Consider the following 56,429-nt stretch of genomic DNA (forward strand, 5'->3'; position numbering starts at 1 on the left):
TACTTTTACAAACCTAATTTCTGTAATATAAACGACATGCGTCAATTCTTTAAATACGTGCTGGCCACCCTCGTGGGCTTGGTGGCGTTCTGCTTCCTGGGCTTTGTGCTGCTGGCCGCCATCATTGGGGCCGCCAGCACGGCCGACCGCAAGGTAATCGCCGCCAATTCGGTGCTGGAGTTGAAGCTCAACGAGCCGCTCTCGGAGCGGGGGCGCGACAGCAAGTTTAATTTCTTTGGGGGCAACAACTCCTCCACGGGGCTGGTGAGCCTGAAGCAGGCCATACGCCGGGCCAAAACCGACGGCGACATCAAGGGTATTCTCCTGAACCTCGACATTGTGCAGGGCGGCATGGCTTCGATGGAAGAGGTGCGCAACGAGCTGCTCAACTTCAAGAAGTCGGGCAAGTTCATCGTGGCCTACCATGAAGTGTGCTCGGAGAAGGCCTTCTACCTCTCGTCGGTGGCCAATGAAATCTACCTGCACCCGCAAGGGACGCTGGAGTTCAACGGCTTGAGCACGGAGGTGCTGTTCTACAAGCGGCTGTTCGACAAGGCCGGCATTGAGCCGTACATCTTCCGCGTGGGTTCTTTCAAAAGCGCGGTTGAGCCGTTTTTCCGCGAGAACTTCTCCGATTCGGCCCGCTACCAAACCGTGTCGTTCCTGAACGCCATCAACAACCACATGATTGGGCAGGTAGCCGCCACCCGCGGCATTGCCCCGGCGCGCCTCAAGGTTATCAGCGACTCGATGCTGGTGCACAACGCCTCCGATGCCCTGCGCCTGAAGATGGTAACCAAGCTCGGCTACTTCGATGAAGTGCAGGACTACATGCGCGGCAAACTGGGTTTGAGCAGCAAGAAAAAGCCCAACCTGGTGAGCCTGCACGACTACTTCGACGAAGACCAGGCCGATGAAAACGAAGGCAAAACCAGCGGCAACCGCATTGCCGTGATTTATGCCGAAGGCGACATCGTGACCGGCAAAGGCAGCGACGACAACATCGGCAGCGACAAGTTTGCCGAAGCCATCCGCAAGGCCCGGCTCGACGATAAGGTGAAGGCTGTGGTGCTGCGCATCAACTCGCCCGGCGGCTCGGCCTTGGCCTCCGACATTATCTACCGCGAGGTGCTGCTCACCAAGAAGGTGAAGCCGATTATTGCGTCGATGTCGGACGTGGCGGCGTCGGGCGGCTACTACATTGCCATGGCCTGCGACACCATTGTGGCCCACCCCAACAGCATCACGGGTTCCATTGGTGTGTTTGGCGTGCTGCCCAACATCCAGCCCATGCTGGCCAACAAGCTCGGCATCACCGTGGACCGCGTCACCACCGGCAAGTTCTCGGACCTGCCCACCATCACGCGCCCGCTCTCGGACTTTGAGAAGCGCACGCTGCAGCACGAAGTCGACCACATCTACGCCGATTTCACCACCAAGGCGGCCCTGGGCCGGCACATGCCCGTGGCGCGCCTGCGCCGCCTGGCGTCGGGCCGCGTCTGGAGCGGGGTCGAAGCCAAGAACAACGGCCTCGTGGACGTGCTGGGCGACTACACCGACGCCGTGAAAATAGCCGCCGCCCGCGCCCACATCAAGGCCGACGACTTCCGGGTGCAGCGCTTGCCCCGCCGCAAAACCGAGTTGGAACGCCTGCTCAACATGGTTGGGGCCGGCGATGACGAAGAAGCCCAAACCAAGGCCCTGCAAACCCAGTTGGGCCCGCTCTACCCGGCTTATGCGCAGTACCAGCAGCTCATGCACATGCGCGGCGTGCAGGCCCGGCTGCCCTATGAATTCGATTTGCAATAAACTCTTTCAACTGCCCGACTCCCAGCCCTAAATGCTCCATATGCAGCAACTGCGCGAGGCTACCGTTTACATCGAAGCCTACGCGCCCAATTTTCGCCCCGATATCGGCATCATCCTCGGTACGGGGCTCGGCGCGCTGGCCCGGGAAGTAGAAGTGCAGCACAGCATCAGCTACGCCAACATCCCGCACTTCCCGCTTTCGACCGTAGAAAGCCACGCCGGCCGGCTGCTGCTGGGCCGTCTGGGCGGCAAAAACGTGGCCGTGCTGCAAGGCCGCTTTCACTACTACGAGCGCTACACCATGGAGCAGGTGGTGCTGCCGGTGCGGGTGCTGAAGATGCTGGGCATCAAGCAGCTGGTAGTAAGTAATGCCGCGGGCGGACTCAACCCCGACTTCAATATTGCCGACCTGATGCTGATAGACGACCATATCAATCTGCAGCCCACCAACCCGCTCATCGGCCCGAACCACGACGAGCTGGGCCCGCGCTTCCCGGACATGTTTGCCGCCTACGACCACGGCCTGCTGGCCCACGCCGAAGCCGCCGCCCAGGAGTTGGGCCAGGCTGCTACCACCCGGCGCGGCGTGTACGTGAGCGTGCCCGGCCCCATGCTCGAAACTCCGGCCGAGTACCGCTACCTGCGCATCATCGGGGCCGATGCGGTGGGCATGAGCACCGTGCCCGAGGTAATTGCGGCCCGCCACCTGGGCTTGCCCGTGCTGGCCGTGTCGGTCATCACCGATTTGTGCTCGCCGGGGCACCTCAAGCCGGTGGTGCTGGCCGATATTTTTGCCGCTGCCGCCAAGGCCGAGCCGCGCCTTACGGCGTTGGTAAAGGCCGTAATCGAAAAGATGTAGCCGTTGAGCTAATTATTGACCTGAGTTCAATTCAAGGTTAGCTCAATTTGGTGTCAGGAGAAAAAAAAGGCCATTGCAGATAGCAATGGCCTTTTTGTTGAGCAGAAAACAGGAGCTTACGGCTGGGCCGAAAACACCAGTTCTTCGGTTTGGCTGGATTTGTTGGTAAAGCTGTAACGCAACTCGGTTGCCTTCAGACTTGTCAGGGTGTAGTCGGTGCTGGCGCCCTTTTGGTCGGTGAAATGCAACACGGTATTGTTGTTATTGAGCGCCCAGGTTCCGTTGTAGGTGGTGTTGTCAGCCAGGAGCTTTTGCGTGTAGGTGCCATCGGCTCGGAACGTGAGCGAATACCGGTCTTTTATACCAGTACCGCTGCTCGCTACCTGGCCATTTTGGCGAATTTCATCGAGGCGCCAGCTGCCCGTAGTTATTTGCTGCGAGGAGGATGTTTGGGTCTGAGCAGTGGGGGCGTCTTTTTTGGAGCAGCTACTCAGGCTGAGGCCAGCCAGCCCAAAGAGGAGTAGAAAAAGCGGAGCGCGGAAAGTGGAAATCATGTAGAGCACAGAAAGTGAAAAGATGCTGTGATGACCCACTTTTTGGGCTTCACGTTGCAAGCAACGCAATTAAAAAATCACTTATTTAATTATTTTAGTAATATGGGTGCCGCTCAGCACCGAGAAGATGCCAACGCCGCCCTGCACGTTGCTGTAGATGGCTGAGGGCTGGGCAAACGGGTTGCCGTTGGCCCCGCGGGCATCGCGAATCGACTGGCGGAAACGGAAGAAGGCCGCATCGGTGTGGTAGAGGGTGGCCGTGACGGTATCGCCGCTGAGAAAGCGATAGGTGGTGCCCACCACAAACGGCTTGCCGTTGAGTAGCCGGTCCTCGATGGAGTTATCTACTTCGGGCCGCTTTAGCAGGGCGCCTTTGGCCGGGTTGCCTTTGTGCAGCTGCAGGCGGTAGCAGTCATCGTCCGTGGGCGGGTCGTGGAAGCTAGTGAGGAAATAAGCCTTGCGCTCGGCCCCGGTTTTGTCGTTGAACTTGTATTCCACCGAATCGATGGGCACGGGCGGGAGCATGGTGGTGGTGCTCGTGACGTGGCGGCCCTGAGTGTCGCGCACGTCAAGCTTAAACACGTCGCCGGGGCGGGCCACCAACGGGTCGCGCCCAATGTGGGAGTGGAATTTCTGGCCCGAGCTGGTGTCTACCAGGGCGGCGTAATTGGGCTTGAAGGGCAGCGGCACCACGGTGCCGTTGGGCATGGTGAGGCTCACGGTAACGTCGGTGGGCACCTGCGGCAATGCCGCGCTCAGGTACGGCACCGAGGTGGTGACGGCCAGGCTCGGCACCTGGCCCGGCTCCAGGTAGCACTCCACCACCAGTTCGGCCGAGTAGCTAGGCAGCGCCACGTCGATGTTGTTCTGCAGCTTGCCACACCCAGCCAATGCCAGGAAGGCGAGGATGTAAACAGCAGATTTATTTATGGTTATCATAATGGGGATGTTCAGCAGTTTTTATAGGCTGAGCTGCTATGATGCTAAGTAGCGTCGTTGCCTGTCATGCAGAGCGCAGCGAAGCATCTTATCCCCGTTGCACGATTCGTTCTAACCTGATAAGATGCTTCCTGCGTCAGCATGGCAGGCGGTGTGGGAGAATGACAGTTAACTGTGCTCTGCATTACCATTAAAACCTGAAATTGTAAGTCAGCGAAGGAATGACCGGGAACAGCGATACCTGCTTGGCCTGGAAGCCGGTGGTGCGGTCGGTGGCTTTGTCCTTCACGGTTTCGAAAAACACGAAGTAGGCATTGCGCCGATTGTAGGCGTTGTAAATGCTCAGGGTGAGGTCCTGGTTGCGCCGGGTGCCGATTTTGTACACCACGCCGAGGTCGAGGCGGTGGTAGGGAATGAGCTGGTAGGAATTGCGGTTGGGGTAAATGGGCACCGGCCGCGGGTCAATGCCCGTGCTCGAGCCCGGAATGTCCTGCACGCCAAACCGGCCCAACGGCAGCGTGGTGAGCGAGCCCGAGGTATAGATGAAGCTGGCGGTGAGATTGATGCGCGCGTTGAGCTGATGCAGCAGCACCACGGTCAGGTTGTGGCGGCGGTCGTAGTTGGGGTGGAAGTCCTGGCCGTTGTTTACGCCGGTGGTGCCGCGCTGGGGCTGGAAATTGCGCCAGCTCCAGGCCAGCGTGTAGCCTATCCAGCCGGTGGTTTTGCCGGTTTTCTTTTCCAGGTACAGCTCGTCGCCGTAGCTCCAGCTTTTGCCGAAAATGAATTCCGCATCCAGTTCGGGGTTTACAAAAAGCTGGGCGCCGTCCTTAAAATCAACTTGGTTGCGGCCCCACTTGTAGTACACTTCGTTGGTGAGCAAGTACTTGCCCTGGCCCAATAGAAAGCTCACGCCACTGCTCAGCTGCTGCGAGCGCTGCGGCTGCACCGAGAGCCGCGAAGGGTACCAGATATCCGTGGGCAGCGAGGCACCCGAGTTCGTGACCAGGTGCACGTACTGGTACATCAGGGCGTAGCTGGCCTTGAGCGAGGTACGGTCGTTCAGGGAGTAGCGGGCCGATGCGCGGGGCTCGAGGCCGCCGTATTGGTTGCTGCCGCTGCGGAAGCCGGTCAGGCGCAGGCCGCCTTCGAGCTGCAGCTTGTCGGTGGCTTTGAAGTTGTCGGAGGCGTATAGGGCGCCGTCCAGGCCGTAGTAGCTCACATCGGACCCGAAGTTCACGCGGCCGTCGCCGGAATTGGCGTCCAGCCGGCCCACGCCGAACTTGTGCTGAGTGAGCTGCGCGCCGGCTTTGAGCACGTGCCGGTCGTTGGGGGTGTACTCAAAATCGGTGCGGCCGCTGTAGTCGGTGATGCTCGAGCCCAGCTTGAAGCTGAACTGGTCGAGCTTGTTGGTCAGGTCGTATTTGTAATCCGAAACCGATACCGAGGTGTTGACGAAGAGCTTGGGCGAAAAAACGTGGTTCCAGCGCAGCGTGCCGATGGTGTTGCCCCAGTTGAATTTAAAATCGAACCCGCCCGAGCTGTTGAACCCAAACGTGTCGCGGCCCAGGTAGCCGCTCAGAAACAGCTGGTCTTTGTCGCCGAGCGTGTAGTTGGCCTTGGCGTTGAGGTCGTAGAAGTAGTAATCGGGAATGGGGCTGTAGTCTTCTTTTCCTTCGTTGGCCTTGTTGAGGGCGCGCGTGAAAATGTCGAAATACGTGCGGCGGCCCGACACGATGAACGAGCCTTTGCCCTTGTTAATAGGCCCCTCGTAGGTGAGGCGCGAAGAAATGAGGCCAACACCACCGGTGGCCACGTAGTGCTGGCGGTCACCCTCGCGCAACTTCACATCCACTACCGACGACAGCCGCCCGCCAAATTGAGCTGGAAAGCCCGATTTGTACAGGTCCACGCTTTGCACGGCATCGGAGTTGAACACCGAAAACAGCCCAAACAAGTGGTTGGGGTTGTACACCAGGGCATTGTCGAGGAGTACCAAGTTTTGGTCGGCCGAGCCGCCGCGCACAAACAGGCCGCTGGTGCCCTCGCCGCCGCTCTGAATGCCCGGCTTGAGCTGCAGCGTTTTCAGAATATCAACTTCGCCAAACAACGCCGGCAGCAGCTTGGCCTCCCGGATGCTGAGGTGCTCGACGCCCATTTGCGTGGTTTTGAGCTTCTCTTCCAGCGTGGCGGCGCCTTCTACCACCACTTCGCCGAGCTGGTTGCCACTTTCCTCCAGGGCCACGTTGAGGCGCTGGTTTTTGGTCAGGTTCAGCTCGCGGGTGATTTGCTGATACCCCACGAAGGCCACCACCACTTGGTGCCGCCCGGCCGGCAGGGGCAGGGAGAAATGGCCCAGGGAATCGGCTGCGGTGCCGGTATTGAGCGCTGGCACAGCCACGCTGGCTCCCGGTAGCGCTTCGCCGCGCGCGCCGCGCACCGTGCCGCTGAGCAGAAAGCGGGCTGCTTCCTGCGACCAGCCCACCCGTGGCCAGCCCAAGCCTAACAATAACACTAATAATAAGTAACGCTTAGCAGAACCCACAGGCATACGGTAGCAATCGAGGAAAACACAAAGGTAGCGTGCTCTCCAACGCCCAGTCCGGCTGGATAGTTTGCCGCCCGCTCGCAGCCCCAGCAGCCGGAAACCGAGGAGCTAGCTTTTGCCCACAAACGGCTGCAGCGCCTGGCTGATTTGCGCGGCAGGCACCACGCCCGCCTGCCGCCACACCGGCTGCCCCTGATGGAAGAGAATGAGCGTGGGGATGCTCTGCACGCGGTATTGCTGGGCCACCGCCGAGTTGCGGTCCACGTCAATCTTGATGACGCGCAGCTTGCCCCCGTGTTGGGCCGCTACCTGCTCCAGAATGGGCGCCATGGTTTTGCAGGGGCCGCACCAGGTGGCATAAAAATCGACCAGCACGGGCATGCCCGGGCTGTTGATGAGTTCGGGAAAGGATTTGCGTGGCACGATGATGACGAAAGAAAGTGAACGAATGAATGACCCTGGTGCGGCATTCCTGGCTGGCCAGGGCCCACTTTCTAAACGAAAAAACCCGGCACATGGCCAGGCTTTCGTTGGTTTCGCTGCTTAAAAAGCTGCCCGTATGCTAAGTATCTACTTGGTAACCACGCTCACGTCGTTGCCGACTTCGGGAAATACAAACCGGCCGCCCACGGCTTTCACGCCTTTTACCCGGCATTCCCAGGTGTAGCGGCCGGGAGCGGCGGCAGCCGCTTCCCCAGATTCGGTTTTGAAATACTGCGGGTCCGAAGGGTCGGTGGGGAACAGCACGTCGACGCCCGTTTGGCCCGTGGCCAACTCTTTCACCAGGAAGTAGTCTTTGCCGGTACGCTCGCTGTGCACCACAAACGTGGCCGTGTAGGGTCCCAGCTGGCCGTATTTATCGAGAATACCCATTTTGATTTGGGCGTTGGTGCTCACCATCCAGGTTTGGGCGTGCACCGAAGGCGCGGCCCCCAGCAGCAACAGGGCCGTGAGCACGCCGGCTACCCGGCCGGCCAGCGACGGCTGCTTGGTTGAGGTAACGAAGGGTACAGTTGTTATCATGTTTGAAAATAGTAAAAGTTATATGAAACAAAGAGTAAATTAAGCTATGCGAGTAAGCTCAACACAGGCCAAGGTAGCGCATAGTAAGCATATCAGCAACTTGTGAAAGTTGAACGGTGTTAGCTCAATAAATCACCCTCATTCTAACCCGCCCCTTTTGCAGCTTATGGCAAGGCAGCGCCCACGGCCCTCGGCATGGCCGGATCTCGATTCACCGGCCGCTGTTGGCCCCCAATGCGGCCTGTGCGAGCGGGAGGTACAAGCCACTTCCCGCCACCACTTGGTACCGCGCGAAGAAGGGGGTAAATACGGCCCCACGGTTGAGCTGTGCCAGCCTTGCCACAGCAGTGTGCACCGCTTCCTAAGCAATCGAGACCTGGCCCGGCGCTACTCTTCGGTTGAGCTGTTGCGCGCCGCCGAGGAGCTGCAAACCTATCTGCGCTGGATTCGAAAGCAGCGCGTAGAGCGCATCGCCAACCGCCGCGGCCGGCGCTGAGAATCTATGCAGTTGCCCAAAAAGACGCAAAAAGAACTGTCATGCTGAGCGCAGCCGAAGCATCTCTACCTCGTGACTAATCATTTTAAGCGCCTGTCATGCAGAGCGCAGCGAAGCATCTTATCAGGTTAGCTCAAGTCGTTCCGCGGTGATAAGATGCTTCGCTGCGCTCTGCATGACAGACGTAAGGGTTTAAGTATCTATAAACGAAGCCCTACAGCCCAATTACCCGAATTGAGCTGATGCCGCCTGCACCCTTGCGCACGTTGATTTGGGTGCTCACCCGTTCCTTCAGGGCCTCGACGTGGGAGATGATGCCGATTGTTTTGCCCGTGCCTTGCAGCATCTCCAATGCCGTGAGGGCTACGTCGAGCGCATCGGGGTCCAGAGTGCCGAAGCCTTCATCAATGAACAGCGTGTCAATCTGAGTCTTGCGGCCGGCCAACTCACTTAGGCCAAGGGCCAGGGCCAGGCTCACCAGGAAGCTTTCGCCTCCCGAAAGAGAGTTCATGGAACGGGTGCTGCCGGCCTGGTACTCGTCCAGAATCAGCAGGTCGAGGTGCTCCTCAGGGTTGCGCAGGATGTGGTAGCGGTCAGTGAGGCGGGTGAGGTGGCGGTTGGCCAGGTCCACCAGGCGGGCCAGGGTGAGGCCCTGGGCAAACTCGCTGAATTTCTTGCCGTCGGCCGAGCCGATGACCTCGGCCAGGCCGCGCCAGCGCCGGGCTTCCTGCTGCTGCTTTTCGAGCTCCGCGGCCAGTGCGGCGTGGCGTTCCAGGCCGGTGCGGTGGCTACTGAGGCGCTCCTGCCGCTGCCCCAGCTGCTGATGGATGGCGGCCAGCTGCTCGCGGTTGGCCTGCAGCAGGCCGGCTATGGTTTCGGCCGGGTCGGGGGTAAGGGCGCGGGCTTGCTCACTGTGAAGCTGGCCGGCCAGGTCGGTCAGGGTTTGCTGGGTGATGGCCAGGTCCTGCTCGTGCTGCTGGAGCTGGCCGGCTAGGCGGCGCACCTCGGCATCGGGCAGGAGCAGGGCGGCCAGGGCCGAGGGGTCGGGCACCAGGCCGGCAGTTTCGAGGCTAGCCACCAAGGCCGCGTGCTGGGTGGCGCGCTCCAGTTGCTGCCGGGCGGCGTCCTGCTCGCGCTGGCGCAGCTGGTTTTCGGCGGTAGTCAGGTCGGTTTCGTGCTTCTGGAGCTGCTGGTCGGCTTCGGTTAGCTGTTTGTCAGCTCGTTGAGCTGCGGCTTCCAGCTGCTCGCGGGCCGCTGCTACATCGGGGCCAGCAAAGAGCTGCTGACGCTGCTCCTTTTGGGTCTTAATGGCTTCGTGTTCGGCCAGCAGCTCGGCCTTGCGGGTGCGCAACCAGGCGTCCACCTCGGCTTTGTCCTGCTCGTCCTTCGCCAAACCTACTTCGGCCGCCGCCAGCTCTTTTTCGGCCTCGGTCTGGGCCTTCTGCTTGTTCTGGAATTCTGTGCCCAGCCCTTTGAGCCGGTCAATCAGCTCAGGCCCGTTTTCGCCGGAGAAGGTCAGGCCAAAGCTGCTGCTCAGGCTCGCCAGCTGCTCCCGCACCAGGGGCTCGCGCTCCCGGGCATCGGCCAGGTCGGCGCTTACCTGCGTCATTTCGGTGGTCAGTTCCAGGTGCTGGTCAGTGGCTTGCTGAACGCGGCTTTCGGCCTTGGAAAGCACAAGCTCCAGGGCCTGCCGATGCTGTTCCAGCTCCCGCAGCAGCGGTCCCAGCGCCCGCACCTGCGCAAAAGCATCGGCTTCCTCGGCCTCGGCGAGCGGGGCCGGTGTGCCGGGGCCAGGCTGCGCCAGACCACCGTTGTTTTCGAGCATGCCGGTCAGGGCCTGCACGCGGTTGAGCCGGGCGTTGAGGGCACGGACGCGCTTGCCCAATTCTTCCTCACGCTCCCGGTCGGCGCGTACCGATTCGGCATTCACGCCCAATTCACCGGCAGCGTACGGGTGCTCGGTAGCCCCGCACAATGGGCAGGGCTCACCCGCCGTGAGATGCTCGCGGGCTTCTTCGTGCGTTAGAATCAGGTGGTGAGCCTGAATAAGGCGCCGTAGGTCGTTCTGGGCCCATTCCTGGTCGGCGTGCTGCTGGCGGAGGGTTGTTTCGTGGTGCTGCAGGCGCGTGAGCCACTGGTCGCGTTGGGCGGTGGCGGTTTGCTGCTGCTCGCGCACGGCGCTCAGTTGCTCGGTGGCGGTGGCAGCTTCAGCGCGGCCCTGGGTGCCGGCTGCAATGGCAGCAGTGAGGCGCAGCTGCAGCGTGCGTTCGGCTTGCAGCAGCCGGCCCAGTTCCGCCCGCAGGTGGTCCCAGTCCTGAAGGCTGCCCGTGAGGGCGGGGAGGGCTTCGCCGAGCTCGGTGAGATGCAGGTTCTTAGTAAGCCATTCCTGCACGGAGTGGAGCTGCTGCCGCAGCTCGCGCAGCCGGGCGCTAGCTGCCTCGGTAGCCGCTTTGAGCTGTTTGCACCGCTCGTTTTTAAGCTCATATTCCTGGCGATGCTCCCGTAGGCGCTTATCAGCTTCCTGAACCTGCAAATCCAGCTTTTCGGCTTCGCGGAGACGGGGTTCCTGGTCGCGGCGGGTCGCGGCGGCGGTTTCTCGCGCTTCGGCGGCGGTAGCGCGGGCCTGGCGGGCGGCGGTCACCTGAGCCTGCAGTTGGGGCAGCTGCTGGCGCAGCTGCTCGGCCTCGCGGGTGAGGTGCCGCAGCTGCTCGTCGGTTTTTTGCAGCAGGGCCCACGGCGTTTGGAAGGGGAGGGCCTGCTCGTGCCGGGCCACGCGCTGGCGCACCGGCGTGAGGGTTTCGGCCTGGGCCGTGAGCTGGTGCAGGCGCGACTGGCTGCGCTGCTGCTGCCCGGCCAGCTCTTCGAGGCGGCGGCGCCAGGTTTGGGCTTCGGTCAGGCGCTGCTGCTCGGCGGTGGCGCGCTGCACGTGCTGGGTTAGCTCCTGTACGTCGGCTTCCAGCTCTGCTACTTCTTCGGGGCTTAGCAGGGCTACGCCGGCCAGGCCGGCGCGCAGGGTTTCTACCCGTTGGGTTTCCTGCTTGGCGCGCTCGTAGGCTGCCCGGGAAATGTCGGAGTATTTACGCGTGTCCGTCAGCTTTTCCAGCAGCTGGGCCCGCTCGCCGGCGGTCGATTTCAGGAACTTGGTAAACTCGCCCTGAGCCAGGAGCACCGAGCGCAGAAACTGCCGGTATTCCAGCCCACTAAGCTCGGCCACCTTGGCTGGCACCCGCGACTTGTAGGTTTCCAGAAAGGGCCAGGTTTCCTCGCCGTCCACTATTTTCTGCTCGCTCAGCTCCATTTTAGAGTCCTGCAGCGGGCCGTCGGCCCGGCGGCGGGCGCGGTGCTGGCCCCACTTGGCCCGGTACACCCCGCCACTGGCCTGGAACTCAACTTCGGCCCAACTCTCGCCCGTACCGTGGCTCATCACGTGTTCGGGGCCGCTGCCGTCGTGGCGCGGCACCTGCCCGTAGAGGGCCAGCGTGATGGCGTCGAGAATGGTGGTTTTGCCCGCCCCCGTGGGCCCGGTAATGGCAAACAGCCCCGCATCGGACAAGGGGCTATTGCCGAAGTCTACCTCGTGCTCACCGCGCAGGGAGTTCAGGTTAAAGAAACGGACGCGGAGAATCTTCATGCGTGGGGCATCCCTTCCAATAGTTCATCAAATGCGGCCAGCAACTCGGCCCGGCCGGCTTCCGGCTCGCTTTCCAAGCGCTGCGCAAATACCTGGCGCTCGGTAAAATCGTGTAGGCTGGGCGTGAGCGGGGCCTCGTCGCCGACAGCTTCGCCCAGGGGCCGCAGCTTCACCAGGCGCAGGTGGCGGCGGGCCAGCACTTCCACCTGCTTGCGGTCTAGGTCCTGAATCACTTTAAGCAGCGCTTCGGCTACTTCCAGCTGCGTGAGCTCGGAGCGTACTTCCACGTCGACCCAGGCGGGCAGCAGGTAGCCGGTGTTGTCGTAGGCCACGAGCAGGCCCAGCACCTCGTCCAGTTCCCCATGAAAACGCAGCAGCCGGCGCGTGCCCGGCACGGGCAGGGCCGTGAGCGTAGCCAGCTTGCCGCCGGCAAAATCCAGCAGCAGCACTTCTTTGCCGTGGTCTATTTCTGAAAACGACAGCGCAATCGGCGACCCCGAGTAGCGAATGTGCTCGCGCCCGCCCACGCGCTGGGGCCGGTGCAAGTGCCCCAGGGCCACGTAATCGAATATTTCCGGGAAATGCTCGGCCGTGACCTGGCCCAGGTTGCCCACGTGAATGGTGCGCTCGGAGTCTGATGGCGCCGCGCCGGCGGCGTAGAGGTGGCCAGTGGCCAGCACGGGCAGGCCATCGGCTTTCAGCTGCCACACGTGCTCCACTTCGGCGACGCGGGCGTAGTGGTCGGCAATACCTTGCTTGAGGCGGGCTTCGCGCTCCTCGGCCGTTTCGCCGGGCACCGACAGGCGCACGTCGCGGTCGCGCAGGAAGGGCACGGCGCACACCACCAGCCCGGGCTGCCCGGCAGCATTATTCAAAATCAATACTTGGTCCTCGAAGCAATCGGGCACGCAGCCCACCACGTGCACCCGCAGGTGGCGCAGCAGCCGGGCCGGGGCATTGAGGGTAGCCGGCGAGTCGTGGTTGCCGCCCACCACCACAATATCGCGGCACTCGGTGGACTGCATTTGCAGCAGGAAGTCGTAGTACAGCTCCAGCGCCTGGTTGGAGGGCGAGCCGCTATCGAAAACGTCGCCGGCAATCACCAGGATTTCCACGGCGTGCTCGCGCACCGTGGCCACCAGCCAGTGCAGGAAGTGGCGGTGCTCGTCGGTGCGCTCGTGGCCGCTAATGAAACGCTGGCCGAGGTGCCAGTCGGCGGTGTGGAGGACGCGCATAGGGTAGAGATAATCTCAAAGATACCCATGCGGCAAGAAATGCAAAAAGCCCCGGCGGGGGATGCCGAGGCCTATTGCGGTTTAGCATAATACCAGTCAAGCAGTAAGGTATTCGGCAATTGTCAGAATCCGGGTTTTGTTCTGCCTACCCAGTATTAGGAGGTCCTTATCGCCGGTCAGGAGGTGAGTTGCTTTGCTATCAATGGCAAGGGAAAATAGAAAGTTGGCTTTTGAATCCCTTGAATTTCGGCCGCTGGGCCATAGCTAAAATCTGTCAAGCAGTTTTATCCTTTGGAAGCCATTGCTTCCCCATAGGAGTCATAATATTCTCTGTGCTCATATAATTTCCCATCTCTGAAATAAAATACCATGGCCCAGTCTCCCGAATAAGGGTTCCCTGTTTTCTTCGATTTTGCATCCCAGTGCCCAAGGGCAACTACCTTATTGCCCTCTCCGATAAGTTCTTTAACCTCGAATTTGGGGAAATCCTTGTTTGCATAAATCAGCCTGAAAAATTCTTCTACCCCTTTTTTGCCGTTGTAGACTTGTGCATAAGGCAGTATCTCGGTGGGCCCGGGACAGGTCCATTTAATATCATCGGTAACTAGGTCGAGAATAGCGGGAACATTACCCTGGCCGAAATAGTCAAAGACTGCCTGAGCCATCTCTTTGTTTGTCTTTACAGTCGTATCCGTTTCCATTTTTATAATTTTAATTGTTAAAATTAAATTTATAAAAATTTTGCCCGTCACACAACATCTTTATTGCCGCTGTTACTAGCGGGGAATTAGTGGCAAGGATTTCAAACCGAACCACTTGCTACTACTGAGTTTGCGCCACGAGAGGCTAATGCACCGCCTGCTTCTGAAACTCCGTGATAGCATCGCCTAGGTCCAGCACTTCCACGCCGTGCAACGCCTGCTGCAGGATGCTGGCACCCGCTGCGGAGCGGTAACCGCCGGCGCAATGCACCAGCACGGGCTTGTCGGTGGGCACTTCGAGGGCCCGCTCGCGCAGCTCGGGCAGCGGGATGTGCAGGGCATTCTCAAACACCGGCACCTTGGCCTCAGCCGCGTTGCGGATGTCGACGATGGTGAAGGCTTCGGGGTGCTCGCGCACTTGGGCTACATCGACTTCGGGCGAGGTGGCCGGTAGCGAGAGCGGGGCCAGGAGGGCACCCTTGATGCTGGCTTCGTAGCCAATCTTCGCAGATTTCCGGACTACGGTATCCAGCGCAATCTGTGAGTCGGCGAGCAGGTAGAAGGGCTCTTTGGGCCCCACGATGGAGCCCAGCCAGGTTTCGAATTTGCCGCCATCCTGCAGGTTGATGGCACCCGGCAGGTGCCCCGCCCGGAACTTAGCCGCCGGCCGGGTATCAATTAGGAGGATGTCCGGCTCCAGGACGGCGGCGCTGCTAAGGGTGGGCACTGCCCGGATGCTGTCTTCGAAGCTGGGGGCGCCTTGCTTGTTGAGCTTCACATCGTGCCCGAAGTACTTGGGCACAAAGGGCTGGTCTTCGAGCAGCACTTTGATAAACTCGTCCTGCGACATGGGCTGCAGGGCGTAGTTGGTCTTAAGCTCTTTGGCAATGGTGCTGTCGAGGTCGGGGCTGGTGGTTTTGCCGCAGAGTGAGCCGGGGCCGTGCGCGGGGTACACGCGGGTGGAGCCGGGCAGGGTCATGAGCTTGTTGCGGGTGCTGCGATAGAGCTGGGCCGCAAGCTCCTCGCGCTTGTGGCCGCCAAAGGCTTCCTCCTCGCGCAAATCGGGCCGGCCCACGTCGCCCACAAAGAGGGTATCGCCGGTAAAGACGGCGCGGCTTTGGGCCAACTCGTCCAGGAGCAGAATGCTGATGCTGTCGGGCGAGTGGCCGGGGGTATTGATGGCGTGCAGCTCCACATTGCCCAGCTTAATCCGGTCGCCATCGTCGAAGGCTTTATGGGGGTACTTGGCGCCCAGCAATTTGCTGCAGTAGATGGTGGCCTCGGTTTCTTCCGCAATTTCCAGGTGCGACGACACAAAATCGGCGTGCGGGTGCGTCTCAATTACGGCGATGATGTTGGCCTCGTGCTCGTCGGCAAAATCGTAGTAGGGTTGAGGGTCGCGGCCCGGGTCGATGACGGCAACCTGACGGCCGCACCGCACGGCGTAGCTGGCGTGGGCCAGGCCCTTGTCGTAAAACTGCTGAATTTGCACGGCCGAGGCCGTGCTACTGGGGAGGGGAGGCATGGGGAAATTTCGTGTGGTTCAAACCAGGTGGTTAGTCCAAATATACTAGTCTGGCGGTGGTAACCAAATCGGGAATGCTGTTTCGGAAGTTCATAGAAGAGCCTTTAGGCCTGGATTTGAGTGCTGATAATTAATTGATTATAAGATATGTTGATTAATTATTTAGAATGATGCTTGTACATGCAATAATTAGTTCTTTACCTTTGCATCATCATTTCAACCCCGCTGATTGTGGCCACTCCCAAGCCCGAATCGCCTTACAAAGGCTGCCTGTTTTTCTCAGCCAATGCCCTGGCCCGGTTGCTGACTGGCCTGGCTGAGGAGGCCTTCCGGCCCATTGGGCTGGGGCCAAGCCACGCCTTTTTACTGCTCACCGTGAACCGCCAGCCCGGCATTCAGCCCAAAGACATTGCCGCCATCATGGAGCTCACGGCCAGCACCGTGACCCGCCTGGTAGAGAAAATGGAGCAGCAGGGATACCTGCGCCGCGAAGCCACTGGCCGCACCACCCAAGTACAGCCCACCGATAAAAGCCTGGCCCTGCAGCCGCAGCTACAAGCCGCCTGGACGACCATGTTCGGCAAATACAGCCAGCTAATCGGGGTGGAAGAGGCCCGCCGCCTCACGCAGGACTCATACCGCGCTGCCCGCGCCCTCATGGAGTGATTTTTTTTGTCTAAAAAACAATGCTTGTACAAGCAACTATTGATTTCTAAAACCCAATTTCCAACTCAAAAACCTGATTTAATGAATATTGGCATTCTCGGTACCGGTGGCGTTGCGCAAACGCTGGGTACCAAACTCGTTTCGCTGGGCCACGCCGTGAAGCTGGGCTCGCGCACCACCGGCAATGAAAAGGCCACCGCCTGGGCCGCCCAAGCCGGCCCCACAGCTAGCCATGGCACCTTTGCCGAAGCCGCCGATTTTGGGGAACTACTGATTCTGGCCACGCTGGGCACCGGCACGCTTGATGCCATCGCGCTGACCGGCCCTGACCGCTTAGCCGGCAAAACGGTTATCGACCTCACCAACCCGCTCGACGTGAGCCAGGGCATGCCGCCGAAGCTGTTCGTCGGCCACACCGATTCGCTGGCTGAAATGGTGCAGCGTGCCGCTCCCCAAGCCCACGTGGTGAAGGCCCTCAACATCGTGAGCGCCGCCCAAATGGTGGACCCGACTTCGACGGGCAGCGACCTGGATATGTTCATCGCCGGCAACGACGCCGCGGCCAGACAGCAAGTGACTGACCTGCTGAAATCCTTTGGCTGGAAGAATATTACTGATTTCGGGGGCATTGAATCGGCGCGCTTCCTGGAACCACTGGTGCTGCTGTGGGTACACTATGGCATGAAAACCGGCGGCTGGGCCCACGCGCTGAAGTTTGTGAAGCAGTAATCTGGACGCAACCGGGAAGGCTGCAAGCACTTGGTTTACCTTGGTCAAACAATAATCCCCCGTCTAAACGCAAAAGGCCCCGACCAGAATTGGTCGGGGCCTTTTGCGTTTAGACGGGCAAGTGAATTAGGCTTTGGCCTTCATTTTCATTTTGCCGCCACCCTGCATCTTGCCGTGGCCGTGATGCTCGGCTTTCAACTTATCCATTTTGGCATATTGCGCAGGCGTGAGGATGGTTTTGAGCTGAGCCTCGTAGCGGTCGTGGGCGGCTTTCATTTCAGTGCGGCCGGCTTTGCGGTCGGTGCCGTACTTCGCTTTGAGGGCGGTGGTTTCTTGCTGGCGAGCCAGCAGCAGTTGCTCTACCTTGGCTTCCTGGTCGGCAGTGAGGCCAAGCTCCTTAGCCATTTTGCCGGCTTTGTGGTCGGCCATCTTGGCGGGGTCTTTGGGGGCATGCTTGCGGGCATGCATGGTGCCGGTGGCGGGAGCAGTTTGGGCAATGCTGGTGCCGGCGGTGGTCAGGGCCAGGGCGGCCAGCAGAATCAGGGTCTTTTTCATGATTTAAATTGAAGATTAAGAAGGGCTTATTGCGGTAGGAGAGGCTGCTATGCTTGATTTTATACATGTGCCTTGCCAGAGTATTTGCAAGGGGTATGCCAGGAATAGTTGAGCCAGGATGAGCGTCTGAAGCAATCGATAAGCAGGTGCTTTTTCCGGACAGAACCGATAAAATAATCCTTTGAAGCAGTAGGAGGGGTGCTGGTCAGCGGCTCTCATCTGGTAGCTCAACCTCCAGCTTACTGCTTTGGCTGGTGCCAGTTTCGGCTGGTTTCTGAGCTAAACTTGATACAGGAGCAATGCCTATGCCGGCGAAAGCGCGGGCACTGCTTCAACATAGGGAAGGCAAACGAGCTATTGATACACGGGCTTTGATAGCCCAATCCGTGTCGGGTTTAAGCGGCTCATTTTGAGCAAAAGCTTCCGGTTCGCCATCGCCTCAAAAGGGCGAAAACCGGGACGGAGCGAATTTGCTGCCTATATTTCGGGCCTGTCAGTGTCGCTTTCCAATATTTTCATTGCGAATGGGCTCGACGGTTCCGTTTAAAAGGCTTTTTATTTCACACTTCTTCCTTCTTCATACTTAAAACATGGCAAGTATTTTCGCCAAAAAACCCCTGGCCGTGCTTCTGGGCGAGGCCAATTCCACCGGGCACGGCACCCTGAAGCGGACGCTGGGCGCGGGCAACCTCGTGGCGCTGGGCGTGGGCGCCATCATCGGGGCAGGCCTGTTTGTGCGCACGGCTGCCGCCGCAGCTCAGGCTTCGGGCCCGGGCGTTACGCTGGCATTCATCGTGGCCGCCATTGGCTGCGTGTTTGCGGGCCTGTGCTATGCCGAGTTTGCGGCCATGATTCCCATTGCCGGCTCGGCCTATACCTACGCCTACACCACCATGGGCGAGTTTGTGGCCTGGGTAATTGGCTGGGCCCTCATCATGGAATACGCGCTGGGTGCGGCTACCGTGAGCATTGCCTGGAGCGAATACCTGAACAAGCTCTTGCAGGTGTTTGGGATGAGTATACCGTACAACCTGAGCCACTCGCCCTTCGAAAGCGCCGTGGTGAACGGCGTAACCGAGCACGGCCTCATCAACCTGCCGGCCCTGCTGGTGATTGTGGCGCTGAGCCTGCTGCTGGTAAAAGGCACGCAGGAGTCGGCCATGTTCAACGCCGTAGTGGTGGTGCTGAAAGTGGTTATCGTACTGGTGTTTATCGCCGTGGGCTGGCAGTTTATTAACCCCGCCAACCACACGCCTTACCTGATTCCTGAGAACGCCGAGCCGGTGAAAAACGCCGCTGGCGACGTGGTACGCAGCTACACCGAGTGGAACAAGCACGGTTTCGGAGGCATCCTGGGTGGTGCTGCCATCGTGTTCTTCGCCTTCATCGGTTTTGATGCTGTGAGCACCGCCGCACAGGAAGCCAAAAACCCCAAGCGCGACATGCCCATCGGCATTCTGGGCTCGCTGGCCATTTGCACCGTTCTCTACATCCTGTTCGGCCACGTGCTGACCGGCGTTGCCAACTGGCGCGAATTTGCTGACCCGGCTCTGGGCGGCGAAGCCTCGGTGACCTACGCCATCAAAGCGCACATGCCCGGCTACGGCTGGCTGGCTACGGCCGTCACGGTAGCCATTCTGCTCGGCTTCTCGTCGGTAATGCTCGTGATGCTCATGGGCCAGAGCCGAGTGTTCTTCTCCATGGCCAAGGACGGTCTCATGCCCAAAGCCTTCTCGGAACTGCACCCCCGCTTCAACACGCCCTATAAATCCAACCTCATGCTGATGGTGTTTGTGGGCCTGTTCGCAGCCTTCGTACCCGGCTCGTTGGCCGGCGACCTCACCTCGTTCGGTACCCTGCTGGCCTTCGTGCTGGTGAGCCTGGGCGTGTGGATTATGCGCCGCTCCGACCCGGACCAGCCCCGGCCGTTCCGCTCGCCGCTCTCGTCGCCCAGCTTCCCGCTGGTGCCCATCTTGGGCGCGCTCATCTGCCTGCTGCTGATTGTGGCCCTCGATGCCTTCACCCTGAAAGTGGCGTTGGGCTGGATGCTGCTCGGCTTTATCGTGTACTTCATCTACGGTCGTAAAAACTCGCTGCTCCAAAAAGGCATCGTGGTAGTGCCTACGGAGATGGAAGAGGCGGCCTTTATTGAGCCCAGCGACAAAAACCTGTAAGCTGCCTCAGGTAGCTAATTCATTAAAAAGCCCCATCGGTTTATACCGATGGGGCTTTTTGCTTTGTGAGTGGTTCCTAGATGAACGCAAAACTGAGACTCTTTACTACGAGAGTAATCCAAGCGTCTGTCATGCAGAGCGCAGCGAAGCATCTTATCAGGCCGGCACGACTCGTTCCGCGGGGATAAGATGCTTCCTTCGTCAGCATGACAAGAGGCGCAGGCGAGATGCTTCAGCATTGCTCACCATTATCACCATTATAGGCTACATGACCGACAATCGATATCGATGTAAAGCAGCTCAACTGGCTGCCTTCACCTCACTTTTGAGCTTGAGCACTCGGTCGCCGTTTTCCTGCACGATGACCAGGGCCGGGTCGGCAGGGGAGCCGTTGCGGTGTATTTCGGCGCCTTTGATGGTGCGCGAAATGGGCTCTTTGTGCACCGATTCAATTTTGCCAGTCGCGGTGCCGGTGCCGTATTTCCAGGTGACTTTGGTGCCTTTGCGCATAGGAATCGGATGGGGAAGGGTGAAAAAATTAGTGGCTTTTATTAATTATTACTAGCAATTGAGCTGGACCGTTGCCGGGCAGTGGGTGGTGGCGCTACATTTGACGATAAAGCGAAAAACAACAACGCTGTTTCGGGCAAATTACTCGGGTTTAGCACCATACTCTTTGAATGAAAATTTTTAATCAGGATTTGCCGCTCATGGCACTGCTCGCGCTGGCGGGCTCGGCGGCCGTGGCGCAGCCCGGCACGTTTCCGCGCAACGGCGTGTACGACCAGCGGCCCGGAGTATTTGCGTTTACCCACGCCACGCTGTTCACCGATTACCAAACCAGAGTCAGTGACGGCACGCTGCTGATTCGGGACGGGAAAGTGGTGGCGGCGGGCCCGGCGGCATCTGTGAAAATCCCGGCCGGTGCAGTGGTGCAGGATGTGCGCGGCAAGTTCATCTACCCCGGTTTCGTGGACGTGTACACCAGCTACGGCGTTCCCGAAACGAAACCGTCTGAACGCCAGGGCCGCCGGGCTGCCCCGCAGTTCGACAGCCAAAAAACCGGTGCCTACAACTGGAACCAAGCCGTGCACCCCGAAGTGAACGCAGCCGAGCAGTTCAAAATCAACGAAGAGCAGGCCGCGGCCTACCGGGCCTTGGGCTTCGGCGCCGTGCTGACGCAGCAGGCCGATGGCATCATGCGCGGCACGGCGGCCTTGGTCAGCCTCAACACCAACCACCGCGAGCACGAGGTGATGCTGCTGGAAAAAGCCGCCTCGGGCCTGTCGTTCGACAAAGGCAGCAGCACCCAGGACTACCCCGGCTCGCTGATGGGCAGCATAGCCCTGCTCCGTCAAACCTACCTCGACGCGCAGTGGAACCAGCGCAACCCCCGCAGCGAGCAGAACCTGTCGCTGCAGGCCCTGAGTAAGCAAAAGGCACTGCCGGCCATATTTCAGGTCTCAGACAAGCTCTCGGCGCTGCGGGCCGACCGTGTGGGCGACGAGGCCGGCCAGCAATACATTATCAAGGGGAATGGCGACGAATACCAACGGCTTAACGACCTGAAAGCCACCGGGGCCGCCTTCGTGCTGCCCCTCAACTACCCCGAGGCTTACAACGTGGACGACGTGTATGATGCCTTGCGCATCCCGCTCGAAGACCTGAAGCACTGGGAGCTGGCACCCGCCAACGCGGCCCGCCTCAGCCAGGCCGGCGTGCCGTTTGCCCTCACCGCGGCCGACCTCAAGGACAAAAAGAAATTCCTGCCCAACCTGCGCAAAGCCGCCAAATACGGCTTGAGTGAAACCGCCGCCTTGCGCGCCCTCACCGAAACGCCCGCCCGCCTGCTGCACGCCCAGGACCGCATCGGCGCCCTGAAGCCCGGCATGGAAGCCAACTTCATCGTGTGCTCGGCCCGCTTCCTGGCCGACGATAACGTTCTGCTCGACAACTGGGTACAGGGCGAACGGTACCAAGTAAGCACCGTGCCGGCCGACTTCCGCGGCGTGTATACTTTCAAGGTTGGAGAGCAACCCGAGGCCCGCCTGCTTATTCAGGGCAAACCCGATGCCCCGGAGCTGAGAATTGTGCCCACCGCCGGCGATACCGTCCGCGGCAATGTGAACGTGACCAGCGACTTGGCCACCATCGTGTACAATCCCAGCGACAAAGTGAAAGGAAAAAGAGGCCCGGATAAAAGTGCCAGCGCCCCGAACCAAGCACCAAACATTACGCCCGGTTCCGTGCGCCTGAGTGGCTTCTATACTCAGGAGGGCCGCGTGTTTCAGGGCGATGGCCTGCTGGCCGATGGCACGCCGGTGAAGTGGCGCGCCGCGCGCCAGGAAGAAGCCAGCCGCGCAGCCAAGCGCGACTCGGCCAAGGTGACCCCGCTGCCGGTGCTCGGCAACATTACATTCCCGTTTGCAGCCTACGGCCGGTCAGCCATGCCCAGCCAGCAGGCCACGCTCATCAAAAACACCACGGTGTGGACCAGCGAGGCCGCAGGCAAGCTCGAAAACACCGACGTGCTGCTGGAAAACGGCAAAATCACCAGAATTGGCAAGAACCTGGCCCTGCCCAAGGGCGCCCGCAGCATCGACGGCGCGGGCAAGCATCTTTCGCCGGGCATCATCGACGAGCACTCGCACATCGCCATTGCCGGTGGCGTGAACGAAGGCACCCAGGCCGTGACCAGCGAGGTGCGCGTGGGCGACGTGGTGGACAACGAGGACGTGGGCATTTACCGCGACCTGGCGGGCGGGGTGGTAGCGGCACAGTTGCTGCACGGCTCGGCCAACCCCATCGGCGGGCAGTCGGCGCTGGTGAAGTTTCGCTGGGGCGCCACGCCCGACGACATGCGAATTGCCGGCGCGCCGGGCTTTATCAAGTTTGCCCTGGGCGAAAACGTGAAGCAAAGCAACCGCAACGAGCTCAGCGTGCTGCGCTTCCCGCAGACGCGCATGGGCACCGAGCAGGTATTTGTGGATGCCTTTACCCGCGCCAAGGAATACGAGAAAGAACTGGCGGGCTACCAAAAGCTCAGCAAAAGCAAGCAGAAAACTGCCGAGGCCCCGCGCCGCGATTTGGAGCTGGAAGCCTTGGTTGAAATTCTCAACCGCCAGCGCTTCATTACCTGCCACAGCTACGTGCAGAGCGAAATCAACATGCTGCTGAACGTGGCCGACCGCATGGGATTCAAGGTGAATACCTTCACTCATATTTTGGAGGGCTACAAGGTGGCCGACAAAATGAAAGCCCACGGCGCCAACGCCAGCACATTCTCGGACTGGTGGGCGTATAAAAACGAGGTGAGGGACGCCATTCCGTACAACGCAGCCATTATGACGCGGGCCGGCCTGAACGTGGCCATCAACTCCGACGACGCCGAAATGAGCCGCCGCCTCAACCAGGAGGCCGCCAAAACCGTGAAATATGGCGGCCTGACTGAGGAAGAAGCCCTGCGCCTGGTCACCATCAATCCGGCCAAAATGCTGCACCTCGACGCCCACATGGGCTCCATCAAGGAAGGCAAGGACGCCGACGTGGTGCTCTGGACCGATAACCCCCTCAGCATCTACGCCCGCCCCGAATACACCTTCGTGGATGGCCGCGAAATGTTCAGCCTCAGCACCGACGCCGCCCTGCGTGCCGACATGCAGAAGGAGCGGCAGCGCATTGTACAAGCCATGCTGCTGGCCAAAAAGAGCGGCGCGCCCACGCAGTCGGCGTCCAGCAAAGCCCAGACCCTCTGGCACTGCGACACAATCGGCCAGGAAAAAGAGCTTGCCAAATAATTCAGTCTTCGAACCCATGCGTATATCCGCTTTATTATTTGCCTGCCTGCCCCTTGCCGCCCTGGCCCAGGTGCCCACACCGGCGGCGCCGCAGGCCAAGCCCGTGCTCATTACCGGCGCCACGCTGCACGTGGGCAACGGCACCGTGGTGCCCAATGCCACAGTCGCCTTCGACAAAGGCCGGTTGACCTATGCCGGGCCCGCCGCGGGCTTCACGCAGGACAAGGCCGGCTACGAGGCCATCGATGCCACGGGCCAGCAGCTATATCCGGGGCTGATTCTGCCGAATACGACCCTGGGCCTGACGGAAGTGGAATCCATCCGGGCTACGGTGGACGAGGAGGAAGTAGGCGTGCTAAACCCCAACGTGCGGGCCCTCATTGCCTACAATACCGACTCCGACATTCTGGCCACTGTGCGTACCAATGGCGTACTGCTGGCCCAGCCCACCCCGCGCGGTGGGCTGCTGGCCGGCCAGAGCAGCGTGGTGCAGCTCGACGCCTGGAACTGGCAGGATGCGGTGGTGCGCGCCGACGATGGCCAGCACCTTACCTGGCCGGCCATGGTATTTCGCATTAACCCCGCCGAAGACGCCGCGGCCCTCGACCGGCGCCAGAAAGCGCGCGAAGCCCAGCTACGCGAGCTGGAGCAACTCTTCGGCGAAGCCAATGCCTACCGCCAATCGCCGGCCGGCCGCCCGGAAAACCTGCGCCTGGCTGCGCTGGCGGGCCTTTTTGACGGCTCCAAAACGCTGTATCTGCACGCCGACTATGGCAAGGAGATTATTGAATCCGTGCGGTTTGCCCGCCGCATGGGCGCGCAGAAGGTAGCCGTGGTTGGGGCCCGCGATGCCTGGATGGTGCTCGACTTCCTGAAGCAAAACGATGTGAGCGTGGTCGTCTCGCGGATTCATGCGCTGCCCCGCCGCGACGCCGACGACTACGACCAGCCCTACAAGCTGCCTGCGCAGCTCCAGGCCGCGGGCGTCCGGTTTTGCCTCGATTACCAGGGCAGCATGGAAACGGCCGGCTCGCGCAACCTGGCCTTCATTGCCGGTACCGCCTCCGCGTTTGGCCTGAGCAAGGAGCAGGCCCTTACGGCCGTCACCCTGAGCCCCGCCCAGATGATGGGCATCGACAAGGACTACGGCACGCTGGAAACCGGCAAAAGCGCCACCCTGGTGCTGAGCAAGGGCGACCTGCTGGACATGCGAACCAATGCCGTGTCGCGCGCCTTTATCGACGGCCGCAGCATCTCGCTGGATAGCAAGCAAACCTATCTGGAGAAGAAATTCCGCAGCAAATACGGGCTGTAATTGGACTGAAAATGCGGCTGCGGAGTGGGCGCATGCCGGTATTCTTTCTCGGCTTGGAATACACAGTTCACCTTTCCCGACGTTCTTTTGCGTTGTTCACCCACGCGGGCTCGTTTCCTGCCCGCCCCCGCTGATGTTTCGATTGTTGCTGTTGGGCCTGCTGTTGCCCTTTTTTGCCCACGCCCAAACTGCCTTTGTGCCCGATGAGCGGGCTTTCTATGGGCTGATTGACCGCGGGAGTGGGCGCTGCCTCGACGTGGCCAGTGCCAGCACCGCCAGCGGCGCGCCCGTCGTGCAGTGGGAGTTTACGCACGGGCTCAGCCAGCAGTGGCGCTTTGTGCCGCTGCGGGCCGGCAGTGATTACTACCGCATTGAGGCCCGCCACAGCAACCAGTGCCTCACCGTGAGCAAGGCCGGCGAAAACATGGCCCTGGTGCAGCGCCCTTTTCAGGGCAGCGCCGAGCAGCAGTGGCGCCTGGTGCCGGCCGGTCCGGCTGGCAGCTACCAGCTTGAAAACAAGAGCGAAGGGCGGTGCGCGGCCCTGGCCTCTTCGGATAAATTCAACGGGACGCCGGTACTGGCGCAGAAAGGCAACGGCCGGGCCAGCCAGCAGTGGCGCCTATTTCGGCTCCGGCTCAACGTGGCGGAAGGCCCTTCGCCGTTTGGCCCACCCAAGCCCCTGGCCGGCCCCGTAAACTCGCCCGGCAACGAAGTACATCCCGTGCTGAGCCCCGACGGCAACACGCTGTATTTCGCCCGCACCAAGTTTGCTGGCAACACCGAGGGCAATACCGACTCGGGCGATGCTTGGATGAGCCGGAGCCCCAACAAAGGCCAGACCTGGAACGCGCCCGACCGCCTCGACGCCATCAACACCCCCCAAAACAACGAAGTAGTGGCCGCCGTCGGGCCCGAGGGGCGCACGCTGTACGTACGCGGCACCTACGACCAAAATGCTTTTCGCGATGAGAGCCTGAGCAAGGTGCCCATGGCGGCGGCTACGAGTGGCGCCAGCAAAGGCGTCCGGCCGGAGGGGCTACGGGTGGCCAACTACTATTCGGCGGTGCCCGGTACGGGCTTCTTTGTGAGCCAGGACGAGAAAATACTGCTGCTCTCGCTGGAGCGCGGCGACTCCGAAGGCGGCAACGACCTGTACCTGAGCCGGCCCGACGGCAACGGCGGCTACACCGAGCCCCAATCCCTGGGCCCGGTGCTCAACTCGCCCGGCTTTGACTTTGCCCCCTGGCTGGCGCCCGATGGCAAGACCCTGTATTTTGCCTCCTATGGCCACATGGGCTACGGCTCGGCCGATATTTTTGTGAGCGAACGGCTTGACAACAGCTGGAGCAAGTGGAGCGAGCCCCGTAACCTGGGGCCGGGGCTCAACGGCCCGGGCTTCAACGCCTACTTCAGCCTGACGCCCGATGGCAAAACGGCCTATTACTCGTCGTCGACCACGGTAAACGGGACCAGTGACATCTGGCGCACGGGCCGCGCAGTGCCCGCCGATTCGCTGCCGGCCGCGCCGGTGGCCGCCGTTACCGAAGCCTCGGCCCGCGCTTACCTGACCGGGCGCGTGCTGGATGCCCGCACCAAGCAGCCGGTGCCGGGCGCCATTGTAAAGGCCAACCTGCTGACCAATGCCGCTGGGGTACAGTTCAATGCCACCAGCAAGGCCGACAATACCGGCGGCTACCAAATTTCCCTGCTGCCGGGCAAGTATTACCTCTCGGCAATGGGCGGTGGCTTCCTCACCGTAGGCGATACGTTGATTGCCACGGGTTCGCCCCGGCGCGACCTGCTGCTGCTGCCCGCCGCCGTAGGCGCCAAAGTGGACCTGCCCTCCATCATTTTCGCGCAGGGAAAGGCCGGTTTGCTGGGCTCGTCCTACAGCGAGCTCAACCGCCTGGCCATTGCCCTGCAAGCCAGCCCAAGCACGGAAGTGCGCCTGGAAGGCCACACCGACAACGTGGGCCCGGCCGATAAAAACCAGCAGCTTTCCGAAGACCGGGTGGCCGAAGTGAAGCGCTACCTCGTGGGCCGCGGCGTCGATGAAAAGCGCATTACCACGGTTGGCTTTGGCGGCTCGAAACCAAAATTCTCCAACGACCGCGAAGAAACCCGCCGCCTGAACCGCCGCGTTGAGCTGGTAATTGTGAAGTAAGCCGGCATCGCCGGGCCGCTGTCTGGCGTAGGGGATAAATGCTTGGTCATAAACTGGAAGTACCGTTTTGCCCAGGCTTTTCACGGAGACTTTTAGCCCAATTTGGGTGCGCGCATGACTGCTACCGTTCTTGCCGAAACCAGCATTGCCGGTCTGCCGTCGGCCTCGGGAATTGAGCTGATTGGGCCCGTGGCCTACGTCATCAGCGACGATGCGCCGTTTGTGTATCTGCTCGATGCCGCTACACTGGCGGTAATGGGCCAGGTACGGCTGTACGAAAGCACCGAGTTTGGCAGCGGCCGCATTCCCAAGAAAACCAAGGCCGACGCCGAAGCCCTCACGGCGCTCACCTGGCCCAGCGGCGAGGCGGGCGTACTGGTACTGGGCTCGGGCAGTACGCCATTGCGCGAAACCGGCTGGTTTGTGCCCGTGGCGGGCGGGGCCGCGCAGCCGGTGGCCCTGGCGCCGCTCTATGCCTTGCTGCGGGCGCATTTGCCCGCCGGGGCCCGGCTCAACTTGGAAGCCGCAGCTTCTTCCGATACCGAGCTGCTGCTGTTTCAGCGCACCACCGAGGTCGCCAACGGGGCGCTGATGTTTCGGCTGCCGCTAGCTGCCACGCTGGAGTTTCTCGCGAGCGGTGGGCCGGCACCGGCCGTTGCCGCGCCTCAGTTTTTTGATTTGCCTAATATCAATGGGCGTACGGCGGGGTTCTCGGGGGCCTCGTTCGTGCACGAGCGGCTGTTCGTTTCGGCGTCGGTGGAGGAAACCCAGGATTCGGTGCTCGACGGCCAGGTGCTGGGCTCCTTCATCGGCGTGCTCGATGAGCAGCATACGGCCGCCACCTTCGCCCGGCTGGTGTGGGCCGATGGCCGCGCCTACATTGGCAAAGTGGAGGGGCTGGCCGTGCGCCGCACCCTGGAGCTGAGCCGCTGGGAGCTGCTGCTCGTGACCGACGACGACGCGGGCGGCAGCACCGCCGTGGTGGCCGAAGTAGCTATGGCAGAATAGAAAAAGGGTAGGCGAGGGCCGGCTACGGCAATTGGCGCAGCCACGCTTCGGCCTCATCCTCGCCCTCAAACAAGCGGTAGGTAAGCGCCGAATGCTGCGAGTCGTTCATCACCAGGTTCACCGAAAGGCGGGCAAATACGTCGCTGGGAATCACCACCGCTCCGTACAGCTCGTAGCCGTCGCTTTGGCTGCTGGCCAGCCAGAATTCCCCAATCCAGGTACGTTCTTCTTCGGTGAAAGGGGCCATGTCGCGCTGGTCGGCCAACATTTTGTGCCAGCCATGCCGGCGCAATAGCTGGCTAACGTGGGTGAGGAAGGCCTTAAAGGTGGTGAAATCCCGAGCCCCGGCATTGTATTGCACTACCGCAAAGCCGTGCGGGTGTTCGAGCAAGCGCCCGATGGGATTTTCATAGTAAACACGCATACAGGATAGCGGAACTGAACTGGATAGGTAGCAATATTATAAAATCCATAGCAGTTGGGCTAAAACCCGATTTCATAACGCGACCTTACGACCACAGCCATAGGGTTTTTGTTATAAAAAAATGTTGTTGGCTTTCCGCAGTGTAAATTTGTTAGGCATATGGCAATCTGTATGTTTTAACGCTCTCCTCTACCCACGCTCCATGAATTCGCTGCCCCAGGCTAAGGAAGGCCTTTATTTTCAGAATGCGGCTGGTAAGCTTTCTCATAACCCAGCGGGCTTTGTGCGGCTGGTGTGGAGTTCGGAGCGGGCCACCCTTGAGGCGATTAAAGCAATTTATGAGCAGGCCCTGGCGCTGCTGCTGAACTCCGGGTCCCGTAAAATCTTGTCGGACCACGGCCAGCGGGCCCCTTTATCTGGCCCAGCCCAGGAGTGGCTGACCCAAAACTGGATGCCGCGGGCCATCAGCCAGGCGCGCGCCCGGTACTGTGCCATCGTCGAAGGCGCCGACCCCATGCATCGCCTTTCTACCCAGTCGGTGGTGGCTTCTTCGCCATCCGGCCTGGTTTTCCAGCGGTTCAGCAGCGTGGAAGAAGCCCAGGCCTGGTTGGTCAGTGCCCGGGTTTAGCAGGAGCTGCCGGACGTCCTAGGCAGGGATTGAGCAAATTGGCAATGAGCGAAAATAGTCATATTGCTCGAAAATTCAGGCGCTAACGCAGCGGGGCGTGAATCTAATTGGGTTAGAATTGCGTAAAGGCATGCCTTTACGACGATACGATATCTAGCACAGCAATCCAGTTATTTTGCCCACTAACCAAGCGCTCCGTGAGCAGATAGCTCAGCGGCTAAACCAAGAGCTGGAGGCATTAGCCAGCTACGCGGCCAAACAGCTAACCCTGCCGGCCGGTCCCGATGCCGGCTCGACCCTAGCCCAACTTAAGCAGCACCTGCTGGCCCTGGGCAATGCTGTGCTGATGAACAGCCCGGCTTTGTTCGAGGCCCACGCGTTGCAGCTTAGCCAGGAGGTGGGCGCGCCGCACGCCATTGAGCAGGTGGCCGCCTTGCGGCAAGCGCTGTTGTTGCGCCTGAGCGTGGGCGAATACGTGGTGGCCGCCAGTACCCTAAGTGCGGGCGTTAATGCACTTGCAAGTAAGGAAGTAGCAGAAGAGCCCATAGCGGCGCCGGCCCCAGAGCGCATTCCCGAAGCGGGCCGGTTTGCGGGCTTAAGCGCCGATTATCTTTCGCTGCTGCTGGCCGCCGACCGCACTGCGGCCCAACGCCTGGTGCTGGCCGAAGCTGAGGCGGGCACCGATGTGCGCCACCTCTACTTGCACGTGCTGCAGCCCGCGCAGCGCGAAGTGGGCAATTTGTGGCACAGCGGCACCATCAGCGTGGCCGAAGAGCACTACTGCACAGCCGCCACGGCGGGCCTCATGGCCCAACTGCAGCCCTACTTCCAGCAAACGCCGCGCAACGGGCGCCGCCTGCTAGCTGCCTGCGTGGCCGGCGACCTGCACACCCTGGGCCTGCAGATGGTGGCCGATTTCCTGGAGTACGACGGCTGGGAAGTGAGCTACCTCGGGGCCAGCACCCCGCTGGATAGTATTCGGCGCATGGTAGCCGAGCAGGGCGTAGACCTTTTACTCACCGCCGCCTCCATGCCCCACCACGTGCCGTTGCTGCGCGAGTTGGTGGCCGGGCTGCGCAGCGACCGCGCCACCCAGCACGTGCGCGTGCTAGTGGGCGGCCGGCCTTTTGCGCACGACGCCGCCCTGTGGGAACGTACCGGCGCCGATGCCTGGGCCGCCAATGCCGACGAGGCAGTAACCGTAGTCCGCGGGATGTTTGAGGATGGAAAAAGGGATGCCGACGTAAAAGCTAGCCAAGCCGCGTCCTAGCCTTGGGCGGCCGTCGGTGGGCGGGGGCTACTCCACCACCATTTGGTTGTCGCGGGTCTTGGTTCTTTTGGCTCGGGGGCCTTCTTCATCGCCCAGCAGCAGGCCCCAGGGTTTGAGGGCCGGAATGCGGTCAAACACGATTTTGAGGATGGCGATGACGGGCAGGGCCAGGAACATGCCGGCCACGCCCCCAATTTCATTCCCAACCAGCACGCCCACAATGGCCACCAGGGCATTCACCTTGATTTTGGAGGCGACGATGCGGGGAATAAGGAAGTGGTTGTCGATGAACTGGATAAGTATGTACGCAGCCACCACGGCCAGGGCGTGCCCGTAGCCGGCCTTCGTTACGAAGGCCATGAGTGTGGGTAGGGCAATGGCAACGAGCCCGCCGATGTAGGGAATGAAGTTGAGCAGGGCACCCAGCACCCCCAGCAGCAGGGCATACGGCACCCCAATGACGAGCAGCGCCAACGTATTGAGGGTCGCCACAATGCTGCCCTCGATGAGCAAGCCCACCATGTAGCTCCGGATGGTGGCTTTGCTCTCGTGCAGCACTTCCGCCACGCCGCTGTCCTGCCGCCGCCCGGAGAAAACCTGGGTCAGGAAATCCACCAGCCGCTTCTGGTACAGGAAAAAAAGAAAGATGTAGACCGGGACCAACGTGGCCACCACCAGCAAGCCCGACACCGCCGACAGCGTGGTGCCCAGCAGGGCCGAGGCCCGGTTGCCCGCCTCGCCCAGCAGGCCCTGCAGCTTCTCGTCGCTGATGCCGAACCGGTCTTGTAGCCACTGGTGTACCTGCGCAGTGGTTTGCAGGAACTTGGCTTTGAACAGCGGCATCTCGCCCGATAGCTGCAAGGCTTCGATGTAGATGAAATACAGCAGCCCCAGCAGCGAGGCCACACCCAGTACTACCGTGAGCGTAATGGCTAAAAGCTTGGGTACCCGGTGTCGGAGCAGCCATTGCTCCACGGGATGCAACATGATGGCGAAAATGCCCGCGAAAAACAGCGGGAAGATGATGGCGCTGGCAATGTGCAGGGTAAACACCACCAAGGCCAGACCCAGCAGTACCATCGGGACTTTTACGTAGAGCGGAAACCGCAGCTCCTGGGGAGAGTGGTCGTAGTGGTCAGACATAGAATGGCCCGTGGGGGCGAAAATGGCGGTTGAGTATTGCGCAGCCGCTTTGAGAAAGCCCTGAACTGAAATTGAGAAAGTGGGCTGGCGGGACCCATTTCACTTTGGTCCCCCTTACGTTGGCTGGTCTGCCATGTTGCCCGCTGCAGTTTAGCTCAATTTCCCTCAACGGATTCAAATTGAGCTGAAAGGCACCTTGCGGTACCTAGCGCGTGAAGTCTTCCACTACCTGCAGGAACATAGGCGAGGGTACTTCCGCCGTCTGGCCGGTAGGGGTAAGCAGGCCGGTTTGCTGGTCGATGCGGTAGGTCACCACGTTGTTGGAGTTTTGGTTGGCCACCAGCAGCAGCCGGCCCGAGGGGTCGAGGGCAAAGTTCCGGGGCGTTTTGCCTTGCGTATCTACGTCCTGCACCGGCGTGAGCGTGCCGCTGCTGGCATCAATGGCAAACACGGCAATGCTGTTGTGGCCCCGATTGGAAGCGTATAGAAACTGGCCATTGGGTGAGACATGGATATCGGCGCAGGAGTTGTCGCCCACAAAGCCGGCGGGCAACGCCGATAGCGTTTGGAGCTCCCGGAATTTGCCCGCCGTGGCGTCGTAGGCCAGCGCCGTTACCGTCGAGTTCAACTCGTTGATGAGGTAAGCCTGCTTGCCATTTGGGTGGAAGGTGAGGTGGCGGGGGCCCGCCCCGGGGCGGGCCACAAACGCAGGCTCCGGCATTAAGGTCAGCTGGCCCTGGGCGGGGTTTAAGCGGTAGCCATACACTTTATCGGTGCCTAGGTCCACGGCGAAGGCGAAGGTATTGGCGGGGTCTGGGATGATGCAGTGCGCGTGCGGGCCGTTTTGGTTTTTGTGCGGGCCGCTGCCCTCGTGCTGGTCGGTAGCGGTGGCGGGCGCCAATTTCCCATCGGCGGCGAGTGGCAGCAGGCTTACGGTGCCGCTCACGTAGTTGGCCACCATGGCGGCCTTGCCGCTATGGTCGAGGCTGATGTAGCAGGGCGAAGCGCCGTTGGAAGGCTGCTGGTTGAGCATGGTGAGGTCGCCGGTGCGGCGGTCTACCGCAAAGGCGCTGACGCCGCCGCCTTTCGCGCCCTTAAACATCTGCGTTTCGCTGACGGCGTATAAAAAGCGCCGCCCGGCATCCATGGTCATGTAAGTTGGGCTGGCGCCTCCCCGTTGGGCACTTACCCGTGTGAGCGCGCCGGTAGCAGGGGAGAGGCGGTAGAGAAAAATCGTGCTTTCCTGCTCCGAGGCCACGTTGGTGCCCACATATACCAGGTAATCCTTGGCGCTGCTACCATGGGTGGCCGGGCGGGTGCAGCCCGCAAAAAGAGTCGCCGCAACTAAGCCCATTCCACTAATAAACAAAGAGCTATGGTGGAGGAATGCGGCGTAGGACATAAGTCGGACGAGTTAGTTGAGCTGGAGGAGGGAGTAAAAGTTGCCTCCAAGGTAAGCCGACTAACTCATGACACTGGGCTTAAGCGAACGTACCAAAAGCAAAATCCCCGAAAAACAGCCTTCACCATGTGAGCGGCAGCTTTTCGGGGATTCTAAGAGCGACTGTTAGTGTCTTGAGTGTGTTGAATAAGCGTTTAAAATCAATCGTGTATAATATTTTGAAGAGGCCTTTTATAGAAAATGACACTATTTGCCAGGAGCCCGATAGCTGACAGATTTTTTAGAAGCTTCGTCAATTTCGGCAGGAGTGAGCAGCGTAGTCATAGAAATCCTGACCAGCCCTGCTGCATTGACCCTTAACGCAACTGCTGTTGCCGATATATCATCGGGAAGCTCAATCACGAGGTACACATCGTTCTCGCCAAAAGCGTAATAAAACGACTCCACTTTGCCGCCCATTTCTCCCAACATTTTGTCAACGGCAGCTTTACGCCCAGAGCCCCCTTCCTGAATCAAGCCCTTTGTTCCCTCGGCGTTATAGGCTCCTTTAATCAGATACTTTTTCATGGGATTGATTTTTTAGCTTTTACCTCCAGTTATGACGTGTTGTACTTATCTCTCTGTTTTTTATGAATATACAAATTAATTATTAAATAAAAACGATAAAATTACTTGCTGCTGATAAAGCAAAGTATAAGCTGTACTTAGCGTTGAAAGACGCGACAGGCAGTTTTAAACTGCCTATTTGCTAGCCTTTCCTTTAATCCCACCGCCTACCTCCGCATTAGCTTCGGCGGTAATGCTGACCACGCTCCAAAGAAGGGCCAGCTCAACTTGAGCAGCACCGTTCCCGACGCCGACCTGGAAACCCGGCATGATTTGCTGAAATGCAAAAAGCCGAAAACCGGCCCCTCTTAGATGCTAAGAGAAGCCGGTTTTCGGCTGATTCGACCCGGTTTAGGTGGTCAAAAGCAAGTTAAAGTACCCGGAGCCGGAGTCGAACCGGCACACCTTGCGGTATTGGTGTTTGAGACCAACGCGTCTACCGGTTCCGCCATCCGGGCAGGATGAGCTTTTTTCAGAACAATTTCCGCTCTGCCGGTATCAGGAGCGGGCTGCAAAGGTAGCCACCTGCTGCTGAATGCGCAACAGATACCGCTTTTTTAGGTAGTAGGTGCGGATTTGCTGGAGCGCGGCCGGCCGGTGGTCGGCTGGTAAGCCTTCATACCCAGCCAGTACGGGCTGAATGCCTGCGTCCAGGGTGTCGGCCAGGGCCTGAACTTCGGCAGCTACCTGAGCTACTGATTCGGCGTTGGGAGCCGTTTCCAGGTCCATGAGCTGCTCGTTGAGGTCCATCATGTCCATCAGGAAATCGGGCGGCAGCTGCTCCTGCTTGCCTTCGTCCAGCAGGCCGTGCTGGCGTAGGATGTAGGCCATGCGCTTATCGGGGTCGGCCAGGGTGCGGTAGGCATCGGTGTTGAGCGTGGCCTGCTGCAGCATGTCGGCCTGGTTTTCGGCCGAAGTGGTAGCGTGAAAATCGGGGTGAGTTTCGCGGCTTTTGGCGTAGTAAAGGCGCTTCAGGGCCGCTTCGTCGGGCAGGAAGGATTCGGGGAGGCCGTAGAAAGCAAAGTAATCGGAAGCCATGGGCGGGGGGCGGCAGTGGGTGTTTATAGAAAAAGGTAGTACGGCTACAACACTTGAGTAACCGAAAAGGCCACGGGCGGTGCCGCAAACAGCCGCTTGGTAGCCGGCCACACTTCCCCAAAAAGCGTCGATTTGCGGTAGGCATCGAGCGCGGCCTCATCGTCCCAATGGCTATAGGTGCAGTAGATGGCGGGGTTGTCGGCATCCTGCCACAGCTCCAGGTGGCGGCAGCCGGGCTGCTGCCGGATACGGTGCTCAGATTGGTGGAAAAGCTCCAGAAAAGCGGGCACCTGCTCGGCAACGAAGGTCATGCGAACAATGCGAATGAGCATAGCAAAAAGGCAAAAAGTTGAGCTAAAATGAAATGAATTTTAGGATAAAATGCAATAATGCCAACTACTGGCTGGTACCTGTCGTAAAGGTCAGGCACTAATCTTTCACTATTTACATCCTTACCAATTCACTTGCATGAAACGCATTTCATTTCGCCCATCAGCCTTGGCATGGGTGCTTGCGCCGGCCCTGGCTGGCGGCCTGCTACTGAGCAGCTGCAATAGTAATCCGAAAGCCACCGAAGCCGACAAAACGGTGACGGTAGTGCCCAAGGAAGTCACGAAAGCTTCGGATAGCGCCGCCGTTACCGCCGCCGCGCCGGCCCAGGGCAGCACTGGCGCAGTGAAGCCCACCGGCCCCAAGCCGGCCTGGGGGCCTAATATCAAGCCCGAGATGCAGGCCGTGATTGAGCAGTTTATGAGCTTCAACAACAAGCCCCTGCCCGAGCTTACCGCGGCTCAGGCCCGCAAGCAGCCCAGCGCGGCCGACGCCGCCATGAAGCAGATGCGGCTGAGCAACATCACGCCCCCGCCCATGAACTGCGACACCGCAACCAAAACGCTGGCGGGTGTGAAGTCGCGCATCTACACGCCTAAAGGCGGCACGGCGCCGTATCCGGTGATTGTGTACTACCACGGTGGCGGCTGGGTAATTGCTACCAACGACACGTACGCGGCCTCGGCCCAGGCTTTATGTGAGAAAGTAGGCGCCGTAGTGGTGTCGGTGGAGTACCGCAAGGGCCCTGAGCATAAATTCCCCGCTGCGCACGACGACGCGTTTGCCGTTTATCAGTACGTAGTGAAGAACGCCGCCAGCATGAAAGGCGACCCGAACCGGGTGGCCCTGGCCGGCGAAAGCGCCGGCGGTGGCCTGGCCTGCGCCGTGAGCATGATGGCCCGCGACCGCAAAGTGGCGATGCCGAAGTACCAGGTGCTGGTGTACCCCATCGCCGGCTACGACCTCAACACGCCTTCCTACCAGAAGAATACAGAAACCGCCCCGCTGAATAAAGCCGGCATGGCCTGGTTCTTCAAGAACTACCTGCGCACGCCCGCCGATGGCAAGGACCCCCGCATCAATCTGGTAGCTGCCAACCTGAAGGGCCTGCCGCCCACCACCATCATCGCGGCCGAGTACGACCCACTGATGAGCGAAGGCAAGGCCCTTGCGGACAAGCTCAGCGCTGCGGGAGTAAAAGTGAACTACAAGCTCTACGACGGCACCACCCACGAATTCTTCGGCATGGCGGCCGTAGTGCCAGAAGCGAAAGATGCTCAAGCAGTAGCAACTGACGACTTGAAAGGCGCACTAAAATAAGTCACTGTCATTGCGAGGAGGGACGACATTCCGCGCATCAAGCGGCGTCAATCCGTCTTGGTCTCAGCGACCAACCTTCTAATGTGAAAAGCCCCAGCACTATGCAGTGTCGGGGCTTTTTCTATGAAAGAACATTTTCACTTCTCAGAGCTGGTCGCAGTGAGAGGACGGATTGCCACGGCCTATGGCCTCGCAATGACAGGTTGGGCAGCTGGCGCTATTCTACCGGAAAGCGCACGTCTACCTGCGAGTCAAAATGCAGGCCCAGCAACTCGGAGGCGTTGCCCTGGCAAATACCCAGGCACAGGCAGCCCTGGCTGTTGAATACCGCGACAGCCTCGCCGGGAGGAGCGGCCGAAAAATGGGAGTGTACCTCCTTCACCACATCGCGCCCGAAGTGCACGGCAAAGCCCCGGCCGTGCCCCACGGCATCCACCGCGGTGCGGGAGATGTTGGTAATCAGGTTGCCGTAGTGGTCAATGTGGGCCACATGGCCGGTAATGCGGTGGTCCTGCAGGCGCAGCTGGCGGTTGTTGAGCTGATGGAACGTGGTGATGAGCGGGCCCAGGCTGGCGAGCCCGGCGCCCTGGGCCAGCGCCACCGCGGCGGGTAGGAGCACGTCGCGGGTAGGCGAGGGGGTAACGGCAGCCGGCAGCGCTACCAGTTCCTCGGGGGCGCCGTTGGTGAGCAGGGCCAGGATGCCATTGTCGCCGGCCACGAAGTAGTGGCCCTCGAAAAGTGCGGCCTGCCAGCCGGGCTCGGGGCCGGCGCCGTGGTCGTCGACGCCGATGACGTGGACCGTGCCGGACGGGAAATCCCGAAATACCGATTGGAGAACGTGAACGGCGTGCGCGATGTTGAAGGGTTCTACGCCGTGGCTGATATCGACCACGGTAGTAGCCGGGGCCAGTTGCAACAGCCGCGCTTTTAGCGCCGCCACGTAATGGTCGCGGTAGCCAAAATCTGTCAGCAGTGTTATCAACCCCATGCCCGCGTTCAGTAGTTTTTCGTAGTATTGTTCATTCGCCCGAACCGGGGCAAAAGTAGCCGGTTTAGGGTGAAAACGGGCTGTTTTTTGTCTTCCCTTTTCTTTCCCCCTCTCTTCCAACTTGGTCGAAAAAATCATCACCCTCGAAAACATGTCCTTGGTCGATTTCCTCGGCCCTGACAACCAGAATATCCGCCAGCTGGCCGCTGCCTTTCCGGGCACGAAAATCATCAGCCGCGGCAATGAAATAAAAATCCAGGGTCAGACGGAAGTCATTTCCCGCATCAACGATTTACTTTCCTCGCTCATCGAGCATTACCACCAATACGGCCAGATTACGGATAAAACGGTTAATCAATACCTGTCGGCCACCAGCGAAGAAGCGGAAGGGCGGGTGCTGGCCGCCTCGCCCGACGTCATCCTGTTTGGGGCCAAGGGCGGGGTTATCAAGGCCAAAACGACCAACCAGCAGAAGCTGGTGGATACCGTGATGGCCCACGACCTCACCTTCACGCTGGGCCCGGCCGGTACCGGCAAAACGTACATTTCGGTGGCCCTGGCCGTGCGGGCGCTGAAAAACAAAGAGGTGAAGAAAATCATCATCTCGCGCCCCGTGGTGGAGGCCGGCGAAAGCCTGGGTTTCCTGCCCGGCGACATGAAGGAGAAGGTGGACCCCTACCTGCGCCCGATTTATGATGCCCTGGAAGACATGATTCCGGCCGAGAAGTTGAAGTTCTACCAGGAAAATAAAATCATCGAAATAGCCCCGCTGGCTTACATGCGCGGCCGGACGCTGAACAACGCCTTCGTGCTCTTGGACGAGGCGCAGAACACCACGCCGAGCCAGATTAAGATGTTTCTGACCCGGATGGGCCCAACCGCCAAGGTGATGGTGAACGGCGACCGCAGCCAGATTGACCTGCCCACCCGCCAGAAGTCGGGCCTGATGCAGGCCATGGACATTCTGAAAAACGTGGCGGGCATTGGCTACGTCGAAATGACGTCGGAAGACGTGGTGCGCCACCGCCTGGTGAAGGAAATCGTGGAAGCCTACGACAAGTTTGACACCGATGAAATGGCGCGCCAGGCCCAGCCGGGCAGCAACGGCCTCCGTCGCGACGAGCGACACGAGCGTCGCCTGCGTGAGCTGCAACAGGAAGCCGAGCTGCCTGTAAACCAGGAGCAAGCGCTTTAATAACTATCCCATTCAATCATTTTTTCGTCATCCTGAGCTTGCCAAGCACCTTATCACGTCAGAACAAGCCGTTCGGACATGATAAGGTGCTTGGCAAGCTCAGGATGATAGTTTTTGCCCTATGCCAGCCAACGCTTTCCGCGTCACCGACCTGCGTGACCTCGACGCTGCCTTCACCATCCGTGAAAAAGTATTTCAGGAAGAGCAAGGCGTGTCTGCCGCCAAAGAGCACGACGAGCACGACCGCACCGATGCCCGCCACTACCTGGCCCGCTCCGCCGACGGCACGCCCGCCGGCGCCGCCCGCTGGCGCCAAACCGAAAACGGCGTGAAGCTGGAGCGCTTTGCCGTATTGGCCGACTTCCGCAACCAGGAAATCGGCGCCGCGCTCTTGCACGCCGTGCTAGCCGATGTGCAAGCGGAACTGCCCGATGCCGAAGTATACTTGAATGCGCAGCTGCGCGCCGTTCCTTTCTACGAGCGCCACGGCTTTCAGAAAGTAGGGGAGATGTTTGAGGAGGCGAATATTCAGCACTACAAAATGGTGCTGGGGTAGCTCAAGCATCTCGTGTGCTTGGAACCTCACCCCCGGCCCCTCTCCAAAAGAGAGGGGAGCCACGGCACCAGGGTTAGCTCAATTCCTAATTAAAAGACCCGGCTCAATATTGGGCCGGGTCTTCTGTTTTGGTCTGCGTCTGGCTCCCCTCTCTTTTGGAGAGGGGGCCGGGGGTGAGGCCCACTTTGCATAACGGCCAGCAGCTACCCCAGCAACGCGGGGCGCTGCGTGATTTCGTGGTAGCAAATGTGGGCCCGGCTAAAGTAGTGAAACACCATGCTTTTGCGGGTTTGGGCCTTGTCGCGGTGGGGCTCGCCGCCGTGCATCAGGTTGGCGTGCCAGATGAATACGTCTCCTTTCCGGGCTAGAAAAATCTGTTTGGGAAGGCCGGCTTCGGTAATTTTTTGGGCAATGGTGGCTTCGTATTCGGTGTATTCCTTGTTGCCGGTGAGCCAGGGGGTGCCTTCGTTGGCGTAGTCGGCGTTGAGGTAATAGGGGAGCTTGTGGCTGCCGGGGTAGTAGTGCAGCGGGCCATTGTCGGGGGTGATGTCTTCCAGGGCCACCCAGGCGGCGGCTAGCCCACCGAGCGGGAAGGTGCTCATGTGAATGCTGTCGGAGTGCGTGCGCTGCTCGCTGCCGGTGAGGAAGTTGATGCTTTGGAACAGCGTCGTTTCATGGCCCAGCAAGGCCGCTACAAGGGCCCGCAGTGCTCCCTCGCCCGCTTTGCGAATGCGTTCCGAATGCCGAAAGGCAAACATGAACTTGTTGCGATAGCGCGGGCTAACCTGCTTGGTGGCAACGAGCTGGTTCAACTCCTGGTTGATGCCATCGACCGTTTCTGGGCTGAAATAGCCGGGCAGTACGGCAAAGCCGTTTTCTTCAAATGCCAGCAAGCTGGCCTGGCTTTCAGCAGGTAGTGCCCGGAAGGCCGGGCTGGCTGCCAGCCGGTCGGCGAGGGACGGCACCGGCGGCAGGCCTGCCTCGGGTGGCAGGTGGGCAAAGTCGCGGCTGCTGATAGGGGAGTAGTACTGCTTGTTCAGCCCAAGTCGCTCGTACAGCGGCAGGTTGTGCACCAGCTTGCGGTGCTGGAACACGTTATAGACGGAGTAGCTGAGCTTGAGGCGGCGAAGGAAGGAAAGCATGGGGTAGCAAATTTCGGACTGCCAAGATAGGGCCCTGGGCAAGTCGTGGGCCGAGCATGTGGGGCTTTTCTCAATAATCATATACATTGCCAGCTCAATATCCTTCCTGCTTCTACCTCGATGATAACCTGGGCCGCCTTCCCCTTTGTGCGGTACACCCCCGCGCTCATTGCCGGCATTGTGGCGTACCTCTACCTCGGCGCCGGCTGGCCGGAACTGTGGCCCTATGCCGCCGCAATGGCAGTTCTGGCGGCCGTGCTCATCTTCTGGAGCGTGCGTCAACACACTTCGGCGGTCACCGATGCCGCCGGCTTGCTGGCCCTGTGCACGGTGGTCGTGCTGGGCGCCACCCTCACGCAACGGGCCACCGAAAGCCGCCGCGCCGACCATCTAAGCCGCTTCGCCGACCAGGTAACGAGCTACCAAGCTGTGGTGGACGACTACACCGTGGTGCGGGCCGCCACCTATGCCACCACGCTGCGGGTGCAGGCCGTGCGCGTGGCCGGCCGCTGGCGCCAGGCCACCGGCGGGGTGCGCGTGTCGTTGCCGCGCGTGGCGGGCGTGGCCCAACCGCGCTACGGGGAGGTGTGGCTCATCCGCGGGCACCCCGACTTGAGCAAGCCCCCGCTCAACCCCGGCGAGTTTGATTACCGCCGCTATTTAGAATTCCGGCAAGTTTATCATCAACAGTACATTCACCCCGACCAGTACCGGGTGCTGCGCATGGAGCCGCCCAATGTGCTGGTGGCTATTAGCATGCGGGCGGCCGCGCAGCTGGATGAGGTGTTTCGACACTACATAAAAGCAAGGCGCGAGTACGCCATTGCGTCGGCCCTAGTGCTAGGCATTAAGGACGACGTGGATTTGGCCACCAAGCAGGCTTATACCAACACCGGGACCACACACATCATGGCGGTGTCGGGCTTGCAGGTGGGGCTGCTGTTTGCGGCCATGTCGTGGTTACTGGGGGCGCTGTTTGGGCGGGTGCGGGGCTTCCGTACCTGGTCGGCGTTGGTGGGGCTGGTCGTGATTTGGAGCTACGCGTTTCTCACGGGCTTGTCGGCGTCGGTGCTGCGGGCCACGGTCATGTTCACGTTTGTGATATTGGGGCGGGCTACCGGGCGGCAGAGCACGATATTCAACACGCTGGCTGTGGCGGCATTCGCGCTGCTCGTTTTCAACCCCTTTCTGGTGGCCGATGTCGGGTTTCAGCTGTCCTTTTTGGCCGTGCTCAGCATTGTGTACCTGCAGCCTCGCATTGCGCGCTGGCTCGATGTGGAAACCTATTTCTACGCCCGGCGCCGGCCCTGGCAACCCCGGGCGCTGCAGTGGAGCTGGCGGGGCAGCGGCTGGTTCCTGGACAAAGTGTGGCAGGCCACGGCGTTGTCGTTGGCGGCGCAGGTAGCCACGTTTGGGCTGGGGCTGTTCTACTTCCATCAATTTCCGCTCAGCTTTCTTTTCTCGAATCTCGTGGCTGTGCCCATCTCGAGCGGGGCAGTGTACGTGGGGCTTGGGCTGCTGGGACTAAAGGGCCTGACCGCCGTACTGGGCGCCCTGCTGCCTACGGACGCTGCCGCGTGGCTCGACATGCTGCCGCGGCTGGTGGCCTGGGTGTTCGAGGGCATGGTGTGGGCCTTCAACGAATACATCTTCTGGGTGAGCCGAATCATGTCCGGTTGGGTTATCCGCGAAATCCACGTGACGGCCTTGCAAACCGTGCTGCTGTTTGGGCTGATTGGGGCCTTGCTAGCCTGGGCCAATACCCGGCGCTTGGGCTGGCTGCGCGGGGCGGCCGGCATCCTGCTGGTGTATGCGGGCACGCGGGTGGCGGAGGCCCGCACCGTGGCACCCACTGAAGAATTCATCGTGTACAGCATTCCGCGCCGCTCGGCCGTGGGCTTTTGGCAGGGCAGCGCGGCCGAGTTCGTTACGCCCGATTCTTTGCCGCTCAACGAAACCGAGCGTACGTACCGGCTGCTCCCGGGCCTCATTCAGCGCCAAGCCCGGCAGCCCGCCTACTCGGTGGGCTGGCGCGGGGCCACCGTACCCGTGCAGCGCCTCGCCGACCCCGACAGTGCCAACGACCGCCTGTTTCTAAAACCCGGCCCCGTGGTGCTGGCCCGCTGGCGGGGCCTGCGCATAGCCTTTGTCTCCAATCGGATTTCATCGGCCACCGAGCCAGCGCCCGTTGATGTGCTGGTGCTCCGCCGCAATGCCCGGCTCAGGCCCGAAACTGTGGCCGCCGTCTTTGGGCCGCTGGTGCAGGTGGTTTTCGACTCGTCTTGTAAAATTTGGTACGTGGCCCGGCAAGATTCTTTGCTGCGCGCCGCCGGCTTCCGAACCTGGGACGTGACCGCGCAGGGAGCCTTTCGGTGCCCACCGCCCATGGTCCGGCAGTGAGCAAAAAGTAACCTCAGCGCTAATGAAGGCACAATGTCAGGCAACTCAACGGCTCAGAATTCCGAGTTTAGGGCGGGTTACTATATATGCCAGTGGCCGAACACGTTCGGTAGCGTAGCAATATAGTTGGCAGTTGATTATAATCTCCTTGGACGTTTTTTGCGTTAATTGCCTCAAAGGATGCCACCATTTCGCCGCTTATGGTCATCCTTAGATATAACCATCCGTCCGCGCTAGTTCCTGTTTCCCATGGAAAATCTGCTTACTCCCGAACTCGAAGCGCTCCGCTACATCCGCTACGATGTGCAGGACCGCATCGGCTATATCACGCTCAACCGGCCCGACAAGCGCAACGCCCTGAACGCCGACGTGGTAACTGAGCTGAAGCAGGCTTTTGACTTTGCCGAGAACGACGAAACGGTCAAAGTCATTGTGCTGCGCGCCGCCGGCGACGTGTTCTGCGCCGGTGCCGATTTGGCCTACATCCAGGACCTGCAGGGGTTTGGCTACACCGACAATCTGGAAGACAGCACCCACCTCATGCAGCTCTTCCACCAGATTTACACCCTCAAAAAGGTGGTCATCGGCCAGGTGCAGGGCCACGCGCTGGCGGGCGGCTGCGGCCTCGCCGCCATCTGCGACCTCACCTTTGCCGTGCCCGATGCCAAGTTCGGCTACACCGAAGTGAAAATCGGCTTTCTGCCGGCCATTGTCAGCGTGTTTCTGCTGCGCAAAATAGGGGAGGCCCGCACCAAGCAGCTGTTGCTCAGCGGCGACGCCATTTCAGCCCAATCGGCCCTCGACATGGGCCTTATCACCTTTCTGGCCTCGAAGGAAGAGCTGGCCGCTACCGTGAATGCCTACGCCCAGCGCCTGTGCCGCGAAAACTCGGGCCAGAGCATGGAGGTAACCAAGGAAATGCTGGCCCGCCTGCCGGAAATGGACCTGGAAGAAGGCCTGCGCTACGCCGCCCAGCGCAACGCCGAAGCCCGGGGCTCTGAAGACTGCCGCCAAGGCATCAATGCGTTTCTGCGCAAGGAGAAGATTAGCTGGTAGCGTGAAAAGTCGTTATTTAGCAGCCCAATAGACTGGAACGCCGTTCTGCTCCCGCAATTCGTTTGGGGCGGGGCGGCGTTTCTGCGTCGTTTCCAAACATCCCTTTCCCTGCTCTGGTTACTTCCGCATGACGATTCTGCCTGCCCTTGGCATCACCCTCACAACGTTTGCTTTCATGGAGTTCTGGGCGTGGTTCATGCACAAGTTTGTGCAGCACGGCCCGTTGTGGTTCTTGCACCGCTCGCACCACGTGCGGCACCCGCACCCGGTGGAGCGCAACGACCTGTTCTTTCTGATTTACGGGGGCATTTCGGCCGCGCTCTTTATTACGGGCGACGATGGCGGGCGCTGGTGGTTTTGGGTGGGCGTGGGCATTGCAGCCTACGGTACGGTCTACTTTTTCGTGCACGACGTGCTAATTCATGGCCGCCTGCGCTTCTGGAAAAAATCGAAGCACCCCTACCTGCGGGCGCTGAACATGGCCCACAAAACGCACCACAAAACCGATGGCCGCAACGGCTCCCAGGAGTTTGGCCTGCTGTGGGTGTCGCCCAAATACCTGCAGCTGGCGCGCCGGCAAGCCGCGGCCAAAAAGGGGAAAAGCAAAAGCACGGTGGAATAGTAGGTGATTTCGGTTGCCTCAAACAATTCTCCCCGATTCGCTTTATACTTCTCAGTACTTGATTTCGATTAAAAATGGGCCACTTCTCCATCAGCGACTTAGAGCAGCTTTCGGGCATTAAGGCGCACACCATTCGGATGTGGGAGCAGCGCTATGGCCTGCTGCGGCCCGTGCGCACGGCCACCAATATCCGCTTGTACTGCGACGACGACCTGCGCCGCCTGCTCAACGTGACCACGCTCTGTGGGCGGGGCAAGCGCATTTCGCAGGTCGCCTGCCTCAGCGATGCCGAGATTCAGGCCGCCGTACTGGCCTGCGGCAACGATGCGCACGACTACCAGCTGCAAGTGAATGCCCTACTGGCGGCCATGCTCACCTTCGACGAGGTGCGGCTCAACCAGCTGCTCGACGACGCCACCAGCCAGCTGGGGTTTGAAAACATGATGCTGCAGGTGGCGTACCCGCTGCTGCAGCGAATTGGGCTGATGTGGCTGGCTGGCACCATGAATTTGTCGCAGGAGCACCTGCTTTCCCACTTGCTGCGCCAGAAACTGCTCGCCGCCACCGATGCGCTGCCACCCATTGGCTCCACGGATGCGCCCCGGTGGCTGCTGTTTTTGCCCGAGCACGAGTTGCACGAATTGGCCCTGCTGTTCATGAACTACACCCTGCGCTCGCGGGGCCAGCACACCTTGTACTTGGGCCAAAATATGCCCATCAAGGAGCTCACTATGGTGTGCCAGTTCTATCGGCCCAACGCCCTGGTGACGGTGCTCACCACGCAGCCCGACCGCACGCGCATTGGCGAGTTTGCCCAGGAGCTGCTCCAGTTGTGCCCTGTGGGGCGGGTGGTGCTGTACGGCAACCTGGCCCGCCAGGAAGGGCTGGTGCTGCCCCCCAATTTTGTGACGCCCCCGCTCATGACCGATTTTCTGGCCATGATTAGCGAAAATAATTTGGCTCCGGTACCGGCCTAGAAGCCCGGGCGGCCGCTCAATCCGCTTGCCACTCGTGCCCGTAAATGCGTCCGGCCGCCGAGAAAAGCCGGCCGTTGGGCGAGGAACGGGCCAAGGGAATGGCCCAACTGCCTAGCTTGACGCGACAACGATAGATAATGAGGGTAGCAGCCTAAAATTCTTTTGGCATCCGTGGTCAAATTCAGTTAGGACTCGTATATTTGTTTAACAATCGGCCACGAAAAGCTAAACAGCATGACTTCGCTAGAATTCACCTCGCAAGTGCAGAAGATTTCGCTCACCCTCCGGCCCGCCGCCATGAACTTGACGCGAGACGCTGATGACGCCAAGGATTTAGTGCAGGAAACCCTCCTCAAAGCCCTGCTCAATAAGGACAAGTTTAAAGCCGGTACCAACCTGAAGGCGTGGTTGTATACCATCATGCGCAACACCTTCATCAACAACTACAACAAGATTACCAAGCGCAGCTCCAACATCGATTCGACGGAGTATTTCCAGTATTTCAACACCGACCAGAACTATATCACCTACAACGGCGCCACTTCGGATTTTGTGGTGCGCGACATCAACGAGGCCATCGCCGGCCTGGGCACCGATTACCGCACGCCGTTCATGATGTACTACATCGGCTACAAGTACATGGAGATTGCCGAGAAGCTGCAAATCCCCATCGGTACCGTTAAAAACCGAATTCACATTGCCCGAAAGGAGCTCAAGTCGGCTCTGCAGGTGTATGCTCCGGTAGGCGCATCAGCCGCCGAAACGAGCGAAACCGTTGAGGACTAGCTTGCTGGATCGAAGACCTTGGCCGCCGGCCTTGCTGCTGCACCCGCGGCGCGGGGCCGGCGGTTTACTTTTAACAACGGCCGTCATGCAGAGCGCAGCAAAGCATCTCTACCGCGCCGCTTGTCATGCTGACGAAGGAAGCATCTTATCGCCTAAGAACGACTTCAGCGTGAGAAGATGCTTCGCAGGCTCAGCATGACAGACGCTTGAATAAATGACTGCGAGATGCTTGGCTACGCCGACCTCCGGTTCGCGGCGCTCTGGATGACGTACTTGCTTGTCTGTTTATAGTTTACTCCAGTTTAAAAACTCCCGTTGCAAAGCAAAAATCCTAAGCACGCCATCGTTATCGGCGCCGGTTTCGCGGGCTTGGCGGCGGCCACTACGCTGGCGCAGGCCGGCTGGCGCGTCACGGTGCTCGAGAAGAACGAAGGCCCCGGCGGCCGGGCCCGGGTTTTTCGGGCCCAGGGCTTCACCTTCGACATGGGCCCAAGCTGGTATTGGATGCCCGATGTGTTTGATAAATACTTCGCCCGCTTCGGCAAGAAAGTAGCCGACTACTATGAGCTGCAGCGGCTCGACCCGTCGTACCAGGTGATTTTCAAGGGGCCGGAAGCTGTGGACATCCCGGCGAAGATGAGCGAGCTGCGCGCCCTGTTCGAACGCTACGAGCCCGGTAGCGCCGCCCGGCTCGATGAGTTTCTGAAGCAGGCGGCTTACAAATACGAGGTGGGCATCAACCGATTGGTATACGCGCCCAGCCGCTCTCTACTCGAGTTTGCCGACCCCAAGCTGCTCGTCGACATGGTGCGTATGGACGTGCTGCAGAGCATGCACAAGCACGTGCGCCGCTTCTTTAAAGACCCGCGGCTGCTGGAGCTGGTAGAGTTTCCCATCCTGTTTCTGGGAGCTACTTCCGAGAATACGCCCGCGCTGTACTCGCTCATGAACTACGCCGACCTGGCGCTGGGCACTTGGTACCCCAAAGGCGGCATGCACAAGATAGTGGAAGGCATGGTGCGCCTGGCCGAAGAGTTGGGCGTGGAAATCCGCTGCAATGAAGAGGTAGAGGAAATCGTGGTGGAGCAGGGCCGTAGCACCGGGGTACGCACAGCCAGCGGCTTTTTCGCGGCCGATGCCGTGGTGGCCGGTGCCGACTACCACCACATCGAGCAGGAAGTGCTGAAGCCCGAACACCGGCATTACGACGAGAAGTACTGGGACTCGCGCACCATGGCGCCGTCGTCGCTGCTGTTCTACCTCGGGGTGAACAAAAAGCTGGACAAGCTGCGCCACCACAACCTGTTTTTCGACGAGGATTTTAACCAGCACTCCCGCGAGATTTACGAGCAGCCACAGTGGCCCAGCCGGCCGCTGTTCTACGCCTCGGTGCCCAGCAAAACCGACCCCACTGTAGCCCCCGAAGGCCAGGAAAACCTGTTTCTGCTAATTCCCGTGGCGACCAATCTGACCGATGACGAAGCCACCCGCGAGCGGTACTACGACATGCTGATGGACCGGCTCGAACAGCACTGCGGCCACAGCATCCGCGATGCCGTGGTTTACAAACGGAGCTATGCCCACCAGGACTTTATCTCCGACTACCACAGCTACAAAGGCAACGCCTACGGTTTAGCTAATACCCTCAAGCAAACGGCTATTCTGAAGCCCACCCTGAAGAGTAAAAAAATCAGTAATTTGTATTTCACCGGTCAGCTTACCGTGCCCGGGCCGGGCGTGCCGCCTTCGCTGATATCCGGCCAAGTGGTGGCAGGAGAGGTGCTAAAAGAAAATTAATAATGAAGAATAAGGGATGAAGAATTGCTGGCCCGGTAATTCCTCATTTGTCATTCGTCATTCCTCATTCAATAATGGACCACGTTAAACTATTCACGGATACCAGCCTGGCGTGCAGCAAGCTCATCACGGGTCGCTACAGCACTTCGTTTACGCTGGGTATTCGCACGCTCGACCCCAAGCTGCACCTGCCGGTGTACGCCGTGTATGGGTTTGTGCGCTGGGCCGATGAAATAGTGGACACGTTCCATGACCACAACAAGGCTGCGCTGCTGGCCGACTTCCGCCGGCAAACCTACGAGGCGCTGGAAACCGGCCTGAGCTTCAATCCGGTGTTGCATTCCTTCCAGCACGTTGTGCGGCAGTATGGCATCGACCGCGAGTTTATTGAGGCCTTTCTGCACAGCATGGCCCTGGATTTGGAAGACCAGAACTACCACCCCGGCTTGTACAACGAGTACATCTACGGCTCGGCCGAAGTGGTGGGGCTGATGTGCCTGCGCATTTTTTGTGACGGCGACACGGCCCTGTTTGACCGGCTGCGCGAGCCGGCGCGGCGGTTGGGCGCGGCATTTCAGAAAGTGAATTTTCTGCGCGACATCCGCTCCGACTACGAGGAGCGGGGCCGCGTGTACTTCCCGGGCGTGGTGTATCAGCGCTTTAATGACGCCACCAAGCAGGAAATCGAGGCCGACATCAAGGCCGATTTTGAAGCTGCCTACGAGGGTATTGTGCAGCTGCCGCGCTGCGCCAAACTGGGCGTGTACCTGGCTTATGTGTACTACCTGAAATTATTTTATAAAATAAAGAAGTTACCGGCCGCCCGCATTTTGGGCGAGCGGGTGCGGGTGCCCGATAACACCAAGCTGCTGTTGCTGTTGGGGTCTTATTTCCGCTACCGGCTGTCGCGCATTTGAGGCAGTTTTCGAGCACGGGTTTTGCTTAGCGCCGGCTAGTTGCGGTTGAGCTAAGTAATTTTGCAGATATGAAGATTCCCAGCGGGCTCCTTTTCCTCGGTATTGCAGGCATCTGGTCTGGCTCCTCGGCCGCCGATTTACGTAAGGGTGGAAACCCCACGGGCACGGTTGGGCTGCATCACGTTTCGACGGTTGCTGCCCCCCGCGTTCTGCTTCCTGCTTCATCCACTCCCGTAAAAAAACACGTGTCGACTCCTTATCCCCCCGCCACCCTACGCCGCCATTACGAGCAAGCTGCTGCCGACAAAACCGCCGGCGAAAAATTCTACAAGCTGCTGGCCGACTACAAAGACGGCAATGCCCTGGTGCTGGGCTACAAGGCTGCTGCCGAAGCCATCCGGGCCCGCGACGCCTCGATGTTCAACAAGCTTACATATGTGCAGGACGCCGCGCGCACCTTCGAGCAGGCCGTGGGCCTCGACCCGCAAAACCCCGAAATCCGCTTTTTGCGCTTTTCCGTGGAAAGTAACCTGCCCGCCTTCCTGGGTTTGAGCAAACACATCGACGAAGACAAGGAACTGCTGCTCAACGCGGCGCTCAGCCACCCCAAGTCGGGGCTCGACCCGGAGGCCTTCCGGACGGTGCGCAACTTCTTGGTGGAGCGCGGCCACGTGAGCGACGAGCAGGCCCAGCGCCTGAGCAAGGTAGCGGAGTAGCAACCCGGGCACTGCCCTGCGTAAGGGCAGCGTAGCCAGGATTTTGGCGGCGTAATGCCTTTGCCAATCCAAAATGCGCTTTACTTACGTATTTTTCGGAAGATAGGCCCGTGCTTCGCAACCTTGCGGGTAGGTTGCTGGTTACCTTGGCCTATGCCGAAAATGTCGCTCAGCGTCCGAATTGACCCCAACTCCGGCTTTTGCTTTGGTGTGATTTACGCCATTCAAATGGCTGAAGACTTGCTTGATGAGCAGGGCTATTTGTACTGCTTAGGCGACATCGTGCACAACGATGAAGAAGTGCAGCGGCTGGAGGCCCGCGGCCTGCGCATTATCTGCCACGAAAAGCTGGCTGCGCTGCGCGACGAGGCCGTGCTAATCCGGGCGCACGGCGAGCCGCCGGCCACCTACCAGATGGCCATGGAAAATAACCTGACGCTGATTGACGCCAGTTGCCCGGTGGTGCTCAAGCTGCAAAACCGCATCAAAACCAGCTACGATAAGAAGGAGAAGATTTTCATTTACGGCAAGCACGGGCACGCTGAAGTGCTTGGGCTGCTGGGCCAAACCAGCGGCAACGCCGTGGTATTTGAAAACCTGGACGAGCTGCTGAGCCACGAGCTGCCCGACAACATTACCCTCTACAGCCAGACCACGAAGAGCACCAACAGTTTTTACAACATCAAGAATGAACTGGAGGGGCGGGGCTTTCAGGTGAATGCCAACGACACGATTTGCCGGCAGGTGAGCAACCGCGACAAGGATTTGCGCCGGTTTGCAGCTCAATTTGACCAAATCGTGTTTGTGTCGGGCACCAAAAGCTCCAACGGCAAGGTGCTCTACCAGGTGTGCCTGGAAACGAACCCGCAAACCCACTTCATTTCCAATGTGGGCGAAATTCAGCCCAACTGGTTTCTGCCGGGCCAGTCGGTGGGCATTTGCGGGGCCACCAGCACCCCTATGTGGCTGATGGAGCAGGTGCGCGACCGGCTGCTGAATTTGTAGACCAGCTCAGCCCGATGCTATGCAGATAACGGACTTGCCCTTTGGCGTCACCAATTGGCCGGATGTTGCCGGCGAGCAGCACCCCGGCACCACCGGCGTGGCTACCTGGCGCACTAGGCAGTTTGGCCCCGTGCGGGTGCGCATGGTGGAGTACAGCCCCGAATACCTGGCCGACCACTGGTGCCAGAAGGGCCACTTCCTCCTGGTGGTGGCCGGCGAGCTGCACACCGAGCTGGCCGACGGGCGCCAGTTCGTCCTCACGCCCGGCATGAGCTACCAGGTAGCCGATGGTGCCGAAGCCCACCGCAGCAGCACCGCCACCGGGGCCACTCTTTTCGTAGTCGATTAGTGTAATGCCGACCACAGCCCAACCCACTCTTGCCGTTGCTGCTTCCCGCCGGGTGGCCCCCGCGCCGCTGGGCGCGAAAGGCGTGGCCGTGGCGCTGGCGGTGTTCACGGCGTGGGCGGCTTTGCTTACGTTTTTGCTGGCCTTTTATCAGCCCAACTGGCGCAGCCCGGTGCCCTACGTGCTGGTGCTGCTGCAAACGCACCTGTACACGGGCCTGTTCATCACGGCCCACGACGCCATGCACGGCCTCGTGAGCGCCAACAAGCGCGTCAACAACACCATCGGGACGGTGGCTGCGGGCCTGTTTGCCTACAACTGGTTTCCGGGCCAACTGCCCAAGCACCACGCCCACCACCGCCATGTGGGCACCCCCGACGACCCGGATTTCCACGATGGCCGGCACCCGGGCTTTCTGCCTTGGTTCCTGCGCTTCGCCTGGAACTACGTCACGTGGTGGCAGGTCGCTCTCATGGCCATCACATACAACGTGCTGAAAGTGTGTTTCCCGCAGGCTAATGTTATTGCCTTTTGGATGGTGCCGGCAGTGCTGGCCACGTTTCAACTGTTCTTCTTTGGTACCTACCTGCCGCACCGTGGCGAGCACGCCCCCGATAACCCGCACAAGTCGCGCAGCCAGTTCCGGCACCACCTGTGGGCCTTCGTGAGTTGCTACTTCTTCGGCTACCATTACGAGCACCACGACCAGCCGTACCTGCCGTGGTGGCGGCTGTGGCAAACGAAATAAAAAAGGCCCCGCTCTCAGCAGAACGAGGCCCTTTTGTTAGCTCAACTTCGGTTAGTGCGAGTCGGTGTGCACGGTGTTGGTTTTCTTGCAGCAGTCCGGCAGGCGGTTGTAGGCGCGAGTATCGGCGGTCAGCTCGTCGGCGTCGTAGCCGGTTTTTTGAACGGCGGTGCGCAGGTTGGCCGGCGTGGTTTTGTCGGGCCGGTACGTCACGGTGAGGACCTTGCTGGGCACGTCGAGCGTGGCGCTTTGCACGCCCTTCTCATAGGCCAGGCTTTTTTCGATGCGCGCCTTGCACATGTCGCACACCGCCGAAGTTTTGAATTGGGCGGTGGCCGTATTGCCGGCTTTGGCTGCGGTAGCTGGTGCGGTTTGCGCTTGGGCGTTAGGCGAGAAGCTTAATAATGCGAATAGCGGGAGCGCTAGGAGGAATTTCATGGTGAAGATTTAGAGAGTGCTGGGTGGTGACAGCCATAACAAAATTGCTGCCGGAAAAAGTTAACGAGGCAAAAGTTTACCGCTACTCGATGCGGTAACGCAGGCCGGCGTAGGTGAGGCGGCCATACACCGGGCCCCACACCATGGCAGCGTCAAAATTCGGCCCCAAAGGGTTATCGGCGCCTTCGATGGGGTTGGGCTGGCGGTAGTTGGTAAGGTTTTCCACGCCTGCATACACTTCCAGGCGTTTAAACGCTCTTGTGATTTGGGCATTGAGCAGGCCGTAACGCGGCGCCAGCTCGGGCGTGTATTCCAGCCCCGCGCCATGGGCGTGGGTGCTGGTGATGTGTGCCAGCGGGCGCTGGCCAAACCACTGCACGGTGAAGTCGCCGCGCCATTTGTCGAAGGCACTGGCGTAGCCCAGGTTCACAAAGGCGCGGTGCGTGGGCGTGAGTGGTTTGGCCAGTAGCACGCCGTCGTAGGTGGTGCGCACGTCGAGGTACTTGTAGGCGCCCTTCACTTGCAGGCCTTTCAGGGGCTCAATTTGCAGCTCGCCCTGCAGGCTGCGGGCAAAGGACCGGCCGCCCGGGCCCAGGTTCTGGATGTCGATGTAGCGGGCCGAGGTGTACATGTCGGCCACCACTTGGTTATCAAATTCGGTATGGTAGTAGTCGGCCACAAACGTCGCCTGCCGGCCCAACACTGTGAAGTACTGCGTGGCGCTGCCGCCGATATTCCATGCCCGCTCCGGCCGCAGGTTGTTGCTGATGAGAAACTGGCGCGCGCTGGCCAGCATGGCCGCATTGTCGGCAATGGGGTTGGCCACGCGGAAGCCGCGGCCCGCCGCCAGCCGCAGCACGGTGTTCTTGGCTGCGTCGTACTTCAGGTTGAGCCGGGGCGTCACCTGCCAGCCGTAGAGGTTGTGGCGGTCGGCGCGCAGGCCGGCTACCACGGTCAGGTTGCGGCTGTTCTGGTAGGTGTACTCGGCAAAGGCGCCGGGCACCAGCTCCAGCCGGTTGCGGTGCTCCCGGGCGTACACGTCAGCGTTCGTTTCGGTGGGGTAGCGGTGGCCATCGCGAAACACCTCCCGGTAGTCATCATACAGAAAGCTCAGCCCCGCCCGGTACACGTGGGAGGTGTTGCCCAAGGCACTCTGGAAAAGCAGGGTGCCCAGGCCGGTGCGCTGGTTGCCATCATAGGTGCGGGGCCCCGTGGTGGGCGCCAGCGAGTAAGCCGGGCTATAGGCCGAAGTGAAGGCGTGGTCTGTGCCACTCAGCAGCAGGCCCAGGCTTTGGAACGGCCGCGAGGGCCAGGTATACGATGTCTTGGCGTAGCCCGTGTAGCGCGTGGTGGCCTGCGTGGTGCCGTAGTGCTGCAGGTACGCGCCGGCATCGCCGGTATCGCGAAAATCCGTTTGGCCGCCCTGCCGGGTTTCCCGCAACGCCCCCAGCCCAACTTCGCTCACGAAGCCGGTACCGGAAATGTACTTCCACTTATTGAAGGCATTGAACTGGGTGGCCAGGGGCAAGTCCAAAAACTTATCGCCGTTCCGGTCCACGCGGTTGCCGAGGTGGTCGGAGTGCAGCAGCAGCACCGTGCTCCACTTGGGGTTGATGCGGGCTGATGCGTTCAGGTTGACATCAAATTTCCCGAGGTCGTTGCCGTAGATGTTGAACAGCAGCTGGTCGGTTTTCTCGGGCTCCTTCAGCTTCACGTTCACCTGGCCCGAAATGGCTTCGTACCCGTTCACCACCGAGCCCGTGCCCTTGATGATTTCGATGTTTTCAATCCACGGCCCGGCCAGGTAGCCCAGGCGGTAGGGCGCGGCCAGCCCGCGCAGAGCCGGCTGGTTGTCCACGGTCAGCAGCGAGTAGCTGCCATCCAGCCCAAGCAGCTGAATCTGCTTGGCGCCGGACACGGCATCGGAGGTAGTGACTTCTACCGAGGCGTTGGTTTCGAAGCTCTCGGCCAGGTTGCAGCACGCCGATTTGGTGAGGTCCCGGGCCGATATCACCTGCACGTTGGCTGGCGTTATAGCCGAGTAAGCCGGGGCGCGGGCTGTCACGGTGACTTCGCCCAGTTCCTGGCCGGCGCGTAGGGCTACGCGCAGGTAGGGGGCGCCGGTGGCTGGCACGGCCAGGGTATCGGCCTGGTAGCCCAGGGCCTGCACCACCAGGCGCGAGGCCGCGCGCGCCGGCCGCGGCAGGGTAAAGCGTCCGGCCGCGTCGGTAACGGTCGTGGTGGTTGGGCCTTCGGCCTCGGCCCCGTCGAAGAGCCAGCGCAGCAGCGCGCCGGGTAGGGGAGTGGCTTTGCCGGCCTCCGTGACTTCGCCCCGCACCGGGGCGATGGCAGCCGATTGGGCCACAGCCGATTCCGGCCGCACCCAAGCCACCAGCAGGGCAAGCATAGCAAGCAGCGGGCGGTGCCCGCAGATGGATTTCATAAATAGCAGTAATTTAGGTTTTTGTGAAAAAAGGTCGGCGCAAAGCGCGCGGACCCTCCTCGTTGCAACCAGCGTGGCAACGGGCATTTTCAGAAAAACCTAGACTACCAGCGTGCAGGCAAATGCCAGCAGCCCGCGTCCGCCCAGGGGTGGGGGCGAAGAATCGGCGGCGAACCAGCGGGGGCCGGGCGCCTCGGGCAGTTGAACCAGCCCAAGCGGCGCCCAGGCGGGCGCCGGCAGCCAAACGGCCAGCAGTGGAGCCGGCACGAGCACCTTCGCCGCGAGCTCGTGGGCGGGCACCGACAGCTTGTGGAGGTGGCTGCTAAAGTCGCAGCAGTTGTCCTTGGCCATCGGCTTGGCGGGTGCCAGCTGCCCATCGCAGCCCCGCAGCGCCGCCTGCCCCGTGACCGATACATCCACCTTGCTGATTCCACTCATGCGGCAGGTATGGCGCTGCACCGTGAGGCCCACCGAGGTGATGAGCACCAACACGGCCAGCACCAGGCTGACGAAGCGACGGCATAAAGAGTAGCGTAGCATTACCGGGCAAAGATACGGCTTCGGTGCCGGAGGAGCAGTGTGGAAATCGGGCTCAGTAGGTGTAGAATCTGGCCAAAAATGTAGCGCGAGCCAGCCAGAAGTCAGCCCAATTCAACGGCTGACACTTTGGCAATTCTGAGCTGGGGTAATGAGGGGGGTGATAATCCCCCGACGCTAAACCGGCTCGAAAACCCACTTTAAATATATATGAAGGCCCTATTTCTTTTGTGGTAGGAAATGGTAAATCGTGGTTGGTTTTCGAAGGCCTTCCCGTACATTTGCCAATACCGTTCAACTTTCCTGTGACGGTCTGTGCCCATGAATCTGCTGTCCGGTGAATACGAATGCAAGCTTGACCCGAAGGGGCGGCTTGTGTTGCCGGCCAAAGTAAAAGGCAACCTGCCCGAGCAGTCCGGCAACCAGCTGGTGCTCGTGCGCGGCTTTGAGCCCTGCCTGGTGCTGTACCCCCGGGCGGCCTGGGGCGTCATCCACGAGAAGGTGATGGCCCTCGATGAATTCAACGAGGAGTACCGCCAGTTTCAGCGGAATTTTTTCCGGGGCATGACTGAAGTGGAGCTTGATAGTATCAGCCGTTTCATGCTGCCACGTAGCATGTTACGATACGCGGGTATCGAGAAGGAAGCTATTATCGTTGGCTTGGGCAACCGGTGCGAAATCTGGGACCCCAGCCGTTACGATGAGTTTCTAATCAAAGACCAGCAAAGCTTTAGTAAGTTGGCACAGAAGTTTTTGTCGGTTGATACGCCGCCGCTAGGCGGGCCCATTGCGTGAGCGACTATTCCAACGATACCGCCTACCACCGTCCGGTGATGCTGGCCCAATGCCTGGCCGCGCTCGACATTCAGCCCAACGGCCGGTACGTCGACGTCACCTTTGGTGGGGGAGGGCACTCGGCCCGCATCCTCGAAAAGCTCACCACCGGCCACCTCTACAGTTTCGACCAGGATGCGGACGCGGAAGCCGAAGCAGAAAAGTTAACTCGCCCCCAATTCACATTTGTAAAGGCCAATTTCCGGGATTTAACATCTGAATTGCAGCGGTTTGGCGCTTTGCCGGTAGATGGCCTGCTGGCCGACCTCGGGGTTAGCTCGCACCAGTTTGATACGCCGGAACGGGGCTTTTCGACCCGTTTTGATGGGCCCCTGGACATGCGTATGGACCCCGACGGCCCCCTGACGGCCGCCGATATCCTGAACGATTACAAGGAGGCCGACCTGCACCGCATCTTCGGCATGTACGGCGAAGTGACCAACGCCCGGACCCTGGCTCAGACGGTGGTAGCGGCGCGGCGCGGGCGGCGTCTCGAAACCATTGCCGAACTCAAGCAGGCCATTCAGCCATGCACCCCCCGCGGCAAGGAGAACAAGTATCTGGCCCAGGTATTCCAGGCCCTGCGCATCGAGGTAAACCAGGAAATGCAGGCCTTGCAGGAGATGCTGCTGCAAACCGCCGAGGTGCTGCGGCCGGGCGGGCGCCTGGTCGTGCTCAGCTACCATTCGCTGGAAGACCGGCTGGTGAAAAATTTTATTGCCAAGGGTAAGTTTTTTGGGTCCGTGGAAAAAGACTTCTTTGGCAATGAAAGCAAGCCATTTGAAGCCGTGAACCGCAAGCCCGAAGAAGCCGACCCCGCCGAAGTAGCGCTGAATAGCCGAGCTCGAAGTGCTAAATTGCGTGTTGCGATTCGAAATGAGTGAACGGATTTCAGGCGGGGATAGCGGCGGTTTTCGCCTGCAGGTCCCGCCAATCCTCACCTATCAACCTTCGCGTAACGCCTTTTTAAGTTCGTGTAAAAGCATTCCTGACTAGCAGCCTGTGGCCACCAATACGCTCAAACCCTCCGACAGCCCGCGCCG

Annotated in this window: 51 protein-coding genes and 1 tRNA gene (1 of these 52 running past the window's edge); 29 read left to right on the top strand and 23 right to left on the bottom strand. The window is 60.2% G+C overall.

Translation table 11 applies throughout. The features are described 5' to 3' along the window. The first annotated feature begins 36 nt into the window (after positions 1 to 36). Positions 37 to 1,809 (top strand): signal peptide peptidase SppA, encoded by a 1,773-nt coding sequence (gene sppA / locus LJ738_RS12780; protein WP_227786697.1) that lies wholly within the window; start codon positions 37 to 39, stop codon positions 1,807 to 1,809. Between the two features lie 40 nt (positions 1,810 to 1,849). Continuing rightward, entirely contained in the window at positions 1,850 to 2,668 is an 819-nt protein-coding gene (locus LJ738_RS12785) for a purine-nucleoside phosphorylase (protein WP_227786698.1), read from the top strand. 116 nt (positions 2,669 to 2,784) lie between these two features. Here LJ738_RS12785 and LJ738_RS12790 read toward each other — a convergent pair whose 3' ends face one another. From LJ738_RS12790 to LJ738_RS12810, 5 genes are all read right to left on the bottom strand, one after another. Beyond that, entirely contained in the window at positions 2,785 to 3,222 is a 438-nt protein-coding gene (locus LJ738_RS12790; protein WP_227786700.1) for a lipocalin-like domain-containing protein, read from the bottom strand. 81 nt (positions 3,223 to 3,303) lie between these two features. Continuing rightward, positions 3,304 to 4,161, bottom strand: coding sequence for a DUF4249 domain-containing protein (locus tag LJ738_RS12795; protein WP_227786701.1), 858 nt, complete (start codon positions 4,159 to 4,161; stop codon positions 3,304 to 3,306). Between the two features lie 190 nt (positions 4,162 to 4,351). Next, positions 4,352 to 6,673, bottom strand: a complete 2,322-nt coding sequence (locus LJ738_RS12800; RefSeq protein ID WP_227786703.1) for a TonB-dependent receptor — start codon at positions 6,671 to 6,673, stop codon at positions 4,352 to 4,354. A 141-nt stretch (positions 6,674 to 6,814) separates the two neighbouring features. Then, entirely contained in the window at positions 6,815 to 7,129 is a 315-nt protein-coding gene (gene trxA / locus LJ738_RS12805) for a thioredoxin (protein WP_071886118.1), read from the bottom strand. A gap of 147 nt (positions 7,130 to 7,276) precedes the next feature. Then, positions 7,277 to 7,729: a hypothetical protein gene (locus tag LJ738_RS12810; RefSeq protein WP_227786705.1), complete on the bottom strand. Its 453-nt coding sequence runs from the start codon at positions 7,727 to 7,729 to the stop codon at positions 7,277 to 7,279. A 280-nt stretch (positions 7,730 to 8,009) separates the two neighbouring features. On the opposite strand from LJ738_RS12810, the gene LJ738_RS12815 reads away from it, so the two are divergent. After that, entirely contained in the window at positions 8,010 to 8,225 is a 216-nt protein-coding gene (locus LJ738_RS12815; protein ID WP_227786707.1) for an HNH endonuclease, read from the top strand. Positions 8,226 to 8,439: 214 nt separating this feature from the next. On the opposite strand, the gene LJ738_RS12820 is transcribed toward LJ738_RS12815, so the two are convergent. The 4 genes from LJ738_RS12820 to LJ738_RS12835 form a co-directional block, all read right to left on the bottom strand. After that, entirely contained in the window at positions 8,440 to 11,856 is a 3,417-nt protein-coding gene (locus LJ738_RS12820; RefSeq protein ID WP_227786709.1) for an AAA family ATPase, read from the bottom strand. Then, on the bottom strand, positions 11,853 to 13,091 hold the full coding sequence (gene sbcD / locus LJ738_RS12825; RefSeq protein ID WP_227786710.1) for an exonuclease subunit SbcD: 1,239 nt from the start codon (positions 13,089 to 13,091) through the stop codon (positions 11,853 to 11,855). The genes LJ738_RS12820 and sbcD overlap by 4 nt, the downstream gene beginning before the upstream one ends. 284 nt (positions 13,092 to 13,375) lie before the next feature. Further along, entirely contained in the window at positions 13,376 to 13,843 is a 468-nt protein-coding gene (locus tag LJ738_RS12830; RefSeq protein ID WP_227786712.1) for a nuclear transport factor 2 family protein, read from the bottom strand. 94 nt (positions 13,844 to 13,937) lie between these two features. Beyond that, a complete protein-coding gene (locus LJ738_RS12835) occupies positions 13,938 to 15,317 on the bottom strand; it encodes an MBL fold metallo-hydrolase (RefSeq protein WP_227786715.1) in 1,380 nt (459 codons plus the stop codon). Between the two features lie 231 nt (positions 15,318 to 15,548). On the opposite strand from LJ738_RS12835, the gene LJ738_RS12840 reads away from it, so the two are divergent. Together LJ738_RS12840 and LJ738_RS12845 are read left to right on the top strand one after the other, a co-directional pair. Next, a complete protein-coding gene (locus LJ738_RS12840) occupies positions 15,549 to 15,983 on the top strand; it encodes a MarR family winged helix-turn-helix transcriptional regulator (RefSeq protein ID WP_227786716.1) in 435 nt (144 codons plus the stop codon). A gap of 81 nt (positions 15,984 to 16,064) precedes the next feature. Next, complete coding sequence (locus LJ738_RS12845) at positions 16,065 to 16,712, top strand: NADPH-dependent F420 reductase (protein WP_227786718.1); 648 nt, start codon at positions 16,065 to 16,067, stop codon at positions 16,710 to 16,712. A 126-nt stretch (positions 16,713 to 16,838) separates the two neighbouring features. On the opposite strand, the gene LJ738_RS12850 is transcribed toward LJ738_RS12845, so the two are convergent. After that, positions 16,839 to 17,267: a DUF4890 domain-containing protein gene (locus LJ738_RS12850; protein ID WP_227786720.1), complete on the bottom strand. Its 429-nt coding sequence runs from the start codon at positions 17,265 to 17,267 to the stop codon at positions 16,839 to 16,841. Between the two features lie 590 nt (positions 17,268 to 17,857). Here LJ738_RS12850 and LJ738_RS12855 point away from each other — a divergent pair. Next, positions 17,858 to 19,441 carry an amino acid permease gene (locus LJ738_RS12855; protein WP_227786721.1) on the top strand — a complete coding sequence of 528 codons (1,584 nt, stop codon included), beginning with the start codon at positions 17,858 to 17,860 and terminating at the stop codon, positions 19,439 to 19,441. A 300-nt stretch (positions 19,442 to 19,741) separates the two neighbouring features. On the opposite strand, the gene LJ738_RS12860 is transcribed toward LJ738_RS12855, so the two are convergent. After that, positions 19,742 to 19,951, bottom strand: coding sequence for a hypervirulence associated TUDOR domain-containing protein (locus LJ738_RS12860; protein WP_227786723.1), 210 nt, complete (start codon positions 19,949 to 19,951; stop codon positions 19,742 to 19,744). Positions 19,952 to 20,121: 170 nt separating this feature from the next. Between LJ738_RS12860 and LJ738_RS12865 the strand changes: the two genes are divergently transcribed. The 4 genes from LJ738_RS12865 (at position 20,122) to LJ738_RS12880 (ending at position 27,725) form a co-directional block, all read left to right on the top strand. Then, the gene (locus tag LJ738_RS12865; protein WP_227786725.1) at positions 20,122 to 23,238 is read left to right on the top strand and encodes an amidohydrolase family protein; all 3,117 of its coding nucleotides are present in this window, start codon (positions 20,122 to 20,124) and stop codon (positions 23,236 to 23,238) included. Positions 23,239 to 23,254: 16 nt separating this feature from the next. Next, complete coding sequence (locus LJ738_RS12870) at positions 23,255 to 24,553, top strand: amidohydrolase family protein (protein ID WP_227786726.1); 1,299 nt, start codon at positions 23,255 to 23,257, stop codon at positions 24,551 to 24,553. A gap of 133 nt (positions 24,554 to 24,686) precedes the next feature. Beyond that, entirely contained in the window at positions 24,687 to 26,717 is a 2,031-nt protein-coding gene (locus tag LJ738_RS12875; RefSeq protein WP_227786728.1) for an RICIN domain-containing protein, read from the top strand. 114 nt (positions 26,718 to 26,831) lie between these two features. Next, on the top strand, positions 26,832 to 27,725 hold the full coding sequence (locus LJ738_RS12880) for a DUF6929 family protein (RefSeq protein WP_227786730.1): 894 nt from the start codon (positions 26,832 to 26,834) through the stop codon (positions 27,723 to 27,725). A 22-nt stretch (positions 27,726 to 27,747) separates the two neighbouring features. On the opposite strand, the gene LJ738_RS12885 is transcribed toward LJ738_RS12880, so the two are convergent. Then, the gene (locus LJ738_RS12885; RefSeq protein WP_227786731.1) at positions 27,748 to 28,149 is read right to left on the bottom strand and encodes a hypothetical protein; all 402 of its coding nucleotides are present in this window, start codon (positions 28,147 to 28,149) and stop codon (positions 27,748 to 27,750) included. Between the two features lie 202 nt (positions 28,150 to 28,351). Between LJ738_RS12885 and LJ738_RS12890 the strand changes: the two genes are divergently transcribed. Together LJ738_RS12890 and LJ738_RS12895 are read left to right on the top strand one after the other, a co-directional pair. Continuing rightward, on the top strand, positions 28,352 to 28,777 hold the full coding sequence (locus LJ738_RS12890; RefSeq protein ID WP_227786733.1) for a hypothetical protein: 426 nt from the start codon (positions 28,352 to 28,354) through the stop codon (positions 28,775 to 28,777). Positions 28,778 to 28,952: 175 nt separating this feature from the next. Next, a complete protein-coding gene (locus LJ738_RS12895) occupies positions 28,953 to 30,047 on the top strand; it encodes a cobalamin B12-binding domain-containing protein (protein ID WP_227786735.1) in 1,095 nt (364 codons plus the stop codon). A 27-nt stretch (positions 30,048 to 30,074) separates the two neighbouring features. Here the strand turns inward: LJ738_RS12895 and LJ738_RS12900 are convergent, their stop codons facing one another. From LJ738_RS12900 to LJ738_RS12925, 6 genes are all read right to left on the bottom strand, one after another. Beyond that, positions 30,075 to 31,190 carry an AI-2E family transporter gene (locus tag LJ738_RS12900; protein ID WP_227786737.1) on the bottom strand — a complete coding sequence of 372 codons (1,116 nt, stop codon included), beginning with the start codon at positions 31,188 to 31,190 and terminating at the stop codon, positions 30,075 to 30,077. A gap of 205 nt (positions 31,191 to 31,395) precedes the next feature. Further along, the gene (locus LJ738_RS12905) at positions 31,396 to 32,544 is read right to left on the bottom strand and encodes a lactonase family protein (protein ID WP_227786738.1); all 1,149 of its coding nucleotides are present in this window, start codon (positions 32,542 to 32,544) and stop codon (positions 31,396 to 31,398) included. Positions 32,545 to 32,838: 294 nt separating this feature from the next. After that, complete coding sequence (locus LJ738_RS12910; RefSeq protein ID WP_227786740.1) at positions 32,839 to 33,159, bottom strand: GYD domain-containing protein; 321 nt, start codon at positions 33,157 to 33,159, stop codon at positions 32,839 to 32,841. Positions 33,160 to 33,574: 415 nt separating this feature from the next. Further along, a tRNA-Leu gene (locus LJ738_RS12915) sits at positions 33,575 to 33,656 on the bottom strand. A 40-nt stretch (positions 33,657 to 33,696) separates the two neighbouring features. Beyond that, the gene (locus tag LJ738_RS12920; RefSeq protein ID WP_227786742.1) at positions 33,697 to 34,236 is read right to left on the bottom strand and encodes an iron-sulfur cluster co-chaperone HscB C-terminal domain-containing protein; all 540 of its coding nucleotides are present in this window, start codon (positions 34,234 to 34,236) and stop codon (positions 33,697 to 33,699) included. A gap of 44 nt (positions 34,237 to 34,280) precedes the next feature. After that, entirely contained in the window at positions 34,281 to 34,568 is a 288-nt protein-coding gene (locus tag LJ738_RS12925) for a putative quinol monooxygenase (RefSeq protein ID WP_227786744.1), read from the bottom strand. Positions 34,569 to 34,704: 136 nt separating this feature from the next. On the opposite strand from LJ738_RS12925, the gene LJ738_RS12930 reads away from it, so the two are divergent. Further along, a complete protein-coding gene (locus tag LJ738_RS12930; RefSeq protein WP_227786746.1) occupies positions 34,705 to 35,886 on the top strand; it encodes an alpha/beta hydrolase in 1,182 nt (393 codons plus the stop codon). Between the two features lie 217 nt (positions 35,887 to 36,103). On the opposite strand, the gene LJ738_RS12935 is transcribed toward LJ738_RS12930, so the two are convergent. Then, a complete protein-coding gene (locus tag LJ738_RS12935) occupies positions 36,104 to 36,874 on the bottom strand; it encodes an SAM hydrolase/SAM-dependent halogenase family protein (protein WP_227786748.1) in 771 nt (256 codons plus the stop codon). Positions 36,875 to 36,995: 121 nt separating this feature from the next. Here LJ738_RS12935 and LJ738_RS12940 point away from each other — a divergent pair, with 121 nt between their 5' ends. After that, positions 36,996 to 38,069, top strand: a complete 1,074-nt coding sequence (locus tag LJ738_RS12940) for a PhoH family protein (protein ID WP_227786749.1) — start codon at positions 36,996 to 36,998, stop codon at positions 38,067 to 38,069. A gap of 121 nt (positions 38,070 to 38,190) precedes the next feature. After that, on the top strand, positions 38,191 to 38,625 hold the full coding sequence (locus LJ738_RS12945; RefSeq protein WP_227786750.1) for a GNAT family N-acetyltransferase: 435 nt from the start codon (positions 38,191 to 38,193) through the stop codon (positions 38,623 to 38,625). 203 nt (positions 38,626 to 38,828) lie between these two features. Here LJ738_RS12945 and LJ738_RS12950 read toward each other — a convergent pair whose 3' ends face one another. After that, positions 38,829 to 39,767, bottom strand: a complete 939-nt coding sequence (locus tag LJ738_RS12950) for a phytanoyl-CoA dioxygenase family protein (RefSeq protein ID WP_227786751.1) — start codon at positions 39,765 to 39,767, stop codon at positions 38,829 to 38,831. 120 nt (positions 39,768 to 39,887) lie between these two features. Between LJ738_RS12950 and LJ738_RS12955 the strand changes: the two genes are divergently transcribed. The 11 genes from LJ738_RS12955 (at position 39,888) to LJ738_RS13005 (ending at position 51,137) form a co-directional block, all read left to right on the top strand. Beyond that, on the top strand, positions 39,888 to 42,167 hold the full coding sequence (locus tag LJ738_RS12955) for a ComEC/Rec2 family competence protein (protein WP_227786752.1): 2,280 nt from the start codon (positions 39,888 to 39,890) through the stop codon (positions 42,165 to 42,167). 249 nt (positions 42,168 to 42,416) lie between these two features. Then, positions 42,417 to 43,223, top strand: a complete 807-nt coding sequence (locus tag LJ738_RS12960; RefSeq protein WP_227786753.1) for an enoyl-CoA hydratase/isomerase family protein — start codon at positions 42,417 to 42,419, stop codon at positions 43,221 to 43,223. 127 nt (positions 43,224 to 43,350) lie between these two features. Continuing rightward, on the top strand, positions 43,351 to 43,845 hold the full coding sequence (locus LJ738_RS12965) for a sterol desaturase family protein (RefSeq protein ID WP_227786754.1): 495 nt from the start codon (positions 43,351 to 43,353) through the stop codon (positions 43,843 to 43,845). Positions 43,846 to 43,919: 74 nt separating this feature from the next. Continuing rightward, positions 43,920 to 44,822, top strand: a complete 903-nt coding sequence (locus LJ738_RS12970; protein WP_227786755.1) for a MerR family transcriptional regulator — start codon at positions 43,920 to 43,922, stop codon at positions 44,820 to 44,822. A 234-nt stretch (positions 44,823 to 45,056) separates the two neighbouring features. Next, the gene (locus LJ738_RS12975) at positions 45,057 to 45,608 is read left to right on the top strand and encodes a sigma-70 family RNA polymerase sigma factor (protein ID WP_227786756.1); all 552 of its coding nucleotides are present in this window, start codon (positions 45,057 to 45,059) and stop codon (positions 45,606 to 45,608) included. A gap of 315 nt (positions 45,609 to 45,923) precedes the next feature. Next, a complete protein-coding gene (locus tag LJ738_RS12980; protein ID WP_227786757.1) occupies positions 45,924 to 47,405 on the top strand; it encodes a phytoene desaturase family protein in 1,482 nt (493 codons plus the stop codon). Positions 47,406 to 47,479: 74 nt separating this feature from the next. Then, positions 47,480 to 48,322, top strand: coding sequence for a phytoene/squalene synthase family protein (locus tag LJ738_RS12985; protein WP_227786759.1), 843 nt, complete (start codon positions 47,480 to 47,482; stop codon positions 48,320 to 48,322). A 245-nt stretch (positions 48,323 to 48,567) separates the two neighbouring features. Continuing rightward, positions 48,568 to 49,038, top strand: coding sequence for a hypothetical protein (locus LJ738_RS12990; RefSeq protein ID WP_227786760.1), 471 nt, complete (start codon positions 48,568 to 48,570; stop codon positions 49,036 to 49,038). Positions 49,039 to 49,200: 162 nt separating this feature from the next. Next, entirely contained in the window at positions 49,201 to 50,043 is an 843-nt protein-coding gene (locus LJ738_RS12995) for a 4-hydroxy-3-methylbut-2-enyl diphosphate reductase (RefSeq protein WP_227786789.1), read from the top strand. Positions 50,044 to 50,062: 19 nt separating this feature from the next. Beyond that, positions 50,063 to 50,392 (top strand): DHCW motif cupin fold protein, encoded by a 330-nt coding sequence (locus tag LJ738_RS13000; RefSeq protein ID WP_227786761.1) that lies wholly within the window; start codon positions 50,063 to 50,065, stop codon positions 50,390 to 50,392. 4 nt (positions 50,393 to 50,396) lie between these two features. Then, positions 50,397 to 51,137: a fatty acid desaturase gene (locus LJ738_RS13005; RefSeq protein ID WP_227786763.1), complete on the top strand. Its 741-nt coding sequence runs from the start codon at positions 50,397 to 50,399 to the stop codon at positions 51,135 to 51,137. Positions 51,138 to 51,188: 51 nt separating this feature from the next. Here LJ738_RS13005 and LJ738_RS13010 read toward each other — a convergent pair whose 3' ends face one another. The 3 genes from LJ738_RS13010 to LJ738_RS13020 all read right to left on the bottom strand — a co-directional run bounded on the left by LJ738_RS13010 (position 51,189) and on the right by LJ738_RS13020 (position 54,555). Next, complete coding sequence (locus tag LJ738_RS13010) at positions 51,189 to 51,572, bottom strand: heavy-metal-associated domain-containing protein (protein ID WP_227786765.1); 384 nt, start codon at positions 51,570 to 51,572, stop codon at positions 51,189 to 51,191. Positions 51,573 to 51,654: 82 nt separating this feature from the next. Then, on the bottom strand, positions 51,655 to 54,015 hold the full coding sequence (locus LJ738_RS13015) for a TonB-dependent receptor (protein ID WP_227786767.1): 2,361 nt from the start codon (positions 54,013 to 54,015) through the stop codon (positions 51,655 to 51,657). A 99-nt stretch (positions 54,016 to 54,114) separates the two neighbouring features. Beyond that, the gene (locus LJ738_RS13020; protein ID WP_227786769.1) at positions 54,115 to 54,555 is read right to left on the bottom strand and encodes an HYC_CC_PP family protein; all 441 of its coding nucleotides are present in this window, start codon (positions 54,553 to 54,555) and stop codon (positions 54,115 to 54,117) included. Between the two features lie 318 nt (positions 54,556 to 54,873). On the opposite strand from LJ738_RS13020, the gene mraZ reads away from it, so the two are divergent. The 3 genes from mraZ to LJ738_RS13035 form a co-directional block, all read left to right on the top strand. Beyond that, positions 54,874 to 55,347, top strand: coding sequence for a division/cell wall cluster transcriptional repressor MraZ (gene mraZ / locus LJ738_RS13025; protein WP_227786771.1), 474 nt, complete (start codon positions 54,874 to 54,876; stop codon positions 55,345 to 55,347). Continuing rightward, entirely contained in the window at positions 55,344 to 56,270 is a 927-nt protein-coding gene (gene rsmH, locus LJ738_RS13030; RefSeq protein ID WP_227786773.1) for a 16S rRNA (cytosine(1402)-N(4))-methyltransferase RsmH, read from the top strand. Before mraZ ends, rsmH begins: the two co-directional genes overlap by 4 nt. Positions 56,271 to 56,388: 118 nt before the next feature. Beyond that, on the top strand, positions 56,389 to 56,429 hold the start of the coding sequence (locus tag LJ738_RS13035; protein WP_227786775.1) for an FtsL-like putative cell division protein. Its footprint extends 853 nt past the window's final position; 41 of the gene's 894 nt are visible here — the first part of the coding sequence; it begins with the start codon at positions 56,389 to 56,391; its stop codon lies beyond the right edge, outside the window.

The organism is Hymenobacter plasmatis, from assembly GCF_020711255.1.
GTDB lineage: Bacteria > Bacteroidota > Bacteroidia > Cytophagales > Hymenobacteraceae > Hymenobacter.

Excerpts from the sequence above, each read along its gene's own strand:
- sppA (WP_227786697.1), top strand. The coding sequence starts at position 37 with ATGCGTCAATTCTTTAAATACGTGCTGGCCACCCTCGTGGGCTTGGTG.
- LJ738_RS12785 (WP_227786698.1), top strand. The coding sequence starts at position 1,850 with ATGCAGCAACTGCGCGAGGCTACCGTTTACATCGAAGCCTACGCGCCC.
- LJ738_RS12790 (WP_227786700.1), bottom strand. The coding sequence starts at position 3,222 with ATGATTTCCACTTTCCGCGCTCCGCTTTTTCTACTCCTCTTTGGGCTG.
- LJ738_RS12795 (WP_227786701.1), bottom strand. The coding sequence starts at position 4,161 with ATGATAACCATAAATAAATCTGCTGTTTACATCCTCGCCTTCCTGGCA.
- LJ738_RS12810 (WP_227786705.1), bottom strand. The coding sequence starts at position 7,729 with ATGATAACAACTGTACCCTTCGTTACCTCAACCAAGCAGCCGTCGCTG.
- LJ738_RS12820 (WP_227786709.1), bottom strand. The coding sequence starts at position 11,856 with ATGAAGATTCTCCGCGTCCGTTTCTTTAACCTGAACTCCCTGCGCGGT.
- sbcD (WP_227786710.1), bottom strand. The coding sequence starts at position 13,091 with ATGCGCGTCCTCCACACCGCCGACTGGCACCTCGGCCAGCGTTTCATT.
- LJ738_RS12835 (WP_227786715.1), bottom strand. The coding sequence starts at position 15,317 with ATGCCTCCCCTCCCCAGTAGCACGGCCTCGGCCGTGCAAATTCAGCAG.
- LJ738_RS12845 (WP_227786718.1), top strand. The coding sequence starts at position 16,065 with ATGAATATTGGCATTCTCGGTACCGGTGGCGTTGCGCAAACGCTGGGT.
- LJ738_RS12850 (WP_227786720.1), bottom strand. The coding sequence starts at position 17,267 with ATGAAAAAGACCCTGATTCTGCTGGCCGCCCTGGCCCTGACCACCGCC.
- LJ738_RS12855 (WP_227786721.1), top strand. The coding sequence starts at position 17,858 with ATGGCAAGTATTTTCGCCAAAAAACCCCTGGCCGTGCTTCTGGGCGAG.
- LJ738_RS12860 (WP_227786723.1), bottom strand. The coding sequence starts at position 19,951 with ATGCGCAAAGGCACCAAAGTCACCTGGAAATACGGCACCGGCACCGCG.
- LJ738_RS12865 (WP_227786725.1), top strand. The coding sequence starts at position 20,122 with ATGAAAATTTTTAATCAGGATTTGCCGCTCATGGCACTGCTCGCGCTG.
- LJ738_RS12870 (WP_227786726.1), top strand. The coding sequence starts at position 23,255 with ATGCGTATATCCGCTTTATTATTTGCCTGCCTGCCCCTTGCCGCCCTG.
- LJ738_RS12875 (WP_227786728.1), top strand. The coding sequence starts at position 24,687 with ATGTTTCGATTGTTGCTGTTGGGCCTGCTGTTGCCCTTTTTTGCCCAC.
- LJ738_RS12880 (WP_227786730.1), top strand. The coding sequence starts at position 26,832 with ATGACTGCTACCGTTCTTGCCGAAACCAGCATTGCCGGTCTGCCGTCG.
- LJ738_RS12885 (WP_227786731.1), bottom strand. The coding sequence starts at position 28,149 with ATGCGTGTTTACTATGAAAATCCCATCGGGCGCTTGCTCGAACACCCG.
- LJ738_RS12890 (WP_227786733.1), top strand. The coding sequence starts at position 28,352 with ATGAATTCGCTGCCCCAGGCTAAGGAAGGCCTTTATTTTCAGAATGCG.
- LJ738_RS12900 (WP_227786737.1), bottom strand. The coding sequence starts at position 31,190 with ATGTCTGACCACTACGACCACTCTCCCCAGGAGCTGCGGTTTCCGCTC.
- LJ738_RS12905 (WP_227786738.1), bottom strand. The coding sequence starts at position 32,544 with ATGGGCTTAGTTGCGGCGACTCTTTTTGCGGGCTGCACCCGCCCGGCC.
- LJ738_RS12910 (WP_227786740.1), bottom strand. The coding sequence starts at position 33,159 with ATGAAAAAGTATCTGATTAAAGGAGCCTATAACGCCGAGGGAACAAAG.
- LJ738_RS12920 (WP_227786742.1), bottom strand. The coding sequence starts at position 34,236 with ATGGCTTCCGATTACTTTGCTTTCTACGGCCTCCCCGAATCCTTCCTG.
- LJ738_RS12925 (WP_227786744.1), bottom strand. The coding sequence starts at position 34,568 with ATGCTCATTCGCATTGTTCGCATGACCTTCGTTGCCGAGCAGGTGCCC.
- LJ738_RS12930 (WP_227786746.1), top strand. The coding sequence starts at position 34,705 with ATGAAACGCATTTCATTTCGCCCATCAGCCTTGGCATGGGTGCTTGCG.
- LJ738_RS12935 (WP_227786748.1), bottom strand. The coding sequence starts at position 36,874 with ATGGGGTTGATAACACTGCTGACAGATTTTGGCTACCGCGACCATTAC.
- LJ738_RS12945 (WP_227786750.1), top strand. The coding sequence starts at position 38,191 with ATGCCAGCCAACGCTTTCCGCGTCACCGACCTGCGTGACCTCGACGCT.
- LJ738_RS12950 (WP_227786751.1), bottom strand. The coding sequence starts at position 39,767 with ATGCTTTCCTTCCTTCGCCGCCTCAAGCTCAGCTACTCCGTCTATAAC.
- LJ738_RS12955 (WP_227786752.1), top strand. The coding sequence starts at position 39,888 with ATGATAACCTGGGCCGCCTTCCCCTTTGTGCGGTACACCCCCGCGCTC.
- LJ738_RS12960 (WP_227786753.1), top strand. The coding sequence starts at position 42,417 with ATGGAAAATCTGCTTACTCCCGAACTCGAAGCGCTCCGCTACATCCGC.
- LJ738_RS12965 (WP_227786754.1), top strand. The coding sequence starts at position 43,351 with ATGACGATTCTGCCTGCCCTTGGCATCACCCTCACAACGTTTGCTTTC.
- LJ738_RS12970 (WP_227786755.1), top strand. The coding sequence starts at position 43,920 with ATGGGCCACTTCTCCATCAGCGACTTAGAGCAGCTTTCGGGCATTAAG.
- LJ738_RS12975 (WP_227786756.1), top strand. The coding sequence starts at position 45,057 with ATGACTTCGCTAGAATTCACCTCGCAAGTGCAGAAGATTTCGCTCACC.
- LJ738_RS12985 (WP_227786759.1), top strand. The coding sequence starts at position 47,480 with ATGGACCACGTTAAACTATTCACGGATACCAGCCTGGCGTGCAGCAAG.
- LJ738_RS12995 (WP_227786789.1), top strand. The coding sequence starts at position 49,201 with ATGTCGCTCAGCGTCCGAATTGACCCCAACTCCGGCTTTTGCTTTGGT.
- LJ738_RS13000 (WP_227786761.1), top strand. The coding sequence starts at position 50,063 with ATGCAGATAACGGACTTGCCCTTTGGCGTCACCAATTGGCCGGATGTT.
- LJ738_RS13005 (WP_227786763.1), top strand. The coding sequence starts at position 50,397 with ATGCCGACCACAGCCCAACCCACTCTTGCCGTTGCTGCTTCCCGCCGG.
- LJ738_RS13010 (WP_227786765.1), bottom strand. The coding sequence starts at position 51,572 with ATGAAATTCCTCCTAGCGCTCCCGCTATTCGCATTATTAAGCTTCTCG.
- LJ738_RS13015 (WP_227786767.1), bottom strand. The coding sequence starts at position 54,015 with ATGAAATCCATCTGCGGGCACCGCCCGCTGCTTGCTATGCTTGCCCTG.
- LJ738_RS13020 (WP_227786769.1), bottom strand. The coding sequence starts at position 54,555 with ATGCTACGCTACTCTTTATGCCGTCGCTTCGTCAGCCTGGTGCTGGCC.
- mraZ (WP_227786771.1), top strand. The coding sequence starts at position 54,874 with ATGAATCTGCTGTCCGGTGAATACGAATGCAAGCTTGACCCGAAGGGG.